The 57,671-nt window shown below is 51.9% G+C and carries 52 protein-coding genes and 1 pseudogene (1 of these 53 running past the window's edge); 31 read left to right on the forward strand and 22 right to left on the reverse strand.

All coding sequences use genetic code 11. The features are described from left to right. Window positions 1–152 precede the first annotated feature (152 nt). Window positions 153–2,135 carry a putative bifunctional diguanylate cyclase/phosphodiesterase gene (locus tag B3355_RS00005; protein ID WP_292778852.1) on the forward strand — a complete coding sequence of 661 codons (1,983 nt, stop codon included), beginning with the start codon at window positions 153–155 and terminating at the stop codon, window positions 2,133–2,135. Here B3355_RS00005 and B3355_RS00010 read toward each other — a convergent pair. The 9 genes and pseudogenes from B3355_RS00010 to B3355_RS00050 form a co-directional block, all read right to left on the reverse strand. Continuing rightward, window positions 2,132–4,061, reverse strand: a pseudogene (locus B3355_RS00010) (ATP-dependent DNA helicase RecG). The gene B3355_RS00005 and the pseudogene B3355_RS00010 sit on opposite strands and share 4 nt — an antisense overlap. Window positions 4,062–4,079: 18 nt before the next feature. Beyond that, entirely contained in the window at window positions 4,080–6,296 is a 2,217-nt protein-coding gene (locus B3355_RS00015; protein WP_292778877.1) for a RelA/SpoT family protein, read from the reverse strand. A gap of 6 nt (window positions 6,297–6,302) precedes the next feature. Continuing rightward, entirely contained in the window at window positions 6,303–6,518 is a 216-nt protein-coding gene (rpoZ, locus tag B3355_RS00020; protein ID WP_019880814.1) for a DNA-directed RNA polymerase subunit omega, read from the reverse strand. Window positions 6,519–6,567: 49 nt separating this feature from the next. Continuing rightward, window positions 6,568–7,179 carry a guanylate kinase gene (gmk, locus tag B3355_RS00025; protein ID WP_019880815.1) on the reverse strand — a complete coding sequence of 204 codons (612 nt, stop codon included), beginning with the start codon at window positions 7,177–7,179 and terminating at the stop codon, window positions 6,568–6,570. Continuing rightward, on the reverse strand, window positions 7,176–7,913 hold the full coding sequence (locus tag B3355_RS00030; RefSeq protein WP_019880816.1) for a proteasome-type protease: 738 nt from the start codon (window positions 7,911–7,913) through the stop codon (window positions 7,176–7,178). Before B3355_RS00030 ends, gmk begins: the two co-directional genes overlap by 4 nt. 54 nt (window positions 7,914–7,967) lie before the next feature. Next, window positions 7,968–8,804, reverse strand: a complete 837-nt coding sequence (locus B3355_RS00035; RefSeq protein WP_292778890.1) for a transglutaminase family protein — start codon at window positions 8,802–8,804, stop codon at window positions 7,968–7,970. Window positions 8,805–8,888: 84 nt separating this feature from the next. Then, window positions 8,889–9,833 carry an alpha-E domain-containing protein gene (locus B3355_RS00040; RefSeq protein WP_019880818.1) on the reverse strand — a complete coding sequence of 315 codons (945 nt, stop codon included), beginning with the start codon at window positions 9,831–9,833 and terminating at the stop codon, window positions 8,889–8,891. Further along, on the reverse strand, window positions 9,827–11,320 hold the full coding sequence (locus B3355_RS00045) for a circularly permuted type 2 ATP-grasp protein (protein WP_024930243.1): 1,494 nt from the start codon (window positions 11,318–11,320) through the stop codon (window positions 9,827–9,829). Before B3355_RS00045 ends, B3355_RS00040 begins: the two co-directional genes overlap by 7 nt. A 185-nt stretch (window positions 11,321–11,505) precedes the next feature. Continuing rightward, window positions 11,506–12,411: a YicC/YloC family endoribonuclease gene (locus tag B3355_RS00050; RefSeq protein ID WP_292778897.1), complete on the reverse strand. Its 906-nt coding sequence runs from the start codon at window positions 12,409–12,411 to the stop codon at window positions 11,506–11,508. Between the two features lie 159 nt (window positions 12,412–12,570). Here B3355_RS00050 and B3355_RS00055 point away from each other — a divergent pair, with 159 nt between their 5' ends. The 7 genes from B3355_RS00055 to hemW are packed head-to-tail and all read left to right on the forward strand — an operon-like array spanning window position 12,571 to window position 19,100. Further along, the gene (locus B3355_RS00055) at window positions 12,571–13,506 is read left to right on the forward strand and encodes a serine/threonine protein kinase (RefSeq protein WP_019880821.1); all 936 of its coding nucleotides are present in this window, start codon (window positions 12,571–12,573) and stop codon (window positions 13,504–13,506) included. Continuing rightward, window positions 13,503–14,420, forward strand: a complete 918-nt coding sequence (locus tag B3355_RS00060; RefSeq protein ID WP_019880822.1) for a PP2C family protein-serine/threonine phosphatase — start codon at window positions 13,503–13,505, stop codon at window positions 14,418–14,420. The genes B3355_RS00055 and B3355_RS00060 overlap by 4 nt, the downstream gene beginning before the upstream one ends. A gap of 16 nt (window positions 14,421–14,436) precedes the next feature. Further along, window positions 14,437–15,156 carry a ribonuclease PH gene (gene rph / locus B3355_RS00065; RefSeq protein WP_292778902.1) on the forward strand — a complete coding sequence of 240 codons (720 nt, stop codon included), beginning with the start codon at window positions 14,437–14,439 and terminating at the stop codon, window positions 15,154–15,156. Between the two features lie 2 nt (window positions 15,157–15,158). Further along, complete coding sequence (rdgB, locus tag B3355_RS00070) at window positions 15,159–15,782, forward strand: RdgB/HAM1 family non-canonical purine NTP pyrophosphatase (RefSeq protein WP_019880824.1); 624 nt, start codon at window positions 15,159–15,161, stop codon at window positions 15,780–15,782. Next, window positions 15,779–15,994 (forward strand): hypothetical protein, encoded by a 216-nt coding sequence (locus tag B3355_RS00075; protein ID WP_019880825.1) that lies wholly within the window; start codon window positions 15,779–15,781, stop codon window positions 15,992–15,994. The genes rdgB and B3355_RS00075 overlap by 4 nt, the downstream gene beginning before the upstream one ends. 10 nt (window positions 15,995–16,004) lie before the next feature. After that, window positions 16,005–17,831 carry a DNA helicase RecQ gene (recQ, locus tag B3355_RS00080; protein ID WP_292778905.1) on the forward strand — a complete coding sequence of 609 codons (1,827 nt, stop codon included), beginning with the start codon at window positions 16,005–16,007 and terminating at the stop codon, window positions 17,829–17,831. A 60-nt stretch (window positions 17,832–17,891) separates the two neighbouring features. Then, on the forward strand, window positions 17,892–19,100 hold the full coding sequence (gene hemW / locus B3355_RS00085) for a radical SAM family heme chaperone HemW (protein WP_292778908.1): 1,209 nt from the start codon (window positions 17,892–17,894) through the stop codon (window positions 19,098–19,100). Between the two features lie 277 nt (window positions 19,101–19,377). Here the strand turns inward: hemW and B3355_RS00090 are convergent, their stop codons facing one another. Next, on the reverse strand, window positions 19,378–20,040 hold the full coding sequence (locus B3355_RS00090; RefSeq protein WP_292778911.1) for a hypothetical protein: 663 nt from the start codon (window positions 20,038–20,040) through the stop codon (window positions 19,378–19,380). Between the two features lie 47 nt (window positions 20,041–20,087). After that, on the reverse strand, window positions 20,088–21,506 hold the full coding sequence (argH, locus tag B3355_RS00095; RefSeq protein ID WP_292778914.1) for an argininosuccinate lyase: 1,419 nt from the start codon (window positions 21,504–21,506) through the stop codon (window positions 20,088–20,090). A gap of 129 nt (window positions 21,507–21,635) precedes the next feature. Here argH and B3355_RS00100 point away from each other — a divergent pair, with 129 nt between their 5' ends. Further along, on the forward strand, window positions 21,636–22,655 hold the full coding sequence (locus B3355_RS00100; RefSeq protein WP_292778917.1) for a sensor histidine kinase: 1,020 nt from the start codon (window positions 21,636–21,638) through the stop codon (window positions 22,653–22,655). Beyond that, window positions 22,648–23,394, forward strand: coding sequence for a LytR/AlgR family response regulator transcription factor (locus B3355_RS00105; protein ID WP_292778920.1), 747 nt, complete (start codon window positions 22,648–22,650; stop codon window positions 23,392–23,394). The genes B3355_RS00100 and B3355_RS00105 overlap by 8 nt, the downstream gene beginning before the upstream one ends. Before the next feature lie 16 nt (window positions 23,395–23,410). Here the strand turns inward: B3355_RS00105 and B3355_RS00110 are convergent, their stop codons facing one another. Next, a complete protein-coding gene (locus B3355_RS00110) occupies window positions 23,411–24,079 on the reverse strand; it encodes a mechanosensitive ion channel family protein (RefSeq protein ID WP_019880833.1) in 669 nt (222 codons plus the stop codon). 205 nt (window positions 24,080–24,284) lie between these two features. Between B3355_RS00110 and hemC the strand changes: the two genes are divergently transcribed. Beyond that, window positions 24,285–25,229: a hydroxymethylbilane synthase gene (gene hemC, locus B3355_RS00115; protein ID WP_292778926.1), complete on the forward strand. Its 945-nt coding sequence runs from the start codon at window positions 24,285–24,287 to the stop codon at window positions 25,227–25,229. Then, on the forward strand, window positions 25,226–25,993 hold the full coding sequence (locus tag B3355_RS00120; RefSeq protein WP_292778929.1) for a uroporphyrinogen-III synthase: 768 nt from the start codon (window positions 25,226–25,228) through the stop codon (window positions 25,991–25,993). The genes hemC and B3355_RS00120 overlap by 4 nt, the downstream gene beginning before the upstream one ends. Here the strand turns inward: B3355_RS00120 and B3355_RS00125 are convergent. After that, entirely contained in the window at window positions 25,990–26,655 is a 666-nt protein-coding gene (locus B3355_RS00125) for a PEP-CTERM sorting domain-containing protein (protein WP_292778932.1), read from the reverse strand. The two genes, B3355_RS00120 and B3355_RS00125, sit on opposite strands and share 4 nt — an antisense overlap. Before the next feature lie 151 nt (window positions 26,656–26,806). Between B3355_RS00125 and B3355_RS00130 the strand changes: the two genes are divergently transcribed. The 10 genes from B3355_RS00130 (at window position 26,807) to B3355_RS00175 (ending at window position 38,529) form a co-directional block, all read left to right on the forward strand. Continuing rightward, window positions 26,807–27,112 (forward strand): ArsR/SmtB family transcription factor, encoded by a 306-nt coding sequence (locus B3355_RS00130; RefSeq protein WP_019880837.1) that lies wholly within the window; start codon window positions 26,807–26,809, stop codon window positions 27,110–27,112. A 24-nt stretch (window positions 27,113–27,136) separates the two neighbouring features. Then, window positions 27,137–29,272 carry a bifunctional acyl-ACP--phospholipid O-acyltransferase/long-chain-fatty-acid--ACP ligase gene (gene aas / locus B3355_RS00135; RefSeq protein WP_292778938.1) on the forward strand — a complete coding sequence of 712 codons (2,136 nt, stop codon included), beginning with the start codon at window positions 27,137–27,139 and terminating at the stop codon, window positions 29,270–29,272. After that, a complete protein-coding gene (locus tag B3355_RS00140) occupies window positions 29,269–30,591 on the forward strand; it encodes an MFS transporter (RefSeq protein ID WP_292778941.1) in 1,323 nt (440 codons plus the stop codon). The genes aas and B3355_RS00140 overlap by 4 nt, the downstream gene beginning before the upstream one ends. Before the next feature lie 2 nt (window positions 30,592–30,593). Then, window positions 30,594–32,198 (forward strand): hypothetical protein, encoded by a 1,605-nt coding sequence (locus B3355_RS00145; RefSeq protein ID WP_292778944.1) that lies wholly within the window; start codon window positions 30,594–30,596, stop codon window positions 32,196–32,198. Between the two features lie 79 nt (window positions 32,199–32,277). Further along, window positions 32,278–32,655 carry a hypothetical protein gene (locus B3355_RS00150; protein ID WP_292778947.1) on the forward strand — a complete coding sequence of 126 codons (378 nt, stop codon included), beginning with the start codon at window positions 32,278–32,280 and terminating at the stop codon, window positions 32,653–32,655. Window positions 32,656–32,773: 118 nt separating this feature from the next. Further along, the gene (locus B3355_RS00155) at window positions 32,774–33,151 is read left to right on the forward strand and encodes a hypothetical protein (protein WP_292778950.1); all 378 of its coding nucleotides are present in this window, start codon (window positions 32,774–32,776) and stop codon (window positions 33,149–33,151) included. Between the two features lie 73 nt (window positions 33,152–33,224). Next, window positions 33,225–35,213, forward strand: a complete 1,989-nt coding sequence (locus B3355_RS00160) for an LTA synthase family protein (protein ID WP_292778953.1) — start codon at window positions 33,225–33,227, stop codon at window positions 35,211–35,213. Between the two features lie 8 nt (window positions 35,214–35,221). Further along, window positions 35,222–37,459, forward strand: coding sequence for a lipopolysaccharide kinase InaA family protein (locus B3355_RS00165; protein ID WP_349679988.1), 2,238 nt, complete (start codon window positions 35,222–35,224; stop codon window positions 37,457–37,459). 140 nt (window positions 37,460–37,599) lie between these two features. Next, a complete protein-coding gene (pqqA, locus tag B3355_RS00170) occupies window positions 37,600–37,671 on the forward strand; it encodes a pyrroloquinoline quinone precursor peptide PqqA (protein ID WP_081624291.1) in 72 nt (23 codons plus the stop codon). A gap of 87 nt (window positions 37,672–37,758) precedes the next feature. Beyond that, window positions 37,759–38,529 (forward strand): hypothetical protein, encoded by a 771-nt coding sequence (locus tag B3355_RS00175; protein ID WP_292778956.1) that lies wholly within the window; start codon window positions 37,759–37,761, stop codon window positions 38,527–38,529. A 7-nt stretch (window positions 38,530–38,536) separates the two neighbouring features. On the opposite strand, the gene B3355_RS00180 is transcribed toward B3355_RS00175, so the two are convergent. Beyond that, window positions 38,537–39,376, reverse strand: coding sequence for a DUF3034 family protein (locus B3355_RS00180; protein WP_292779247.1), 840 nt, complete (start codon window positions 39,374–39,376; stop codon window positions 38,537–38,539). 187 nt (window positions 39,377–39,563) lie between these two features. Here B3355_RS00180 and B3355_RS00185 point away from each other — a divergent pair, with 187 nt between their 5' ends. The 5 genes from B3355_RS00185 (at window position 39,564) to B3355_RS00205 (ending at window position 44,887) form a co-directional block, all read left to right on the forward strand. Further along, window positions 39,564–39,983, forward strand: coding sequence for a group I truncated hemoglobin (locus B3355_RS00185; protein ID WP_024930265.1), 420 nt, complete (start codon window positions 39,564–39,566; stop codon window positions 39,981–39,983). Window positions 39,984–40,005: 22 nt separating this feature from the next. After that, window positions 40,006–40,593: a methylamine utilization protein gene (locus tag B3355_RS00190; protein WP_292778962.1), complete on the forward strand. Its 588-nt coding sequence runs from the start codon at window positions 40,006–40,008 to the stop codon at window positions 40,591–40,593. 12 nt (window positions 40,594–40,605) lie between these two features. Beyond that, the gene (locus tag B3355_RS00195) at window positions 40,606–43,068 is read left to right on the forward strand and encodes a bifunctional diguanylate cyclase/phosphodiesterase (protein WP_292778965.1); all 2,463 of its coding nucleotides are present in this window, start codon (window positions 40,606–40,608) and stop codon (window positions 43,066–43,068) included. 269 nt (window positions 43,069–43,337) lie between these two features. Next, a complete protein-coding gene (locus B3355_RS00200; protein WP_414683403.1) occupies window positions 43,338–43,790 on the forward strand; it encodes a MarR family winged helix-turn-helix transcriptional regulator in 453 nt (150 codons plus the stop codon). A 107-nt stretch (window positions 43,791–43,897) separates the two neighbouring features. Beyond that, entirely contained in the window at window positions 43,898–44,887 is a 990-nt protein-coding gene (locus tag B3355_RS00205) for a catalase family peroxidase (protein WP_292778971.1), read from the forward strand. Window positions 44,888–44,942: 55 nt separating this feature from the next. Here the strand turns inward: B3355_RS00205 and msrB are convergent, their stop codons facing one another. Next, window positions 44,943–45,389: a peptide-methionine (R)-S-oxide reductase MsrB gene (msrB, locus tag B3355_RS00210; protein ID WP_024930270.1), complete on the reverse strand. Its 447-nt coding sequence runs from the start codon at window positions 45,387–45,389 to the stop codon at window positions 44,943–44,945. 162 nt (window positions 45,390–45,551) lie between these two features. Here msrB and B3355_RS00215 point away from each other — a divergent pair, with 162 nt between their 5' ends. The 4 genes from B3355_RS00215 to B3355_RS00230 all read left to right on the forward strand — a co-directional run bounded on the left by B3355_RS00215 (window position 45,552) and on the right by B3355_RS00230 (window position 50,899). Further along, window positions 45,552–46,475, forward strand: coding sequence for a bestrophin family protein (locus B3355_RS00215; RefSeq protein WP_024930271.1), 924 nt, complete (start codon window positions 45,552–45,554; stop codon window positions 46,473–46,475). Window positions 46,476–46,753: 278 nt separating this feature from the next. Beyond that, window positions 46,754–47,596, forward strand: a complete 843-nt coding sequence (locus B3355_RS00220) for a substrate-binding domain-containing protein (protein ID WP_292778977.1) — start codon at window positions 46,754–46,756, stop codon at window positions 47,594–47,596. A 51-nt stretch (window positions 47,597–47,647) separates the two neighbouring features. Beyond that, a complete protein-coding gene (locus B3355_RS00225) occupies window positions 47,648–49,768 on the forward strand; it encodes a TonB-dependent receptor plug domain-containing protein (RefSeq protein ID WP_292778979.1) in 2,121 nt (706 codons plus the stop codon). Between the two features lie 273 nt (window positions 49,769–50,041). Further along, complete coding sequence (locus tag B3355_RS00230) at window positions 50,042–50,899, forward strand: PEP-CTERM sorting domain-containing protein (RefSeq protein ID WP_292778982.1); 858 nt, start codon at window positions 50,042–50,044, stop codon at window positions 50,897–50,899. A gap of 370 nt (window positions 50,900–51,269) precedes the next feature. On the opposite strand, the gene B3355_RS00235 is transcribed toward B3355_RS00230, so the two are convergent. The 7 genes from B3355_RS00235 to B3355_RS00265 all read right to left on the reverse strand — a co-directional run. Beyond that, a complete protein-coding gene (locus B3355_RS00235) occupies window positions 51,270–52,544 on the reverse strand; it encodes a D-amino acid dehydrogenase (RefSeq protein ID WP_292778985.1) in 1,275 nt (424 codons plus the stop codon). A gap of 112 nt (window positions 52,545–52,656) precedes the next feature. Beyond that, the gene (gshB, locus tag B3355_RS00240) at window positions 52,657–53,604 is read right to left on the reverse strand and encodes a glutathione synthase (protein WP_292779250.1); all 948 of its coding nucleotides are present in this window, start codon (window positions 53,602–53,604) and stop codon (window positions 52,657–52,659) included. An 18-nt stretch (window positions 53,605–53,622) separates the two neighbouring features. Then, complete coding sequence (gshA, locus tag B3355_RS00245; RefSeq protein WP_292778988.1) at window positions 53,623–54,933, reverse strand: glutamate--cysteine ligase; 1,311 nt, start codon at window positions 54,931–54,933, stop codon at window positions 53,623–53,625. A 46-nt stretch (window positions 54,934–54,979) separates the two neighbouring features. Beyond that, the gene (lipA, locus tag B3355_RS00250; RefSeq protein ID WP_019880866.1) at window positions 54,980–55,975 is read right to left on the reverse strand and encodes a lipoyl synthase; all 996 of its coding nucleotides are present in this window, start codon (window positions 55,973–55,975) and stop codon (window positions 54,980–54,982) included. Continuing rightward, window positions 55,965–56,579 carry a lipoyl(octanoyl) transferase LipB gene (gene lipB / locus B3355_RS00255; protein WP_292778992.1) on the reverse strand — a complete coding sequence of 205 codons (615 nt, stop codon included), beginning with the start codon at window positions 56,577–56,579 and terminating at the stop codon, window positions 55,965–55,967. Before lipB ends, lipA begins: the two co-directional genes overlap by 11 nt. Window positions 56,580–56,593: 14 nt before the next feature. Next, window positions 56,594–56,881 carry an HP0495 family protein gene (locus B3355_RS00260; RefSeq protein WP_019880868.1) on the reverse strand — a complete coding sequence of 96 codons (288 nt, stop codon included), beginning with the start codon at window positions 56,879–56,881 and terminating at the stop codon, window positions 56,594–56,596. A gap of 47 nt (window positions 56,882–56,928) precedes the next feature. Next, window positions 56,929–57,671, reverse strand: partial view of a D-alanyl-D-alanine carboxypeptidase family protein gene (locus tag B3355_RS00265; RefSeq protein WP_019880870.1) — the 3' portion only. It continues 355 nt past the right edge of the window; 743 of the gene's 1,098 nt are visible here — the last part of the coding sequence; its start codon lies off the right edge, out of view; its stop codon occupies window positions 56,929–56,931.

Below are 57,671 nucleotides of genomic sequence, written 5' to 3' on the forward strand. Positions count from 1 at the left end.
CGATTATATTTTCTATTTTTGTATTAAAAACAAGCCGTTGTATAGTGTGTTTTTTTAATTTTGAGCGCATGATAAGTGCGTAAAACTAAAGTATCAGCCTGCAATAACCGTTGTTAAGATGTTAACAATAATATACATGGGGGATACGTGCGTTGAACACGACGGCGGAATCATCGGCATTGCACGCAGAAATTGTCGGCATGCTGTATTCAAACAATCGCAGATCATTGATGGCAGCCATCGTGGTCATGATTGCGCTTTTGCTCGTGCAATGGCACCTGATCGACCACATCATCCTCACGGTCTGGTCCAGCATTTTCCTAGTGGCTTACGGCATACGTGCTTATCTGACTTATCAGTATGAAAAAGACTTGCAGCGCGAACTGCATAGCCGCCAGTGGTTGCAGTGGTTCCGTGCCAGTACCTGTTTTTGTGGCCTGGCCTGGGGCTTGGGCGGTATTCTGCTGTTCCCTGAGGCTGATACGGCACATCAGGCGTTCCTGATTTTTGCGCTGGTTGGGGTTTCCGGGGCGGGCATCATTATTTATTCAGTCGATACCTTAAGTACCAACCTGTTTAGTGGCGGCATTGTGCTGTTTATGATTCCGCGCTTTTTGATTCATGGCAGTTCAGTCTCACTGGCGCTCGCCGTGTTGTTTATGGTGTATGTGTTTTATGTGACGGTGGCTGGCCGCAGCCTGGCTAACAGCCTGCGCGAGAATATCTCGTTACGGATTGCATCCAACCTGGATAACAAAAAGGTGCACCAACTGGCCTACTATGATTTTTTGACTGGCTTGCCTAATCGCCGCTTGCTGACGGATCGCCTTAATCAGGCATTTGCACGCTGTGTGCGTCACCAACATTATGGGGCGGTGTTGTGCCTGGACTTGAATAATTTCAAAGGGCTTAACGATAGCAAAGGCCATCAGGCCGGGGATGAGTTGTTGCAACAGGTGGCTTTCAGGCTGCAACAATGCTTGCGTAAAAAAGATACCATCGCGCGCATGGGCGGTGATGAGTTTATTGCTGTGCTGGATGAGTTATCAACCGACAAGGCAGAAGCGATTACTGCGGCCCAGGCCACTGCGGAAAAAATGATGGCGGTATTTTCGCAGCCCTTTGAGTTGCAAAACAGTAAATACCGCACTGCACCCAGCATTGGCATTTGCCTGTTCCTGGGGGATTTGCTTAAAGAAGATGAAGTGTTGCGGCGCGCTGATATTGCCATGTATCAAGCCAAAAAATCCGATAACCTCAATAGCATCCAGATGTATGATGAGGCTGTACACCCGGCGGTTGAAATGCGCGCCACGCTTGAAAACGAGCTGGCATTTGCCTTGCAGGGCAAGCAATTGCTTTTATATTACCAGGTGCAAGTCAATGAGTTGCAGCAGCCAACGGGTGCAGAGGTCTTGTTGCGCTGGCAACACCCGACCTTGGGCATGATTCCGCCAGACCAGTTTATTCCGATTGCCGAAGAAACCGGTGAAATTGTCTCCATCGGGCAATGGGTACTGGCCCAAGCTTGTCAGCAACTCAAGCACTGGTCACAGTCTGTGCATACCGCCCAGCTTAAATTGTCGGTCAATGTCAGTGCCATCCAGTTCAGCCAGCCCGATTTTGTGCAGATGGTGAAAGAAACGGTATTGGCGAGTGGTTGCGATGCAAGCTGTTTGCGCCTGGAACTGACCGAAAGCCTGATTGTGAAAAATATCGATGAAGTGATCGAAAAGATCAATGCGCTGAAAGTATTGGGCATCACTTTTTCGCTGGATGATTTTGGCATTGGCCAGTCTTCGTTGTCGGTATTGAAACGGCTGCCGTTAGACGAATTGAAAATAGACCGCAGCTTTATTAAAGATATTGTGCATAACAACTACGATTCATTTATTGTGCAAACCATCATCAATATGGGCAAAAACCTGAGCCACAGTGTGATTGCTGAAGGGGTGGAAATGCAGCAGCAAATGGTCATGTTGCAAAATATGGGCTGCCACGCTTTCCAGGGGTATTTGTTTAGCCGTCCGCTGCCTTTGCATGAGTTTGAAGCCAGTTTGCAATCAGCGATACACGGCGGTGCTGCGCCATCCGCAACCGGTCAGCGCAAAGTATTACGTAGCCGACTCAGCTAAACCTTGATCCACTCTTCGCCCTGGCTTAACCAGCGCTGCAGGTGCGCAGTGACGGCAGCAGGATCGCGTTGTAATAGTTGATCCGCCTGGGTTTTGGCCATCTCCAGTAATTGCATATCGCGTTCCAGATCGGCAATTTTAAGCATGGGGACGCCACTCTGGCGTGTGCCCAGCAATTCTCCCGGGCCGCGGATATGTAAATCGGCCTGGGCAATTTGAAAGCCATCATTGCTTTCAAAAATGACCTTCAGGCGCTGTCGCCCAATTTGCGAACATTGCTGTTTGCTATAGAGCAAAATGCAGGTACTCTTGGCTGCGCCGCGGCCGACGCGGCCACGTAACTGGTGTAACTGGCTCAGTCCCATGCGCTCCGCATGTTCGATCACCATTAAACTCGCATTCGGTACATCGACGCCGACTTCAATGACGGTGGTGGCGACCAGCAGGTGAATCTCATTGACAGAGAAAGCCTGCATCACTGCCTGTTTTTCTGCCGATTTCATGCGGCCATGGACCAGGCCGACTTTGAGTTCGGGGAACGTTTGCTGCATATAGGCAAAGGTATCATTGGCCGTTTGCAGTTGCAGCGCTTCTGATTCTTCAATCAGCGGGCACACCCAATAGGCTTGATGGCCNNAAGGTGCGCGGAATCGGCGTGGCCGACATCATGAGCTGGTGCGGTTCCAGGTTGTGTGCCTGCCCTGGCAAGGCCGTGCCTTTTTTACGCAACGCCAGCCGTTGGCCGACGCCAAAGCGGTGTTGCTCATCCACAATCGCCAACCCCAGTTGCTTAAACTGCACATCGTCTTGAAATAAAGCATGCGTGCCGACGGCAAGCATGGCTTCACCACTAGCGATGGCTGACAGTGATTGCTCACGCTGTTTTTTGTTCTGGCTGCCGGTCAGCCAGGCGACCGTCACCCCCAGCGGTTGCAGCCAGTCACATAGCTTTTTGTAATGCTGTTCTGCCAGAATTTCCGTCGGCGCCATCATCGCCACTTGCCAGCCATGTTCTATCAGTTGCAAGGCCGCCAGGCAGGCGACAATGGTTTTGCCACTACCGACATCACCCTGTAGCAGGCGTTGCATGGGGTGTGGCTGGTTGAGGTCGTGCCCGATTTCTGCCACGACCTTTTGCTGGGCAGACGTGAGTGCAAACGGCAGGCTGGCCAGCAGGCGGCCAACCAGGGTCTGTGAGGCGGAGATGGCAGGTGCGCGCGATTGTTTGCGACGTGCGTAATGTTGTCGCATCGAAAGCTGTTGTGCCAGCAGTTCGTCGTAGGCCAGGCGTTGCCAGGCAGGATGCGTGCGGTCTTCCAGTGTCGCCAGTGCTATCTCGGCCTGGGGTTGATGCAGCAAATGCAGACTGCTGGCAAAGTCGGGCAGTTGCATGGACTGGTATACCCAACCTGGCAGGGTTTCGTGCAAATATTCTGCTTGCAAGATGCGGTTCACCGCTTTGCGTATAGTTGCCTGGCTCAAGCCTGCCGTGGTCGGATAGACCGGGGTGAGTGCACTGCTGACCGGCGTGTCTTCATCGACTTTGCGCTGTGTCGGGTGCACCATTTCATAGCCAAAAAAACCAGGCCGCACCTCACCAAACACGCGTAAACGCTGGCCAGTTTGCATGGCAGCGACCTGGCTGGGATAAAAGTGCAGAAAACGCAGATTGATGATGCCAGTGTCATCCTGCAGCCTAACATTCAACATTTTGCGCGGCTTGTAGGCCACTTCATTGTGCACCACCACGCCTTCGATTTGTGTCTGCTCACCCAGGTGTAAGTCGCGGATGGCCGTGATGCGGGTTTCGTCCAGGTAGCGCAGTGGCAAGTGCAGCAACAAGGCCTGCACTGAATGAATATTCAGTTTTGCCAGCTGGCTGCATACGGCGGGCGTGAAACCTTTAATCTCGTTCAAGGGCCGCATGCTGGCATCACCGCTGATTTACTGGATACGTTGTTCCAGCTGGTTGCCTTTGACCCGGTTGATACGCACGATTTGCTGAATCTTGCGTAGATTGCGGATCAAGGTCGCCAGGTGCACGCGGTTATGCACTTGCACGGTAAAGTTTACATTGGAGTACTGGCTGCCATCGCTGGATTCGACACTGACATTATCAATGTTGGCATCCGCATTGGAGATGGTCGCTGCAATTTTGGCCAGCATGCCGCGTTCGTCGACCACCGTAATGCGCAAGTTGACGCTGAACAGTTTTTTCGGATCGGCATCCCACTCCACGTCCAGCCATTTTTCCGGGTCCAGCCTGAACTTGCGGATGGCCGGGCAATCGTGGGTATGAATGACCAGGCCCTTGTCCTTATTGATAAAGCCCAGAATCGGGTCGCCAGGGATCGGGCGGCAGCAAGGGGCAAATTGCACCGCCATGCCTTCCGAGCCACGGATGGTAATGGTATCCAGTACTTTGCCGGATTTATCTTCAGCATCGGCCGGATGCGCCAGTAACTGGTGTGCGACCATCAGGCTGTTACGTTTGCCAAGGCCGATATCGGTCAAAATCGTCTGGCGGGTTTTGCTGCCATAGTCGTTCATGACCTTTTGCCATTGCTTGTCTGAAATCTCGGCCGGTTCTATATGCATGGCGCGCAGCGCCACATTCAGCATGCGTTCACCCAATTGTGCCGATTCTTCCACCTTGACGGTTTTGAGGTAATGGCGGATATGTGAGCGGGCTTTGCCGGTGACCACATAGTTGAGCCAGGCCGGATTCGGTTTCGCCAGCGGTGCGGTGATAATTTCAACATGATCACCATTGCGCATCTCGGTACGCAGTGGCGCCAGTTCATTATTGATTTTAACGGCGACGCAACTATTACCGACATCTGAGTGCACGGCGTACGCGAAGTCAACCGCCGTCGAGCCACGTGGTAAGGCCATGATGTTGCCTTTAGGCGTAAACACATAGACCTCGTCCGGGAACAGATCGACTTTAAAGTTCTCCAGGAACTCGTGGCTGTCGTCACTCTCGGTCTGGATTTCAACCAGGCGTTGCAACCACTGGTGGGTTTGCTGTTGCAGTTTGGTCAGGTGCGCATCGGTGGTTTTATACAGCCAGTGCGCGGCCACGCCGGCATCAGCAATATTGTGCATTTCCTGGCTGCGTATTTGTACCTCAATCGGCGTGCCAAACGGGCCAAACAGCGTGGTATGCAAAGATTGGTAACCATTGGCTTTGGGGATGGCAATATAGTCTTTAAAGCGGCCAGGAATGGGCTTATAAAGCGCATGTAATGCGCCCAATGCCAGGTAGCAGGCTGCGGTATCTTTGACAATGACGCGAAAACCGTAAATGTCGCCAATTTGCGACAATTTCATCGATTTTTCAGCCATTTTCTTATAAATGCTGTAAAGGTGCTTTTCGCGCCCCTGTACATCATATTCGATCTGGTATTGCGTCAGCTGGTTCTCAATGGCGTCCTGAATCTTGCTGATGACTTCTTTGCGGTTGCCACGTGCCAGGCGAATGGCCTTATCAATCACGCGGTGACGATTCGGATACAGGTACTTGAGGCTGAGATCTTCCAGCTCATGGTAAATCGGGTTCAGGCCTAGCCGGTTGGCAATTGGCGCATAAATATCCAGCGTTTCGCGCGCGATGCGTTTCTGCTTTTCCGGGCGCATTGCCTCCAGCGTCTGCATATTGTGCAAGCGATCGGCCAGCTTGACCAGGATCACACGCACATCCTGGCTCATGGCCAGCAGCATTTTGCGGAAATTTTCGGCTTGCGCCTGGGTGGCGGTTTGCAGTTCTACCTTGTCCAGCTTGGTCAGGCCATCTACCAGGTCAGCCACCTGTTTACCAAAGCGCTCGGCAATCGCCGCACTATCGACTTCGGTATCTTCCACCACATCATGCAACAGGGCGGCCAACAGGGTCGGCAAGTCGAGATGCAGTTTGGCCAGAATGCAGGCCACCGAAATCGGATGGGTAATATAGGGTTCGCCGGTTTTGCGGGTTTGACCGGCATGCGCCTGCTCGGCATAGCGATAAGCTTGCCAGACCAGTTGCACTTCTTCTTCGTTGAGGTACTTGCGGATTAGCTGGGTAAGGGGGGAATCCTCACGGTCAGCAGGGAGCAAGTCCACTTCCTCCAGGGGAGACCTGGACTTGCGATGGGCAGAATCGCCTTGGCTATGGGGCATAGCTGTTTATGCGTGGCCCTTTTTCTCTAACAACTCTACACCGATCTTACCAGCAGCGATTTCGCGCAAGGCAATCACGGTTGGCTTGTCTTTTTGTGAATAGCCGCTCACTAATGGGTCTGAACCATTGGCTAATTGTCTGGCGCGGTAAGCTGCCACCAATGTCAATTGAAAACGGTTAGAGATGTTGTCCAAGCAATCATCGACAGTAATACGTGCCATAAAAACCTCTTAATATGTGAGCCTACATGCAGCGTGCATGCGCGCTGGGTCAGGTAAGTGATTGAATCAATGACGCGTGGCAGGCAACCTGGCGGTTTAACTGCAAGCGCTGGGCGCGAACAATCGCCATCAGATCCTGCAAGGCCACGTCAAAATTATCATTAATTGTAACATAATCAAACTCATGCACGTGACGCATCTCCTCACGTGCGGCGGCCAGACGTTGCGTAATCACGGCTTCGCTGTCCTGGCCACGGTTGTTCAGGCGGTGTGCCAGCGCCTCAATTGAAGGCGGCAAAATAAAAATCGAGGTGACCTGCGGGAACAGTTTGCGAATCTGCTGAGCGCCTTGCCAGTCGATTTCCAAAATCACATCGCGGCCGGATGCCAGGGCGTTTTCTACCTCGCTTTGTGCCGTGCCATAACGCGCACTGTGCACATGTGCGCTTTCGAGAAAGCCGCCTTTATCCAGCACGCCTAAAAACTCGGCTTCTGAGACAAAGTGGTAATGGATGCCGTCTTCTTCGCCCGGGCGTGGTGCGCGGGTGGTGTGCGACACCGACAGTTTTAAAATCGGGTCTTGCGCCAGCATGGCACGCACCAGGCTGGTTTTACCAGCGCCAGAAGCAGCAGAAATCACATATAAATGACCATGACTCATGATGCACACCATTCCGGGTTAGGCAGTGAAGAAAAGACGGATTTCAAACCCTCGCCCCAACCCTTGCGGATACAGGCGTAATAAGGATCATCTTCCGTCAGGCGTTGCCGGCAATCGGCGCTAAAGGTGTCAGTGCGGTATATCATCAAATCAATCGGTAAAGCCACAGAAATATTACTGCGGATGGTGGAATCAAATGAAATCAGCACGCATTTTACCGCATCTGTGACATTGGTTTGATGTTTGATGACACGATCGATAATCGGTTTTCCGTATTTGGTCTCGCCGATTTGCAGATAAGGCGTGTCCGAGGTGGCTTCAATAAAATTGCCTGCTGCATAGACATTAAACAGGCGAGGCTGCTCGCCTTTGATTTGACCGGCCACCAGAATGCTGGCGCTAAAGTCTATGCTATGTTCCTTGAGGGCTTTGCCATCGCGCTGATGCACGGTGCGCATGGCGGCGCCGACGACACTGGCGGCTTCAAACAGCGACTGCACATTATGCAGGTGGGCATGCGGTTCAGGCGATTTGAGCTGTTCACGGCACAGGTTGACCACCGATTGTGTAATGGCCAGATTGCCCGCCGTCAGCAGCACAATCATGCGCTCGCCCGGTACTTCAAATAGATGCATTTTAGGCGCAATCGCTACCTGGTCGACACCAGCATTGGTGCGCGTATCAGAAGCCAATACCAGGCCTTGTTGCAGCAAAATACCGACACAATAAGTCATAAGAAAAGAGGAGTAGGTTAATGTTTAAAAGTCATCATAGCATGCACGGACAAGCTACTGCTGCGCACTTTGTGCCTGCTGTCGTAGCTGTTGTTTATGCTGCTCGCGCTGTTTTTCTGTCAGGCCGCCGTGCTGGTTGACACTGACCATGCTCGCCATGCCCTCTGTGCCGCCGCCGATACGCGAACCCGTGATCGGACTGGCGCTGCGATAGTCCAGGCCAGTAGCCAATCTGACATGCGTTTCGTTTACCAATGTGCCATTAGACACATCCAGCCCGAGCCATTGGTCGTGTTGCCACACATCCACCCAGGCATGCGTTTGCATCAGGTTGCCGTTTTCGGTGAACAGATAACCGCTGACATAACGTGCGGGCAGCCCTAGGCTATGGCAACAGCCAATAAAAGCATGCGCATGGTCCTGGCAAACCCCTTTGCCAAGCCTGAAGGCCTCGGCTGCCGAGGTGTCGACCTGGGTCGCACCTGTGATGTACTCCATCTGCGCACGCAAAGCCTGCATCATGTCTGGCAGTGGCGCATCGGCAAAGCGTTTGGCAAATGCAATCATGGCGGCATCGGCCTGGGTGAGGGGCGTATCACGCAGGTAAATGTCTAATGGGAGTGTGTGCTCAGGCGGGGTGCTTGCAACCCCGGTTTCCACTTCGCCACACACGGCGATGAGCAATTCATGATGCGGCTGGTCGATGACCAGGGTATGCGCCAGATTGCCAAAGGCATCCTCAAACGCAGCCAGCTGCCCGTTGACCTTGAGCTGCCAATGCTTGACCTGCTGGCCGTGACCATTGCGTGGCGTCAGGCGCAATTGCTGAATGGTGTATTGCGCCATGTCACTGAAAGCATAGTGGGTCTGATGTTCAATATTGAGCAGCATATGTGTGGTGTGCCAAAGTGAAAAAGCGCAGCGCTGTGTTAAACAGTCTGCGCAGAGGGGGTTCATGGCAATCTATTGTCGTTGTCAGGCCGTCGCACTTAAAAAATTGCGTTGTATTTCTTCACCGAGTTTGCGGTTGGCCAGAATAAATTCATCCAAGAAGTGGTGTACGCCATCTTTCAAAATATCCAGCATGCGGCCGTAGTGCAGCCTGGCATGCATTTGGCCTGCCAGACGCTCGGCTTCAGTCTGGCGGCTACCAGCCACCTGCCGCAAAATCGGCATGATTTCGGCGTAGCAGGCGTGTAGTGAACGTGGCATGTCTTCGCGCAAAATGAGCAATTCAGACACTTTCATCGGTTCAATCGCATCGCGGTAAACTTTCTGGTAGGCCTGGAAAGCCGACACCGAGCGCAGCACGGCACTCCATTCGTAATAATCCACCGCGCCGTCATTCGCTTCTTGCATAGGGATTAAAAATTCATACTTTACATCGAGCAAACGTGCGGTATTGTCAGCACGTTCCATAAAGGTGCCCAGGCGTACAAAGCTGAATGCTTCATCGCGCAACATGGTGCCAAAGCACACGCCACGGAACAGATGCGAACGACTTTTGACCCATTCACAAAACTCACTCAAGCCAGTCTGTGTCAGATCCTGCTTGATATATTGGCCAAACTCCAGCCACAGCGTGTTCATGTTTTCCCAGGTTTCGGTGGTCATGGCCACGCGCACAGCGCGGGCATTTTCACGTGCGCTGCGCAACGAGCTGTAGATGCTGGAAGGATTACTGCTATCCATGACCAGATGTTTAATCACATTGGCGGCATTGAGTTCTTTGTAAGTTTTGTCATAAATATCGCGGATACCGGCGATTTCCAATACCGTATCCCACAGTTCTTCTTCATTGCTGCTGTCGGAAGGCAGCAACGACATGTTGTAAGTCACATCCAGTACGCGCGCCACGTTTTCGGTACGTTCGATATAACGCGCCATCCAATATAAATGATCTGCGGTACGACTTAACATATGACGGCCTCTTGCGTTGTTTGTTGGGCAGCCATTTGCGACTGCGAGGTTTCTACACAGACATCATCACGCTCCAGCACCCAGGTATCCTTGGTACCGCCACCTTGTGAGGAGTTGACCACCAGTGAACCTTCCTTGAGCGCCACGCGCGACAAGCCACCTGGCACGACACTGACTGTTTTGCCCGAGAGTACAAATGGGCGCAGGTCGACATGGCGTGGTGCAATACCTTGATCTACCAGCGTCGGGCAGGTCGACAAGGCCAATGTCGGTTGCGCAATGTAATTGGCCGGTTTCGAGACGATGCGTAAACGGAATTCTTCAATTTCCTGCTTGCTGGCAGTGGGGCCGACCAGCATGCCGTAGCCGCCTGAGCCTTGAACCTCTTTCACGACCAGCTCGGGCAGATGATCCAGCACGTAGGCCAGATCATCTTCCTTGCTGAGTTGATACGTAGGCACGTTCTGCAGGATGGGAGATTCACCCAGGTAGAACTTAATCATCTCCGGCACGTACACATACGTCGCCTTGTCATCAGCAACGCCGGTGCCCACGGCGTTGGCTAATGTGACGCCACCATTGCGGTAGACGGAGAGCAGACCTGGCACGCCCAACAGGGAGTCGGGCTTGAACACCAGAGGGTCAAGGAAGTCGTCGTCGATGCGGCGGTAAATCACGTCCACCCTTTGCGGGCCTTGCGTGGTGCGCATGTAGACGGCGTTATTGCGGACAAACAAATCCTGGCCTTCCACCAGTTCGATCCCCATTTGCTGGGCGAGGAAGGCATGTTCAAAGTAAGCGCTGTTATAAGCGCCTGGTGAAAGCAGTACCACGGTCGGATCAGTGACGCCTGTTTGGGCCACCGAGCGCAAATTATTAAGTAATACGTGCGGATAATGCTCGACCGGTGCAATCGGGTATTTTTTAAATAAATCCGGAAACAGCCGCATCATCATTTTGCGGTCTTCCAGCATGTAAGACACCCCTGAAGGCGTGCGCAAGTTATCTTCCAGCACATAAAACTGCGATTCACTGGTGCGTACCAGGTCGATACCGGCCACATGTGCATACACCTGGTTAGGCACATTGACGCCTACCATTTCCGGCCGGTATTGTGAGTTGCTTAAAATGCTGTGCGGGACAATGCCCGCCTTGATAATTTCCTGCTCATGATAAATATCATGCAAAAACATATTGAGTGCGCGCACGCGTTGCACGGCGCCTTTGGCTAGGTGTGCCCACTCGCTGGCGGAGATCATGCGCGGAATCACGTCAAACGGGATCAAACGTTCGGCACCATCCTCTTCGCCATAGACGTTAAACGTAATCCCAACCCTGCGGAACAATACTTCAGCTTCCGCCCGCTTGGCCGCCAGCTGTTGTGTCGGTACATCGCTTAACCAGCGGTTATACGCCTGATAGATGGCACGTACATTGCCCCCATAGCCCTGCATTTCATCGAAAAACTGTTTGGCCGATTGCGTCATGATGCTGGACCTTTGCCTTACTTGTAAAATTCAATTAAATAAGAGCAAGCCGTGTGCCAGCAAAGAATAGTGTTTTAAATCATATTGTTATTGCTTTTTAGCTGTTGCTATCAAAGCAAAACGCACCATTGCGGTGCGTTTTAGTGTCACGATTTTGGTGCAGTGCCGTTTTACATTTAAGTCGCTTACTCGATGTTCTGAATCTGCTCGCGCATTTGTTCGATCAGCACTTTTAGTTGCATAGACACTTGTGTGGTTTCGATGGCCACCGATTTTGAGCCCAGGGTATTGGCTTCGCGGTTCATTTCCTGCATCAGGAAGTCCAGCTTTTTACCCATGGCGCCACCGGCATTGAGGATGCGGTCCATTTCGGTGATATGGGATTGCAAGCGTGCCAACTCTTCGTCTACATCAATGCGTTGCGCGTAAAGCACGATTTCCTGACGCACGCGGTCGTCATCGGCCTGCATGGCTTCTTGCAGTTTGGCGGTCAGTTTTTCCTGGTATTGGCTCACCAGCGTCGGCAGCAGTGGTTTAACAATGCTGATTTGTTCACGCACGCCTTGCAGGCGATCGAGCAATACCTGTTTGAGCTTTTCACCTTCGCGCTGGCGTGCAGCAATCAACTCATCAATGCCGCGCGACAGGCCGTTTTGTACGCCTTGTGCCATCGCTTCGGCATCCACCGCTTCGGTTTGCAAGACGCCGGGTAGTTTGAAGACATCGACCAGGTTGATCGGTTGCGCTTGCGGAAAATGCTGTTGCAGGTCTTTGAGCGTTTGTGCAATTTGCGCCACCATGGCCGGGTTGAGCGCCAGGGTGGTGGCTGCGCTATCACTCTTGAGACTCATACGGCATTCAACTTTGCCGCGGCCGAGCCGGGTTTGCAGTTGTTCGCGTATCAGCGCTTCAAACTGGCGCAAACTGTCTTCAATTTTGACGTTGAGCTCGAGGTAGCGATGATTCACTGCACGCAGTTCGATCAGCAACAGGCCGCCCGGAAAACGGGCTTCACTTGCGGCAAAGCCGGTCATGCTTAAAATGGGCTGTGCGTTTTTGGTTTCTTTTTCTGTGGTTTTGTTGGCAGTCATTATCGCGCTCCGGGCAAACTGGACGATTGTATCAAATGCGCTATCGATATGCGAAAATAGCGTACAGATAAAAGAAACCCGGTTTGATGGCAGAGACGGCAAGCCACTTAATTCGGCGTTTCCCTTAATAAAAGCCATGATTGTGACGTTAAAGCGCTAGTGAAGCTTTCTAATAAATTCGATTTTGCCTTGCCGGTCGGCACTGCGCTGCATGACTACACCATTACACGGGTGCTGAGTCTGGGCGGGTTCAGTTTCGTCTATCTGGCGCAGGATCCGCAAAAAAATACCGTCGCCATTAAAGAATATATGCCAGTGACGCTGGCTGAGCGTGACGAGCATACGCATATCCGCTCCAATGGCAAAAATGAAGCTGCCTATAAACATGGCATGAAGTGCTTTTTTGAAGAAGGCCTGGCGCTGGCCAATATCGAGCACAAGAATATTGTGCGGGTGAAAAACTTCTTCCGTGCCAACAACACCGTTTACATGGTCATGAAGTACGAGCGCGGCAAATCGCTGCAAGATTACATCATGGCCTTGTCGCAGCCGGTGCCCGAGAGTTTCCTGATCCGCATGTTTGTGGAGTTGCTCAATGGCTTGCGTGAAGTGCATACGCGCAAGTTGCTGCATCTGGATATCAAGCCCGCCAATATTTATATCCGCCTGGATGGCTCACCCATGCTGCTGGACTTCGGATCAGCGCGCCAGGCCTTGTCTGAGGTGACATTAGCGCCGACTTACACACCGGGTTTTGCGCCGCCGGAGCAATACATAGACCGTAAGCACCTGGGACCCTGGAGTGATATTTACAGTATAGGTGCCAGCATGTATGCCTGCTTGCAACGCGCATCGCCCATCTCGGCCAATGTGCGGCTGAAAGATGATACGCTGGTGCCTGCGATTGAGCTCGGTAAACAGATATACTCTGAAAAATTACTGGCGATTATTGATGAATGCATGCAGCTGGACTATCTGTTACGGCCGCAAAGCGTGTTCTCATTACAGAAAAAAATGATCGGCATCCGCGTGGTAGAAGATCCTCGCGGTTCGCTGGTGGATAAAATCATCAAGGTATTGAATAAACCGCTATGAAATTCACCATTGCACAAGGTAGCCGCCAGGGGCCGCGGCCTTACAATCAGGACAGGCTGGCGTATTCTTACCACCGGCATGCTATTTTCATGGTGCTGGCTGACGGCATGGGCGGACACCAGCATGGGGATGTGGCCGCCGAAATCGCGGTGAAAACCACGATAGAAGCCTTTCAACGCGAATCGCAGCCTTTGATTACCCAGCCTGCGCAGTTTTTGCGTGAGCAAATTGCCCGGGCACATGATGTGATCGAAAATGTGCGTTTGCAAAAACGTTTGCTGGAATCCCCACGCACCACCATTGTCGTCGCGCTAATCCAGCACAACAAACTGTTTTGCGCCCATGTGGGTGATTCCCGCTTATATCTCTATCGAAACGGCCTGGTCGAACACCAGACCGAGGATCACTCAGTCGTGCAATCATTATTACGTGAGGGAAAAATCACGGTAGATGAGATGGATCATCACCCGCACCGTAATAAAATTTATAATTGCGTGGGGGGGGAGCGCCCGCCAAAAGTGGAGCTGGCGGCACCGATTCCGCTGCGCGAAGGCGATGTCATTATGCTGTGCTCGGATGGTGTATGGAACACCGTGCCAGATATCAGCATGGCGCAACATATGCTGGCCGCAGATATTAACGATGGCGTGAACCGCTTATTGGATGATGCTGATGCCGCCAGCATTACCGTCGGCGATAATATGAGCGCGATTGCTCTGCAGTGGGGGCAGCGTGTGACCAGCCCGCTGACGATTTCAACACTGGATTTACCGGTAGACGTCACCACCACCATGATGAACGAAACCACGGCCCCGCCCAGCCAATATGCGCTGGATTTGACCGATGATGAAATTGAAAAGGCCATCGCCGAAATACAGGAAGCGCTGGGTAGAACCCGGCAACATATTAAATAACAGAAAGTTGTAAACCATGATCAGACCAAGCCAGCGCGCGAATGACCAATTGCGCGCCATCGAAATTATCCGCCACTACACCAAACATGCTGAAGGCTCAGTATTGGTGAAATTTGGCGATACGCACGTGATTTGCACTGCCAGCGTAGAAGAAAAAGTGCCCGGTTTTTTGAAGGGCAAAGGCCAGGGTTGGGTGACGGCTGAATATGGCATGCTGCCACGTTCAACAGGTAGCCGCATGGACCGCGAAGCCGCACGCGGCAAGCAAAGCGGCCGTACACAAGAGATTCAGCGCCTGATTGGCCGCAGCCTGCGCGCGGTGATTGATCTGCAAAAGCTGGGTGAGCGCACCATCCATTTTGACTGTGACGTCATCCAGGCCGATGGCGGCACACGTACTGCCAGCATCACCGGTGCTTATGTAGCGATGGTGGATGCGATATCTACCTTGCTGCAAAAAGGTCTGTTGACTGAAACACCCATTAAAGACTCTGTTGGCGCGATTTCGGTGGGTGTTTATCAAGGCACCGCGGTGCTGGACCTCGACTATATCGAGGACTCGGACTGCGATACCGACATGAATGTGGTGATGACCGGCAACGGTGGCTTTGTTGAAATTCAGGGCACAGCCGAAGGTGAGCCATTTAGCCGCGATACCATGAACCAGATGCTGGACCTGGCTGCCAAAGGCATTAATGAGTTGGGCCAACTGCAAACCCTGGCATTGGCAAAATAACCATGGCCTTGCCATTTAATAAACTGGTCATTGCCTCTGGCAATAAAGGCAAAATCCGCGAGATTGCGCATGTGCTGGCGCCGCTGAATATCGACATCGTGTCGCAATCCGAATTCAATGTGCCGGAATGCCCTGAGCCTTATGGCACTTTTATTGAAAATGCCTTGGCCAAAGCGCGTCATGCCAGCCAGCACACAGGCTTGCCTGCGCTGGCTGATGATTCCGGCCTGTGCGTCGATGCCTTGCAAGGCGCGCCGGGTGTGATTTCGGCGCGCTATGCCGGGCCGCAACCGGCCAATAGCCTGCTCACGCAAGATGAACGAAACAACGATAAACTGCTCACAGTATTGTCACGTATCAGCGAGCGCCAGGCGTATTTTTACAGTGTGCTGGTGCTGGTGCGTTCGCCACAAGATCCGCAACCGATTATTGCCGATGGCCTGTGGCGTGGAGAAATTTTGCGCGAATTTCGCGGCACGGAAGGCTTTGGCTATGATCCGCTATTTATGGACCTTGAAACCCGTAAAACGGTTGCTGAATTACCGCTGGAAGTGAAAAGCCGCATGAGCCATCGCGGTCAGGCTTTGGTAAAATTGCTGCAAGCCTTGGAAAGAGTCAGTGTATGAAAAACGAATGGCCAAAATGGGTACGCGATGACGGTTCGGTGGTCTCCTGCACCGAAAAGGTCAAAGTCATGGCCGAAAATTTTGATGAACTCAAGCAAATCGCCCAGGATGCCATGGAAGACGGTTTGCTGATGGAAGTCAGCGAAGAGCAGATGCGTGCTGCGTTGCATGCGCTTGTCGATACGCTGGTTAATCCTTACAACAAGCTATAGGCTTGCCAATATGGCAGGTCTCTCACCGCAGAAAATCCTCCACGACGTTTTCGGTTACTCGCAGTTCCGTCACCAGCAGCAAGCCATCGTTGAGCATGTGATCGACGGGCGCGATGCGCTGGTGCTGATGCCTACGGGCGGCGGCAAATCACTGTGTTACCAGATTCCTGCGCTCGCACGCGAAGGTTTGGCTATCGTCGTCTCGCCCTTAATCGCCCTCATGCAAGACCAGGTCGAGGCTTTGCAGCAATTAGGCGTCAACGCCGCCTTTTTAAACTCCAGCTTAAGCGCGGAAGACAATAGCCGCATTACGCGTCAAGTGCTCTCAGGCGAAATAAAACTCCTGTACGTCGCCCCCGAGCGACTCATGGTCGGCAGCTTTTTAAGCCTGCTCGATGAAGTGCACCAGCATGTGGGCCTGGCGCTGTTTGCCATCGACGAAGCGCACTGCGTGTCGCAATGGGGGCATGATTTCAGGCCAGAATATCGCCAGCTCACTGTGCTGCATGAGCGCTTTCCGCAAGTGCCACGTATTGCGCTCACCGCCACGGCCGATGCGCCCACGCGCGCCGAAATCATCAGCCAGCTCAACCTCGAAAACGCAGCCCAGTTTGTCTCCAGTTTTGACCGGCCGAATATCCGCTACCACGTCGGTATCAAGAATAATGCGCGCCAGCAATTGCAGGCCTTTCTGGAGCGTGAGCACGCTAACGACGCTGGCATCATTTATTGTTTATCGCGCAAAAAAGTCGAAGAGACCGCCGCCTGGCTGGTCGAAAAAGGCTGGTCTGCATTGCCTTATCATGCCGGCTTGCCCGCCCAATTACGCGAGGTACACCAGCGCCGTTTTTTGCGTGAAGAAGGCATCATCATGGTGGCGACCATCGCGTTTGGCATGGGTATCGATAAACCTAATGTCCGCTTTGTCGCCCATTTAGACCTGCCAAAAAGCATGGAAGGCTACTACCAGGAAACCGGCCGTGCCGGGCGCGATGGCTTAGCCGCCAATGCCTGGATGGTCTACGGCATGGGCGATGTCGTCTCCATGCGGCAAATGCTTGATAGCGGCGAAGCCTCCGAAGAGCGCAAACGCCTCGAGCGCTTAAAGCTGGATGCCTTGCTCGGCTACTGCGAATCCACCGCCTGCCGCCACCAGGCTATTCTGCGCTACTTTGGCGAAAGCCATCCCGGCGCCTGTGATCAATGCGACAACTGCCTGCACCCGGTCGAAACCTGGCAAGCCACCCAGGTCGCCCAAATGGCACTTTCCTGCGTATACCGCACCGGGCAAAGATTCGGCGTTGGCCACTTAATCGACGTGCTCACTGGCAAACTCACCCCGCAAGTCGAGCGCTTCGGTCACGATAAAGTCAGCACCTTTGGTATAGGCAAAACCCTCAATCAAGCCCAATGGAGTGGTGTCTATCGCCAATTGATTGCGGCTGGCATGCTTGAGGCTGACATGGCTGCGTATGGCGGCTTAAAACTGACTGAAGCGGCAAGGCCGGTGCTCAAAGGCGAGCAAGAAGTCTGGCTACGCCGCGACGCCGAACCCGAAAAGCGCATGAGCAAAGCCGAGCGCAGCGCCCGTGCCAAAGAAGCCTTCGCGGGTGCCAATGACGATCCGCTCTGGCAAGCCCTTAAAGCCAAACGGTTGGAACTGGCAAGAGAGCAGGGCGTGCCACCGTATGTTATTTTTCACGATAGTACTTTGCTGGAGATTCATAACCGCAAGCCGCAGACATTAGATGAAATGGGGCAAATTAGCGGGATAGGGCAGGCGAAATTGCAGAAGTATGGGGATGCGTTTTTGTTAGTTTTAGAAGAAATGACTTAATCAACCCCGATCGAGGGATCGTTAGACTTCAACGGGAAGGTTCCGAGTTAAAATGTCAGCATGATCCCGATTTACCCTGCCAATAGTTTGAGTGAAGCACCTCTGCAAGGTGATGTCACGCTCAGCGGCCTCACTAATCCACCACCGCTTTCACTTTATATTCATATTCCCTGGTGTGTACGAAAATGCCCTTATTGCGACTTTAATTCGCATGAGGCTCGCCAGGAAATCCCAGAGACTGCTTATGTGGATGCATTGATTGCTGACCTCGAGCAGGCCACGCCATTGGTGTGGGGGCGAAAAATCCGTAGTGTGTTTTTTGGTGGTGGCACGCCCAGCATTTTCTCTGCTGAAGCGATTGATAAGATTTTGAGCCATGTACGTATGCTGACGCCTCTGGAGTATGGTGCCGAAGTCACGCTGGAGGCCAACCCGGGTACGGTGGATATCGCTAATTTTCAAGGCTATCGCCAGGCCGGTGTGAACAGGATTTCGCTGGGCATCCAGAGTTTTCAGCCGCAATATCTTAAAGCGCTAGGGCGTATTCATGATCGCGAACAAGCACTGGCAGCGGCAGAATTGGCGTTAAATACCTTTGATCAGGTGAATCTGGATGTGATGTATGCATTGCCGGAGCAAAGCCTGGAAGATGCATTGAAAGATGCCGAAACGGCTTGCCGACTCAAACCAGCGCATTTGTCGTTTTATCACCTGACGCTGGAGCCCAATACGCCGTTTCACCGTACGCCACCGAGTTTGCCGGATGACGATACCAGCGCCACCATGCAGGAAGAAATTGAGAAGGTTCTTGCCAGTCATGGGTATCAACATTATGAAACTTCTGGTTTTTCACAGCCTGGTCAGCAGTGTCAGCACAACCTTAACTACTGGACGTTTGGGGATTATTTGGGCATAGGCGCTGGTGCGCATTCCAAACTGAGTTTTCACGACAAAATTATCCGCCAGAGTCGACACAAGCATCCTAAGAAATATTTGGAGAGTGTGGCCAAAGGCCAGATGGTCGATAGTGAGTGGCAGATTGGCCGCGAGGATTTGGCGTTTGAATTTATGATGAATGCGTTACGGCTGGTGGATGGTGTGGAAGCGGATTTGTTTCAGCAGCGCACGGGATTACCGTTACGGAGTATCCAAGCTACTTTGCAGGAAGCACAGCAGCAGAGATTGTTGGCGCAAACGAGTGGCGTGATTGCGCCGACGTTAAAAGGGCAACGGTTTTTGAATGAGTTATTGGGGATGTTTTTGCCTTAATCAGTGTTTTTGCTGATTAGGTAAGGTTGCTTTTCGCCATCTAGGCGAGTTACTTTTCTTTGCTTGCACAAAGAACAAGTAACCAAAAGAAATGCACCCCAGCTTCCACTTGATTCCTGTGCTACTCGGCTTGTCGGGCGGCCATCGAAACTCGCCCTGGCTGCTTGCACAAAACGCAAGCCACTGCGGANNTCCTCTTTGGTTACTTTCTGAGGGGCAAGCATCAGAAAGTGACTCGCCTAAAGGCGAAAACATAAGTGACGAGTATCTATAAAAATTACTTTTTAGACTGCCACTCTTCCAAAACACCCCAAACCAAACTCAACACCAGCAACAAGATCGCACTCGCCACAATCACCGCCAATTGCGGTGTTTGATAAAGCTTCTTCACTGGCGTCCGCGCAATCGCCCGTGCATTTGCCTGATATGTTTCCACAATATGTGACTTTGCGGCTGCAATTCGCTCGGTCAAATTCGACACAGAAAAAGAATACCCTTTTAACGCGAGTCCTTCTGGCAGGACCGGTTTGGGCAAATGCCACCCGGTCGCGTTTTGCTGCGATGCTTGTGTGAGTTGCACACTCATCACCAGCCCCGGTGTGACAAATGCGTCGGTGTCGACTTCATCGGCTTTTTTAATACGGTGGGTGAGGGTGTGCAAGGTTTGCGCGTTGGGCACGGCAATGAGTTGTGCGGTTTCACTGCGCTCATCCGGGCGGAGCAGAATGCCGCGGCCCCGACTGAGGGTGATGGATTGCTGCACAAAGCGCTGTTGCAGTACCGGGCTTTGTGGGTAAAGCTTGGCGGCCAGGCTGTTGACGCTTTCACCCGGCAACAGCGGCCACAGCATGGCCTGTTCGTGCTTGGGGTTAGCTATGCCAAGCGCTGCTTGCGTGGGCTGGGTCGCTAATAGGCTGATGGCTAACACCAGCCCCATCATTACCGGGTGTGATTTGCACTTACTCGGTGGATGATGGCGGTGGGGCATCAGTGTCCTAATTGCTGCCTGGCTTGGGCGATGGCGCGGCGCACTTGTTCGGGCGCGGTGCCGCCGGTGTGGTTGCGGCTGGCGACGGAGCCTTCTAGCGTCAGCACTTCAAATACGTCGTCGCTGATGGTGCTACTGAAGGCTTGTAACTCAGCCAGGCTGAATTCGGCCAGGTCACGGCCTGATTCCACGCCTGCTTTGACGGCGTGGGCGACCACTTCGTGCGCATCACGGAACGGCATGCCTTTTTTCACCAGGTAGTCGGCGAGGTCGGTGGCTGTGGCAAAGCCTTCCAAGGCCGCCTGGCGCATATTGTCGGCTTTGACGGTGATGCCGCGCAGCATGTCGGCATAAATCTGCAAGGTCACCAGCAAGGTGTCAGCCACGTCGAACAGTGGCTCTTTGTCTTCCTGGTTGTCTTTGTTATAAGCCAGTGGCTGGCCTTTCATCAGGGTCAGCAAGCCGATCAAATGTCCATAGACACGGCCGGTTTTACCGCGCACTAGCTCTGGTACGTCCGGGTTTTTCTTTTGTGGCATGATGGAGGAGCCGGTACAGAAACGGTCGGCAATATCAATAAAACCGAATCGCGGACTCATCCATAAAATCAGTTCTTCAGAAAAGCGCGACAAATGCATCATCAGCAAGGATGCCGCTGCATTAAATTCAATGGCAAAGTCACGGTCGGAGACGGCATCCAGCGAGTTCTGGCAGACGCTGTCGAAACCTAGTAATTCTGCTACTAATTCACGTTTGATTGGGTAGCTGGTGCCCGCCAGTGCAGCAGCGCCCAATGGCAAACGATTGATGCGTTTGCGCGCATCAGCAAAACGCTCGGCATCGCGGTTGAGCATTTCAAAATAGGCCATCAGGTGGTGACCAAAGGTCACTGGTTGCGCCACTTGCAAGTGGGTAAAGCCGGGCATGATGGTGGCGGCATTTTGTTCGGCCAAATCCAGCAACGAGGTTTGCAGCGCGCGGATACCGGCGATGGCGTCGTCGACCACGCTGCGCAGCCACAGGCGCACATCTGTCGCGACCTGGTCGTTACGTGAGCGGCCGGTATGCAAGCGTTTGCCAGCATCGCCGATTTTCTCGGTCAGGCGTCTTTCAATGTTGAGGTGTACATCTTCCAGGTCCAGCAGCCACTCAAACTGGCCCGCTGTAATCTCCGCCAGAATCTCACCCAATCCACGTTTGATATCTTCTACATCTTGCGCCGAAATAATGCCTTGCGTGCCCAGCATGGTGGCGTGGGCAATCGAGCCTTGAATGTCGAATGCAGCCAGGCGTTTGTCGAAATCGACGGAGGCGGTATAGCGTTTAACCAGTTCGGCGACTGGCTCGTTAAAGCGGCCAGACCAGGCCTGGTCTTTTTGGTGTAGCGAAGATTGTGTGTTGGGTTGCTGAGTTGTCAAAGCAAAATTCTTTCTGCCAAAATTTGCACCTTCAAATTAAACCTTGAAAATTGCCCACTGGTCGCGGCTTGCGCCCGTGGCACTTAATACTTATGATGCTGGCACGACATTATAAACGAACATCACGCCGTGCGTAAAAGTAGCCGCATCCCGAATTTCCGCAATCTGGGCATACACTTACGTGTACTGTTGCTGCATCTGTGTTTGCTGGCATTGCTCACGGTCTATGACGGCCAGTCGGGTTGGAGCGTATCGTCATGGCTAAATGACCTGGCGCAGATTGGCAGCCAGTGGCTGCCGCCACTGCTGCTGGTGATGGGCGCCCTCACGTTGGCGTATCCTGTGATCAACCGCTGGCCTTACCGCCTGGCGTTGATGGTGATCTTTTTGCTGGCTATTGGCATCACCGCTTTGTCTGCCTATGGATACCAGCGCTGGGTCTTGCCATTCACATCCGCACAATATTGGCAGGTGATGCTGCTGTGTGTGGCCGATGTGCTGGTGTGTTTATATTATCTCGATCTGTTACAGCGGGCTTATTCGCCCGCCATTGCCGAGGCCCGTTTGCAGGCTTTGCAGGCACGTATCCGCCCCCATTTCCTGTTCAATAGCCTGAATGCTGCACTATCTTTGATCCGCAGCCAGCCGCAGCGCGCGGAGACTGCGCTGGAAGATATGGCGGAGCTGTTTCGTGTGCTAATGGCGGATAACCGTGACCTGGTGCCTTTGTCGCAAGAAATCACCTTGTGCCAGCAATATCTGAATATTGAAAAGCTGCGACTGGATGAACGACTGCAATGCGACTGGCAATTAGAGGATATTCCACCGGAAGTCATGATTCCGCCACTGATTTTGCAGCCTTTGCTCGAAAACGCCGTATATCACGGTATAGAGCCGCAGTCGCAAGGCGGTGTGGTGCATATTGAAATTAAGCCCAGCGGCAAGAGTTTGCTGTTGCGTATCAGTAATCCTTTGCCGCCACGCAGTGATAAATCTGGCGGCAATAAAATGGCGCTCAAAAATATCCGTGAGCGCTTGCGTTTGCACTACGACCTGGAAGCACAGTTGCGCCAATACGAAGCAGATCAGCGTTATATCGTCGAAATAGTGATTCCAACACGGCCGTTGTCCGAGGTGATGCATGGCTAGTCAACGTTTGCTAATCGTCGATGATGAGCCACTGGCCAGGCAGCGGCTACGTGATTTAGTGGGGGATGTCGGTGGCTATGAGATAGCAGGAGAGGCCGCCAATGGCGTCGAGGCAATCAGCATATTGCAAGAGGCATCGGTAGATATTGTGCTGGTGGATATCCGTATGCCGATGATGGATGGCATTGAGTTGGCGCAACACCTGCGTGGTTTGTCACAGCCACCCAAGCTCATTTTTACCACGGCTTATGACCATTATGCCGTGCAGGCATTTGAGCTCAATGCCATTGACTATCTGCTCAAGCCGATACGCAGTGAGCGCCTGGCCGCCGCACTAGCCAAAGCGCAGCCACTACAAGCCGCGCAGTCACAGGCTTTGCGGCCATTGCAGGAAACGCATGACCACCTTAGCATCCACGAGCGTGGCAAAGTGTTACTGGTAGCCATCGCAGACGTGCTCTATTTGCGGGCTGAGTTGAAATATGTGACGGTACGCACGCGTGACAAAAGTTACTTGCTCGAAACCTCATTGAACCAGCTGGAGCAAATTTACGCGGCGCAGTTTGTACGCATACACCGTAATGCACTGGTTGCACGTGCGGCCATCAGCGGGTTTGAAAAGCAAAGGATTTCGGAAGGCGAAGAGGCTGGAGAAACGGCGTGGGTGGTGTTAATCAAGGGCATTCCGGAGACATTGCTTGTTAGCCGACGTCACCAACATGTGATTAAGGCCACCTGACGGTGGCCTTTTTTCATTATTTCTTCTTCTGTGCCTGATCAATAACTTTGGCAGCCCAATCGCGGCCACCGAGGCCAAAGGCAATCGCCAGCGCCAGGAACACGGCACCAAATACAATCACAAACAGTGAGTGAATCAATTGCATGCCAATGCCCAGTTGTTCCAGGGCAATGAAAATCGCCAGAATCTGGATGCAATATTCAGCGGACGTGCTAATGATCAGCGCTTGCTCAAACTTGATGCTATGCAGCCAGGCAAACACCAGGCGGTTGATAAAGCGTGCAAACAGGGTGCCGAAAATGACCACCAGAATCGCCACGATAATATGCGGCAGGTAACTGGCTAGCTCTTTGAGTAATGAAGCGACCTCTGTCAGGCCTAGTGAGTTGGCACCGGTGATGACAAATAGCAGAATCACCAGCCAATAGATGACCTGGCTGATAATGCCACTTAAGGTAACTTTATAATTGGCACTGCGCATAAAGGCTTCGAGGCCGGATTTTTGCGCAAAAGTATCAAAGTGTGAAATCTCAAGAATGCGTTTTACGCCTAATCTGACTGCTTTGGCGACCAGCCAGCCAAAAAACAGAATGACCATGGCAGCGAGTAATTTGGGTACAAAATGGACCAATTCGACCCAGAATTGATTGAGAGAAGAAAGAAAAATTTCAAGTTGGTATTGCATGGATAGTCCTCCATTTTTATCATTGAATAGCGACTTTTCTAGCCACTTCGGGTTGCTATGCAGGCATCAGCATAACTCAATCCGACTGCCTTGGCGAACAAAAGGTTCATGTAAAGGTGCGTCTTAGCCTGGCACGTAAGGGGCGCAGAAGTCTGCCGATGCCGTGTTAAAATAGCACGCTAAATCCATCATAGGTAACATCGTTGTGAGTACATTTCATCCTCCAGCCAAGCTAGTCATTGCCTCGCGCGAAAGCGCACTCGCCATGTGGCAGGCCAAGCATATCCAGGCCAGGTTACAGGCCTTATATCCACAATGTGACGTCAGCATTTTAGGCATGACCACCACCGGCGACCAGATTCTGGATTCCCCGTTGTCGCGTATCGGTGGCAAGGGTTTATTCGTCAAAGAGCTTGAAAATGCATTGGCCGATGGCCGTGCGGATCTGGCTGTGCACAGTATGAAAGATGTGCCTATGCATTTGCCCGAGGGCTTTGTGTTGACGGCCACCGGTGAGCGTGAAGATCCGCGCGATGCGTTTGTCTCTAACGACTATGCCAGCCTGGAAGATCTGCCTGATGGCAGCGTGGTGGGGACCTCCAGCCTACGCCGTCAAAGCCAGATACAGGCGCGTTTCCCTACGCTCAAAATCGAATCTTTGCGTGGTAATGTGCAAACCCGCTTACGTAAGCTGGATGAAGGCCAATATGCGGCGATTATTCTGGCGGCGGCCGGGCTGATCCGCCTGGAGTTAGGTGACCGCATCAAAGGTTTTATCGATCCGGCAGACAGTATTCCTGCCGTCGGCCAAGGTGCCTTAGGCATAGAAATCAATGCTGCACGCACTGATTTGAGAGCCATTCTGGCGCCGCTAAACCACCAAGACACTGAGCTGTGCGTGCTGGCCGAGCGTGGCTTTAGCCGCGCATTGGCAGGCAGCTGCACCGTGCCACTGGGCGCTTATGCCACCAAGCAGGGCGACACCATCACCATGCAAGGCTTTGTCGCCAGCGTTGATGGCAAGCAGATGCTGAAGGAAACCGTGACCGGCAATGCGGCAGATGCAGAAAAACTCGGCCAGCAATTGGCGCTGCAACTGGTCTCACGCGGTGCCGATAAAATCCTGGCGACGCTGGACGGCGTCAAATGACACTCTCCTTGGCCGGGGTGCATATCGCGGTGACGCGTCCAGCCGAGCAAGCCACCAAGCTCACTGCGGCGATCATCGGTGCGGGCGGTGCAGTCATTTCTTTTCCCTTGCTTGATATCAAAGGCTTGGAAGACCTGAGCGCGTTTCATGCGGCGGTCACGCCGCTTAGCCAGTTTGATTGGGCTGTGTTTATCAGTACAAATGCCGTGCAGCATGGCATGCCTTTGCTGCAACAGGCAGGTATTTCGCCATCGCTCAAATTTGCTGCTATCGGCCCAACCACCGCTGCCAGTTTGCAAAGCTATGGTGTTGCAGAGGTGCTGACACCAAGTGAGCGCTTTGATAGCGAAGCTTTGCTGGCGCTGCCTGAATTGCAGTACATGCAAGGGCAGCGGGTGCTGATTGTGCGTGGCATCGGTGGGCGTGAATTGCTGGCGGATACCCTGAAGCAGCGCGGCGCTGAAGTGGTGTTTGGTGAATGCTATCGCCGCGTGAATCCGCAAAGCAGCGCCCAACGATTGCAACAAGCTTATGCTCAAGGCCAATTACATGGCATTGTTGTCACTAGCACCGAAGCCTTGCGTTTTTTGCTGACGCTGGGAGGCAACGCTGACTGGTTAAAATCCACTCCTTTATTCGTCAACCATGCCCGCATTGCCGAGCAGGCGCGTGCATCCGGTTTGACCGCATTCAGCGCAGACCAGTCTGGCGATGTCGCCATGCTCAGTCTGCTGCAAACCCATCTTTCACCTATCGTTGGTTAATTGCTTGATGTCTGTTTGGTTTTGCGCCTGCAAGCCATAAGCCCCAGGCCTGTCAGCAGCAGCATGTAACTATCAGGCTCAGGCACCGCAGATACATGAATGCCTGCGCTATTGATAAGGTTTAGCCGTGATGCATTGAGTGATAACTGGCTCTGTGCGGATGTGAGAGACAAGCTGCCGGCCAAGTCGGGTCTATGACCCATGACGCGATTTATCACACTTGCGTTACCCGTACCCACTGTGATGATCGCGCCGGGATTCAAACCAATATCAAAACTTTGCCACGCGATAACCGGCTTGGGCAAGCCGCTGCTGATATTGATAGCGCCGCTGGCGACTGCGGGCGCGTGCGTGATGTCGAGTAGGACGTTGCTGCCTATTGTCAGGGTGCCGGTCAAGTTTGATAAAGTGATTTCCTGCGCGTACAGGCTGAGGTTGTTCAGTGTCAGGTCTCCACCGGCGAACAGTGAGATCAGGCTGTCAGACTTTAGCCACCCACCATCCAGGCTTAGGTCCCCAGTACAGGCTAATGAGATCCCACTGCCTGCTGACAGCGACAGGTCGCCGGAGCAACTCGTGCTTGCCAGGCTGATTTCTGCACTGGCGTGACTCGCCAACGGCAAACAGACAAGCAAACAGGACAATACTGACAGGCGTAACATCTCACACTCCTTTACATGCGGCATTGCAGTGTAATAGGGCGTGCGCCAAGGTTGGATGATGCTTTGGTGAAGCGCAGACTAGTCCATGGCCAAAACAGAATTGTATGATGGTGCTTGACAAAACAAACTAAATAACTAATTATTTGGTTATATGAAAACAGTGACCCAAGTTCCAGAACCCTGGAATGCCATTTCTGAGCTATTTGTTGCATTGGGTGATGCCCATCGGCAACGGATTTTGCTATCGTTCGAAAAAAACGAGCGGCTCACCATTCTGCAAATTGTGGAGGGCTCGCAGTTGAGTCGTACCGCAGTGACACATCATTTAAAAGTACTCGAACGAGGCGGTGCCTTGCAGAGTGAAAAAATTGGCCGCGAAGTTTATTTTTGGGTCAATCAGCCATTCATGCAGCAGGCACTACAAAACGTGCTGGACTATATTAAAGACGAAATATAAAAAGAATTTAACCGGGAGCAAACCATGTTGGTCAGTGTATTAAGGGGTGTGTGTCGTCTGTTGTTCCGAGTGCGTGTCACCGGGCTGGAGAATGTGCCGCAGGAAGACAGATTGTTGATTATTGCCAACCATGAGTCTTTTCTGGATGGTTTGTTGCTAGGCTTGTTTTTGCCCAAGCGCGCGACCTTTGTCGTGCATACCGGCGTGTTGAAGAACATTTTTTTCCGCTGGTGGTTGAAACTGACACCACATTTGTCTGTTGATCCGGCCAGCCCTCTGGCGATGAAGAAAGTGGTGCAGCGCCTGAATGCGGGCGAAAATGTAGTGATCTTTCCTGAAGGCCGGATTACCCTGACGGGCGCCTTGATGAAGGTGTATGACGGCCCCGGTTTTGTGGCGGCTAAAACGGGCGTCAAAATCTTGCCGGTGCGCGTCGAAGGTGCCGCCCAATCTTATTTTGGCCGTTTGTCGGATGTGCATCCGCGCAAGTTGTTACCACGCGTGACCCTGAAAATCTTGCCGCCGACAGAGATCCGTATTGAGCAACATGGGCATCATGCGCCACTCACTGCCAAGCAGCGTCGCCGCATTGCCGGTGAAGCCATGCGTAGCATCATGCAGCATATGCTGTTTAAAACCCAGCAAAGCAAAAGCCTGTTTGAAGCTTTTCTCGACACCATGGATAAATACGGTGCCAAGACACGCATCATCGAGGATATGAACCAGGTTGAGGACACCTATCAGGAGGTGCTCAAGCGTAGCCTGGCGCTGGGTCGGATTGCCACCAAGGTGAGCCAGCCTGGCGAAGCGGTCGGGGTGTTGATGCCTAATATCACCAACACGTTGGCGTTGGTGCTGGGGATGAGTGCCTTTAAAAGAATCCCTGCCATGCTCAATTACACAGCCGGTGCGGATGGCATGCGCAATGCCTGTATCGCCGCAAATATCCGAACGGTCATCAGTTCGCGCAAGTTTATTGAAGCGGCCAAGCTGGAAGAAACGGTCGCCCAAATGAGCGATTTGAATATTGTCTACCTTGAAGACCTACGTGCCCAGTTTGGCATGTTGGACCGTGCCTGGCTCATGGGTTACGCCTTGCTTTACCCGCGCGCAGCGATGGAGCCGGTGACCGCAGAGGATACGGCGGTGATTTTATTTACCTCCGGTTCTGAGGGTAAACCCAAGGGTGTGGTGCATAGCCATAAAAGTATCTTGGCTAACACGCACCAGATTTTGGCGACACTGGACTTCAGCCCGGCTGATAAATTCATGATGGCCTTGCCGCTGTTTCACGCCTTTGGTTTTACCGGCGCGCTGCTACCTTTACTCAACGGTATCCCGCTGTTGCTGTTTCCATCACCACTGCAATACAAGTTAATCCCGGAAGTGATTTATGACAAAGGGTGCACAGTGTTTTTCTCCACCAGCACCTTTTTGGGCAATTACGCCAAATATGCCCACCCGTATGACTTTTATAAATTGCGCGTGGTGTTTGCCGGGGCAGAAAAGCTCAACGAAGAAGTGCGCAAGATTTACCATGAAAAATTTGGCATCCGCATTCTTGAAGGTTATGGCACCACCGAATGCGCGCCCGTGGTCGCTGCCAATACGCCCATGGCCAACCGCAACGGCAGTGTCGGCCAATTCTTTCCTGGGATTCAATACAAGCTTAGCCCGGTGCCCGGCATAGAAAAAGGCGGCTTGTTGACGGTAAAAGGCGACAACATCATGCAAGGCTACTATTTATACGACAACCCGGGTGTGCTGGTCGCGCCGAAAGATGGCTGGTATGAAACGGGCGATGTCGTTGAAGTGGATGCTGAAGGCTTTATCCATATCAAAGGTCGGGTGAAGCGTTTTGCCAAAGTGGCTGGTGAGATGGTCTCACTGGAAGTCGTTGAAAAGATTGCCAACACCGCTGCACCCGAGCAGCAGCATGCAGCTACTACCGTGGCAGATGCCAGCCGTGGCGAAAGCATTGTGCTCTTCACCACCGATGCCAAACTGAAGCGCGAAGACTTGCAAATTGTCGCCAAAAACCTGGGCTCGCCCGAAATTGCCATTGCACGTAAATTGATCGTGGTTGAGCACATCCCGGTATTGGGTACCGGTAAAACCGATTATGTCACTTTGAAACAAATGGCGGAGCAAGCAGCATGACCAATCCATTCAACTTACTCAGCCAGCAACGCTTTGGCCCCTTTTTCTGGACACAAGGGTTAGGTGCGTTTAATGACAATGTATTTAAAACCGCATTGATTACCCAGGTGGCTTTTAACACGTCCAGCCTGACCACATTAGATGGCGCAACATTGGCCACTTTGTTGCCTGGCCTGTTTATTTTACCGTTTTTCCTGTTCTCAGCCTCGGCCGGGCAATTGGCGGACAAATATGAAAAGTCACAGATTATCCGGCTGGTGAAGGTGCTGGAGATTTGTATCATGCTGTTTGCCAGTATCGGCTTTTTAAGTCGCAGCTTGTTGATGCTAGCGCTGGCACTATTTTTAATGGGCGTGCATTCCACCTTGTTTGGCCCGGTGAAATACTCTTATTTGCCGCAGCATTTACAGCCTACGGAGCTTACTGCCGGTAATGGCCTGGTTGAAATGGGTAGCTTTGTGGCTATTTTGCTGGGGCAAGTATTGGGTGCCTGGTTAGGTAGTCTGGAGCAGCATGCCTTGTTTACCAGTTTGAGTGTGTTGCTGATAGCCATCTCTGGCTATCACTTGAGCCGCGGCATTCCGTTGTCACCGGCCCCTGTGCCTGCAATCACCATTAACTGGAACCCGATCACCGAAACCATCAAAAATGTGCGCACGTTTTGGGCGCAGCAAACGTTGTGGGTGGCGATTGTCGCCATCTCCTGGTTCTGGTTTTTTGGGGCGACCTTGCTGGCACAGTTTCCTAACCTGGCGAAAAATGTGTTGCAGGGCAGTGAGCGCGACTTTATTAGCCTGTTATCGATTTTCTCGGTCGGCGTGGGTGTGGGCTCGGTCTGGTGCGAAAAGCTCTCCAAGGGCAAACAGGAGTTGGGCCTGGTCATGCTGGGTGCGGCAGGCATGTCATTATTCGCCTGGGATTTTGCCAACACTGCCAGCAGTATTCAGCAACAGTTATTAGCCAATCCAGCACTGACTTTGCATGCACTGGCCGGGATGGATGATTGGCGCATGTTGCTCGATGTGGCATTGCTTGGCGTGAGTGGTGGCCTCTATATTGTGCCACTGTATGTATTGCTGCAAAGCCGCGCTGAAGCGGGCTATCAGTCACGCGTGATTGCGGCTAACAATATTATGAATGCCTTGTTTATGGTGCTTTCGGCTGGTTTCTCGGTGTTGCTGTTTGGTATGGGTATCAGTATTCCGCAATTGTTTGCCATCACGGCAGCGGTCAATGTGCTGGTCGCCATTTATCTGTGTTTTCGCCAGCCGGAATATTGGCATACCGTGCGTGCTTACCTGTGTGGCTTGAGAGGATAAGCATGCGTCGTATCGTGGGCGTGGGGTTAGGTTTGGTTTCGTCGCTTGCCTGTAGTGAGCCTGGAGGCGATCAATTGGGCTTATATACACAAAACCAATTTCAAACGGTTGAGGGGGATTGCCAGCAATGCCAGGCGTCACCACAAGCCTTATGGTATTTTCGTCATGAAACTTTTGCCTTGCCGCAAAGTGGTGCGCCGGTGGTCAGCTTTGATGCCAGCAAACGTGGCGTTGAAGATACACAAGCATTAAACCCGGATGCATTGCCCGCCTTGGTGTGGACGGGTGCCAGGCAGCACTGGACGGCACTGACCTTAAACGCTGAGGCAACTGCAGTCACTAGCCTAAAAGGGGATCGATTTGGTTTTAAATTGGTGCCTAAGATCGTTAGTAATCGTTCTTATTGGAATGCCGAAACCAGCCGCTATCTCAGCCGACAGCCACTGTCGATCCGTGGTGAATTGGAGGGACAAACGCTGGTGGCACGCACCGTCTGGCCGCAACCCTTTAAACTCAATCTCACTGCTGGTACACAGCCTTTGCAGTCAGGAGAAAGCCTGCAATCACTGGTACAGTTTGCCAATGGTGGCGCACGCAGCCCTTACCAAAGCCGCTTGTTATGGGAAAAATCGCCTGGCATCGCGCAACAGTCGCCCGGCAAAGCCGCCCTTGGTATTTTACTCAATGGTGCGCAAGGAGATGACGATGAAGCGCATGGTGGTCATTTTGCGCTGGCCACTGGCGTTGTGGGCGCTGACGGTGAGTATGCTGCTTGGCTGGTGAACAATTATTACAACCTGGCCAGCAATAGTGAGAAGGGCATTATCGCCGGCGTGACGCCGTTTGATAAATACATGGGCGACCTCAATAGCGGCCAGGCATTTTACCGCCCGTCTTATATGCTGGTGGCAGTGTTTAGCCAGCCGGAGACTCCCAAACAGGTACAAGCACTGAATAACCGGGTGTTCCAGCATTTTTACCGCAACGACTTTGTCTATGACCACGCGTTGGAAAACTGCGCTGGCATCAGCATTGATACGCTGCGTCAGTTGGGCTGGCAAGTGCCAAAACGTGGTGTCGAAAGCCTGCTCAAAGCCAGCGCCGCTTACTGGTATGTGGCGGCGACTGAGCGCAGCTTGCAAAAAGGCCGTGCCATTTATGATTATCTCAACACAGAAATGACCAGGCTGTTTCCGGCCGTGGCGTTTGATGCGATAGGCAGCGATTTGCTTAAAATCGCCCAAACGGGCAATCAATCAACCTTGCGCTCTGGTGCTATGCAAGCTATGCCAGGGCAGCTTGAAGCTATTTATTTTGTACGTATCCCGCAAATTCCATCCAGTCGGGCATATGGGTTGGCACCTGTGTATAGCTTTGCGCAATACTTGCAACAAGCTCCGGCGGACAGAAACCAGTGGCAAATTATCCCGGTCACGCCAAACCCCTTGCCTGAGCCGTTAAAAGAGGGGCTGGCGCACCAGCCAGAGACGCCTGCATTATTGCCGATACCAGCGATTCTGTTTTTAATCAGTGTGATTGGGCTCGCCTGGGTATTGCTGAAAGGACTGAGGCACTTGCTAAGGCGCGCTCTTCCTACAGCAAAATAAGCAAAGCACGGATAAGCAGGATTCATGATTCCCTTTTAAATAAAAATGCCAAACCACATTTTTTATTTAAGGACAAAAAATGAACAAATTACTGATTGCATTGTTGGTTTCTGTGATTTCAATCATGTCTTCTTATGCGGCTGAAAGCAAAGATGACGGTGCAACATTGGGAACGTCTAAAAGCCCGCAAGTCGACCGGCAGCAAAGCCGGACAGACAAAGGGCCTATTGGTAGCAGTCAAGATGGAGTGCCTAATGATGCTAGCAACCTGGGTAATTCGGAGAGCCCTCAGATTAAAGACCAGGCCCAACGCACGGACAAGGGCTCGGCCGATCGACCCATGAAAAGGCACAAAAACAAAGTGCTGAGGAATAAAGACGAAAAAGCCGGGACGACGCACGGAAATCCTGTGCAACCGACAGAATATGAAGCAGCACCGCCAGCGACGACCAATTAAGGTGACGAGTATCACGGGATTGCTTAGGCAATCCCATTTTTCTGCAATGCCATGGCATCGTCTGCACCTTTATAATGAAAGCCTGTCTTAGCTTTAACTCAATCAAAAGAAGCGCTTTATGTCATTGGCTAGCCAACGGAAACTGATTTTGACCGCGATCATTTGTTTATTGCTCTACCAGGTAGGTAGCTGGATCACCATTGTGGCAGGCGCCGTGTGGGGCGCAGGGGCGGCGGTGATTGTGGCTGTGGTGTCTTATCTTTGTGCACGTTTGGCGAAGCGCGGGGCGACCAGTACAATCTGGTTTTTAATCCCCACTTTATTGTTTACAGTGATTCCTCTACTGGCAAAAGCATGGAGTTTATTGACTGGCCAGACCGGTATTGTCGATATGCTGGTTGACCTGGTACCGCTGCTGGTCGGGTTTGTGATTCCGGTAGGATTGTTGTCCGCGGTGTATCTCGACTTGCGCAAGAAGTCTGTTTTGCCCGAGTAGCTTAGGCCCTGCGCGAACAATCGCGAATAACCCGTTATAATCACACGCTTGAATCCCATCTGATTAAGCAAACATGCAATCCAGTTATTTCGGCAAACCACGTTCTTCTTCAAAACTCTGGGCAATCGGCCATTGGTTTGGCCCATATGCGCCGCTCATTGTCATGTTGATCAGTGGGCTGGTCTTGCTTTCACTCACGCGTCTGGGCCTGGTGGCCTGGAAGTGGGAGCGCGTGCAGGCCACTGGCGAGCTGTGCCAGATTCTGCTGCAAGGCGTACGCGTCGATGTGATCCAGCTGGGTTTGCTGGCCATTATTCCTGTATTGCTCTCGCCCATATTAGCCACACGCAAACTATTCAAGGTATGGCGCGGATTCACCTACTGGTGGGTATTGCTGTCACTGGTGTTACTGGTGTTTCTCGAAGCTGCCACGCCTGGCTTTATCCTCGAATACGATGTGCGTCCTAACCGTATTTTTGTCGAATACCTCAAATATCCGCACGAAGTGTTTGGCATGTTGTGGCAGGGTTTTAAAACCGAGCTGATATTTGGCCTGGTGATGACGATCATTGCTTTTGCCGCTGTGGCCAAGCTGCTTAACCCATGGCGTCAGGCTGAGGCCAAGTGGGCAAGCCCAGCCGTGTGGCTGGTGTGGCCATTGGTATTGGTGCTGACGGTATTGGGGATACGCTCATCACTGACGCATCGCCCGGCCAATCCGGCCCTGTTTGCCATTACGCAAGACAGCATGGTCAACAGCCTGATTCTGAATTCTACCTACTCGGTGTTTTATGCCGCTTATAGTCTGCAGCACGAAGCGAAATCAAGTGCGATTTATGGCAAGCTGCCGCGTGAAAAAATCTTTGCGCTGACTGGTGCACAAGAAGCGGATATTCCTACGCTGACGACACTGGTGCCTAGCGTCAAGCGCGACAAACCGTTGAACCTGGTCATTTTGCTGCAAGAAAGTCTGGGTGCGGGTTTTGTTGAATCGCTCGGCGGTAAGCCGGTGACGCCCAACCTGGAAAAGCTCAAGAACGATGGTATCTGGTTCACCCATTTGTATGCGACCGGTACGCGCTCAGTACGCGGTATTGAAGCAGTGGTGACTGGCTTTCAGCCGACACCGTCAGATAGCACAGTGAAGCTGGATTTAAGCCAGAAAAACTTTTTTACGCTGGCATCGTTATTGTCCAAGCGTGGCTACCTGACTGAGTTTATTTACGGTGGCGAGTCGCACTTCGACAATATGCGCAGTTTTTTCATGGGTAATGGTTTTCAGCAAATCACCGACCAGCCGGATTTCAAGAACCCGGTGTTTGTCGCCAGCTGGGGCGCGTCAGATGAGGATTTGCTGAATAAAACCCACGAGCAGCTCATGGCGCATCATGCCAGCGGTAAGCCATTTTTTACGCTTGCATTCAGCTCTTCTAACCACGCGCCATTTGAATTCCCTGATGGCCGCATTGAGTTGTATGAGCAACCGAAAGCGACTGACAATAATGCAGTGAAATATGCTGATTATGCGATTGGTGAATTTATTAAAAAGGCCAAAGCCAGTCCTTACTGGCAAGACACGGTATTTCTGATCGTGGCTGACCACGATATCCGCGTGCGCGGCGATTCGCTGGTGCCGATTGAGCACTTCCATATTCCGGCCCTGATTCTGGGCGGGGCCGTGCAGCCAAAAACAGTGGATGCGATTGCCAGCCAGATTGACTTGCCGGTGACGGTGTTGTCATTAATGGGCATAGAAGCGCAGCATCCAATGACTGGCAAAGACTTGTCGAATGTGAGTGCTGACTATCGTGGTCGCGCTTTAATGCAATATAACTACAATTTTGGCTGGATGCAGCAAATCGGGCCAACGGTAGCAGAGAATGAGGTCGTGGTGCTGCGTGAAGGCAAGCCTGCTGCGTTTGGGCATTACGATCCGGCCAGCAAGCAATTGCAAAATACGGCCGTGCCTGCTGATGGGGCGGTCCTGGCCGAGCGTGCGCTAGCCAACAGCCTGTTACCGGCGTTGCTCTATAAAGAGCAGCGTTATCGCTTGCCGCAATAGGGGTTGTTTTGAATAAAGCACAACCTTCGATGCTCACCCGCCAGGTCATGATAGATGGCCTCAAATATATTGCCGCGGGTGGCTTATGGCTTAAAAACAGCCATCTGCCAACCATTAACCACACGATTCCTGATGATTTCATCGGCCTGTGTGTTGCCAGCAATGCAGATCCTGCCACTGATGACTACGTGCTTGCGCAGTTGCAAGCATTGGGCGTTAAACGCGTGCGCCTGGATATCAGTGATGATGATACGCGACCGTTCCAGGAGCGTTTCTTGCGACGATTGCTGGCGGCGGATTTCTCGGTAACGCTACATGCGGTACAGCCTTATGAGGCAGCCAGGAATATGCGTAGCAACGCGGCACAGGCCAACTGGAAGCAGTTTGTCAGTGAGCTGCTGCAAAGTTATGCGACAGGCATCGCGGCGCTGGAGATAGGCAATACAGTCAATCGCAAAAAATGGGCAGGCTATGATATGCCCGGCTTTATGACGGCCTGGCAAATCGCTTACGACCTGGCCAGGGAATATCAGGTGGTGGTGGTTGGCCCTAATATTCAGGACTTTGAACCCTTATACAACATCAGCCTGCTCAAGACCTTGGGCGAAGGGCGTCGGCTGCCGGATGTGCATAGCAATAATCTGTTTGTGGAACGCGTGGTCGAACCTGAACTGGCAGATTTCCGCATCCTCAAGCATAAGTGGACGCGTGCCCTCAAATTCAACCTGATTAAGAAGGCCAAGTTACTGCAAAAGATCGGTGATGATCTCGGAGTGCCTACGCTGGTGTCACCGGTGGCATTTTGGGCGATTTACCGTATCAAGCGCCGTTTTCCAGATGGCGCACAGAAGCAGGCCGATTATGTCACACGTTATTTCACCTTGCTCGCTGCAGCAGGCGCGTTACGGCATGCCAACTGGGGAGCATTTGTCTGCCATCGTGAAGGCTTGATTGATGATGGCTTGAAGGATGCTGATTACCCAGCGCTGGAGCGCGTTGCTTATTACAAGTCAGCGGATGGCGTGGTGGCTGATTATCAGCAGAATCCGAGTTTTGCTGCTTTTAAAATGGTCAGTTACTGGTTGAATGGCGCGCAGTATATTGCGCCGGTCAGTACTGGTAATGGTCTCGAAATTCACCGCTTGCAACAGCATGGGCAAGCCGTGCATATTGCCTGGACCGTGAATGGCCAATGTGCGTTGCTGGACCAGATTTATTCACCGCACAGTTTGCAGCAAGCGCAGATATTCAACCGCGATGGTGAGCGTGTGCATGATCGCACCATGGTGACAGAGTCGCCGCTTTACCTGGTGTGGCCACAGGCCGAGCAGATTGTATTGCGTACGACACGGCCAGTGTTGGATGGCGCCGTGATTCACGCACACATCGCAGGGCAACAGTATTTCCCGATTCAAGAGGGCGATTGGCGTGGCATGATCCTGGCGGCGAATGCCGAACAAGCACAGCGGTTGTGGCAGGCCTGGCATCCCGAGGCCTTACAGCCACCTGCTAAAGCAGAGGCTTTGCGCCATGCCAGAAATGCCATCTGGTCACTGCCGGATCCGCGAGACGCTACGCAGCAAGTGACCGTGAAAAAGCCGGTACGCATGTATTGGCACAAAACCTGGCTGGACAAACATAAACCGAGCAAAGCCAAGCGCAGCTGGAATGGGGCGATGGAGTTATTGCGCCGTGGTGTGGGGACGGCGATGCCGCTCGCTTATATCGAGCATGCCAATGACCCGACCTTGCGCCGCAATTTTTATATCTCTGCTTTTGTGCCACACGATTTTGCTATTTCAAAAGCCTTTCTGGCGTTTAAACATGGTGAAACTGAATTTCAAGGCATTGCTGCCGAAACCCTGTATCACGCCTTTGCCCGTTTCTGTTTGCATATGCACAACTCCGGTATTTATTTCCGTGATTTTTCTGGTGGCAATATCCTGGTACAGCGGCAGGGCGAGCAATTACACTTTGTGTTGATCGACACTGCGCGCCTGCACGCAACGCCCACCGCGACCATGATCAAGCAACGTCTGGCCGATTTGACGCGGGCGCTACATAAATTGCATTGGGATGGCCGTAAACAGTTTTTGCAAATGTATCTGGGGATGACCGGGCGCAGATTGCAAGGAAAGTTTTTATGGCCGTTTTATGTCTATGACTTTAAAGTGTCGCTCAAGCGCACAGTGGGGCGCAAAGGCATACGCAAGCTGTTGCGCTATATCAAATCCCGCTTTGCTTAAGGGGTATATCAGGCCACACTCATGAAAATCATGAATGCATGTTGCGTAGTTTAATCACGACAAGCGCGCCGGGCAGTTTTAATATGGTCACACGTTGATAGCAATCGCTAGAACGAAATCAGGATCAAGGAGAAATGACTATGTGGACTAAACCAGCTGCTACCGAAATGCGTTTCGGCTTCGAAGTAACTATGTACGTTATGAACAAATAATTTGTTCTTAATGACATGAACGGGCGCTTAGGCGCCCGTTTTTATTTGATATTCGCTGCAAAACTTTTTACGGGCATGCAGTCTCAAATGCAAAGATCATTGACGGCGCCTGAGAATATGCAAAAAAACACGGTTTGTTTAGCGCACTGCGTTACCACGATAGGCTTATTGTGTTATCACCTGTCTGTGTCGGCTTGTCTGGATGCACAGGCGTTGAATGTATTGGCAGATAAGGAAATGCAGTACATGCTACAGCGCATTCCGCCAGCGTTTGCTGATGCCGTGGCTGACAAATTGATTCAGGGCCAAATGACGACACAAACACCCGCTTCATGTCAGGCGCATTGGCGATTGAGCGTACCTGCGGCCGATGTTGCCGAAGCACAAGCACTATTGCAGGCAGAGCCTGCCAAGCAAATCATGCTGGCCGCACAAGGCTACCAGATTCCTGAGCAGCCCATCCTGGACGCTGACTTTATTGTCGATGTTGCTAGTTTGCAAGTGAAACATCAGGAAACCTTGCAAACTGCGCCTTTAGGCAAGTTGCGCGCCAGTGTTGAGTTGATGTACGCCATGCTGACCCAAGCCAGGGCTAACGGCCAAAGTGATGCCCAGCCATGGACGGGTGCTGACAAGCAAGTGCTAGCAGCGGATTGCCAGCAGTCGCTCAGCGTGAAAGCGCCTGCTGCCTGTCAGTGTTATGTTGATGGTCTGGCAGAAAAATATACAGCACGCCAAGTGAGATACAACCGCTATCTGTCTAGCAATCCCTATGCATTTGCCACTGGCAATGGTGCTGAATTCAAGCAACTGGATAAGAAGTTACAAGCAGATTGTGGCCTGACTTCACCACATTAACAATAGTTTAGTAATTGATCTGGCCGGAGATATACCAACCGGTTTGATTGTCTTTGTTGGCAATGCGGCCAAGGTCGACATAGGCGCCGGTAATTGACACATTGCGGTGCGGGAACCAAGTCATGAAAATATCGTGGGCACTGTTTTCTTTATAGGCCGATAGGTTATTTGGCTTATCTCGAAACTCTGTCCCAATCAGCCAATTATCTGACAGCATGACCGCTGCGGATACGGCTGGCAGAATGCGGTAGCTATCATGCTTGTCACCACCGAAACCTAGAATGCCAAACTGGTTGGCCTTGGTGGCATGCAGGTTAGCGTTGAGCAACAGGTTATAGCCATTAATGGCGCCTAAAAATAGCTTGCTGGTAGCGACATAATAATCCACCCCACTGCGGTCACTGGCCCCCAGTGCTTTAGGCACAAAGTTAAAGTCTTCGTTATATTTATACTGCGCACCGACAGATACCTGCGGTAGCCAGCTATCCTGTTCGTAAACGGCATCGCCCAATACGCGCAGTTTGATGCCTAGCGTATTCAAGCGGATCTGCTCCCCTGGCACGGTATCACTCAGGCCAAAACGTGCCTGGCTGGCGCTGACTTCGACGCGATTAAAGAACCCCAGCGAAACACCTGTGGTATCAAGCTTGAAGTCACCCCGCGTTGCAGCATGGGTATAAAACAGTGAGCCACCGATTTGCTTGTCCGTGCCGTAGCCGCTGATCACGGCCCATGGCATCAGGCCGCCGCCTGCGGCACCTTCAATCTGGGTGACACCGCCCGTGGCTAACAGGCGGTCTCCCGCGTGCGTAACGAGCGCAGGTGTGGCCAAGGCAAACACCGACATCAGCCGTGACAAATTTGATGTAAAGAGTCGCATAAAAATATTGTGGGTACTTTAGTTATCGCATTGTTTCATTTTCACGATAAGAACAATTGCCCAAAAAAAGCCGCATTAAGCTGGTTGATTGACGCTTCATCAGGAGGGCTGCTCACGTAGTATGCGATAGTCGACCCAAGGAATGGAGAATGGAATGCGTTTTTATGTTTTGGCAATTGCCTTGTTTTTGTGCGGTTGTATCGCGCAACCCAAGCCAGAGGCTAGTTTGTTTGAACGCATTGGTGGCTTGCCCATGTTGAGCAGAGTTTCCAACCAGACCCTGGACATTGTCAGTAAAGACCCGCGCACCAGCCGTTCGTTTAAGGACGTAAAAATGAAGGCACTCAAAGAAAGCCTGACCAATTTTTTGTGCGTGAAAACCGGTGGTGAATGCGTGTATGAAGGCGAAACCATGAAGAACTCCCATGCGGACCTGCATATCACTACTGCCGAATTTGAGCTGATGGTAGAGGTGTTGCGCGAACGGTTGGATGTAAACGGGGTCGGTACCAAAGAGAAAAACGAATTGTTGAAGATACTGGCGCCCATGAAGCGCGATGTTGTGACTAATTAATCACCTGATATAAGGAATGTGGATGTTGCGTGTGATGTTTCGGCTTGGATGTGCAAGTATGCTGCTGATAGCCATGTGTCAATCGGCATTGGCGGCGGAGGTAACACTGCTGGTGAGTGACGCGGGTGGTAAGCCGGTGGCTGATGCGGTGGTGGCTTTTTATGATGGCAAGACACCAGCTATCAACCCGAATGCGGCTGGAAAGATTGTACAAAAGAACAAGATGTTCAATCCCAAAGTGACTATCGTGCAAACCGGGACCAGCATTAATTTTCCCAATGAAGATACTGTCCGCCATCATGTGTATTCCTTTTCACCTGCCAAAAAATTTGAATTGAAACTTTATGCAGGCGTACCCACTAATCCGGTACCGTTTGAGCAGGCCGGGGTGGTGACCTTGGGATGCAACATTCACGATTCTATGGTAGGGTACATCTATGTCGTGGATACGCCCTTTTTTGCCAAAACAGACGACAAAGGCAAAACTGTCCTTAAGTTGAATGACGGGCAGTACAGTTACCAGGCCTGGCTGCCGGGCCAGAACAAACCTGGCGTAGAACAAAAGATAACCATAGAGGGTGCGACCGAAGTCAAGATCACCCTCCCATAACAATCACACTGCATGATCAAGTTCAAACATATCCGCTCGCGCATCGCTTTCACATTTCTGACAGTGGTGGTCGCCATTCAACTGGCCGGGCTGCTTCCGCTTAAATATGCGCTGAGTAAGCATGCCGATACGCTGGCTGCAGAGCAGATTAATGTCGGTGAGCGCGTATTTGTGAGCTTGTTGCAACATAACACGCAAAGCCTGAAGCAGGCGACACAGGTGCTGGCGGCTGACTTTGCTTTTAGGGAAGCCGTCGCAACCAATGATGCCGAGACCATTGAGTCTGCGCTGGAGAGTTATCAGGGGCGTATTCACGCGCAGATTGCCTATTACATCAGCAATAATGACAATCTGGTGATTGGCACCACGGATAATGAGCAGGCACTGTTTGGATCAAATGCCAAAGAAGATGCCCGGCAAGCGATGCTCGAAAACCAAAGTGGCACGCTGAAGTTCGATATTATTGCAGGCAAACCGTACCAGTTGATTACGGTGCCAGTGAAAGCGCCAGAGACCATCGGCTGGATTGTCATGGGCTTTGCCGTGGATGGCCGCTTGGCCGACCAGATCAAGCAATTGACGCATCTCGACGTCACTTTTGTCCAGAAAACACATCAACGTGACTGGCAACTGGTGAGTAGCACCTCTACCCGTGAACTGTCTAACTTACTGGTGAAAACGGTGGCCGATATTTATCGCCAGAAGCTGTCATTACACCGTGTGGATCTCAATGGCCAGGCCTATCATTTAAAAATCCGCTCACTGCATGAAACTAAAGACGATGCGCTACTGGTGGTGTTGCAAGGCTCTGTTGAGCCTTTCACGCAGGATTTGAATACGCTGTTCAAGGTGATGGTGTTATTAACGTTTATTGGCGTGTTGATCTTTGCCGCGCTGATTTGGTATGTGTCGCGTAAAACGACGGAGCCTATTGCTGCCCTGGTCAACGATGCCGATAACATTGCCATGGGCGATTACGAAAAAGAAATCCAGGTCAATAGCACCGATGAAGTCGGCCATCTGGCAAAAGCGCTTAACAGCATGCGCGAAGCAGTGTTGCAACGCTCCTTGCGTATCCAGCGCCTGGCGTTTAATGACGAGCTCACGGGCCTTTCTAACCGCCTGGCATTCAACCAGGGCGTGCATCAGGCCATCATGACACATGCTGACAGTCAGCAAAAGTTGAGTGTCATCGTGATCAATATCCATCGCTTTAAACCCATTAATCAAACGCTGGGACGCGACTTTGGTGATGATTTGCTGCGGCATGTTGGCCAGGTGTTAAAGCAAAATGTGTTGAGTGAGCAAGATATGGTGGCGCGGCTGGACGCGGACGAATTTGCCGTGCTATTGCAACAAACAGACCAGGCCAAGGCCACGCGTTATGCAGACAAGATTCAGCAGGTGTTTGAGCGACCGGTCAGCGTGCAAGGCCAGGCGATAGATGTGCGTACTGGCATCGGCATTGCTTTGTATCCGGATCACGGGCTGGACGAAGAGTCCTTGCTGAACCATGCGGAAACGGCTTTGCAGGAGTCCAGAGCCAAAAAATCGCCATGGATTGTCTACAACACTGCGCTGGAAATTGATCAGTCAGAAACCTTGACCCTGATTTCTGACTTGAAAGAAGCCATACAGCATGACCAGTTATTGCTGTATATCCAGCCCAAAATTGATGTGACGACGCGCCGGGCATTAGGCGGCGAGGCGCTGATACGCTGGGTGCATCCTGAAAAAGGCATGATCTTCCCTGACCAGTTTATCCCGTTTGCCGAACAAACCGGTGTCATTAGTGATATTACCAACTGGATGCTGTTACGTGCCTGCCAGGTGCTGGCTGGCTTTAAGAAACAAGGCTTGCACATCACGTTGGCGGTTAACTTGTCCACGCGCGACCTCAATAATATGGAGTTACCGGAACAGATTGGTCATTTATTGTCGTCGCATGGACTGGATGCCAAATCGCTGAAGCTGGAAATCACCGAAGGCAGTTTGATGCAAGACCCTGAACGTGCTGAAGTGGTGGTGAAGAAACTGGCTGCGATGGGCTTGCATCTGTCGATTGATGACTTCGGTACCGGTTATTCATCACTGGCATATTTACGGCAATTGCCGGTGCAAGAGCTTAAAATTGACCGCTCATTTGTCATGTTTATGGACAAAAATAGCGGCGATGCCAGCATTGTGAAATCGACCATAGACCTGGCGCACAACATGGGGTTGATTGTGGTGGCGGAGGGCATAGAAAACGAGTTTGTGCTCAACCAATTAGCCAAATTGGGATGTAACGAAGGCCAGGGTTACTTTATTGGCAAGCCAATGCCGGAAAAAGACTTTTCCATCTGGCTGGAGCGCTGGGAAGGCCAAAACGAGATCGACATTGATATCGGCGATGACTTGTCCTACGACATTAATCCGCTGGAGATTGACCAGCAAGCACAAGACCCTTTCAAGCTGGATAATCTCGGCGAATAAACTTGGGTTACCGGCAAAAGCCTCACTGTATAGTGAGGCTTTCTTATGCCTGGCGATAAGTTTTATTTATATGTTGGATAAAAACATTCAACTTTATTTCAGCAAATATCGGGTTTATGATGGTTTCTCACTCTTAGAGGAGATTGAAATGAGCCAGATCAGAATGCATAAAAAAGCAAACTTCATTGTTCACTATGTGATCAATTATTTTCATAAATAGATTTTAAATCTATTGCTATTATATAGCGTGCTATTTATAATCGATGCATATGAATGAGATTGTGAAAAGCAAAACTCCGATATTGCAAGACCAGCTATGTTTCTCGGTATATTCGCTGTCACTGGCGATCAACAAGGTCTATCGGCCATTGTTAAAAAAGCTGGATCTCACTTATTCACAGTATTTGGTCATGCTGGTATTGTGGGAAAGTGATCAACGTACGGTCAGTGATATCGGTGAGCAGTTATTTTTAGACTCGGCGACGTTAACGCCGTTGTTGAAACGGCTGGAATCTGCTGCGCTGGTGCAACGCATCCGTTCCAGTCAGGATGAGCGCCAGGTGATTATTTGCCTGACAGAGCAAGGGCGGCATTTGCGCCAGCAGGCGGCTGGCATTATGGATGACATGCTGTGTGCCATGGGCTGTTCACTGGAGGAACTTGGTGCATTGCGTGAGCGCCTGAATAGCTTGCGTAATCATTTGATTCAGCATGTTGCCTAAGCCCCGGGCAACTTAAAAAAGCGGGTGTTCATTTTTTTGACATTTAAGTAGTGCACGATTTAATTTTGTGTGATCATTTTTTTAAATTTTAGTGAAAGGGAATGAAGATGAAAACAAGAGCAATCCTGAGCGCGTTGTTCGCTGCCGCTTTTGCCACCGCGAATCCAGCATGGGCCGATGATAAACCCGTGACTGAGCAATTAGTCGATACCTTGACAACGCTCTCCGGCGGCCCGCATGCGGGCTATCGCGCCAACCACGCCAAGGGTGTGCTGGTTGAGGGCACGTTTACACCAACTGCGCAGGCGGCAGGCATTAGCCAGGCTGTGCATTTTCAGAAAGCGTCGCCGGTGCTGGTGCGTTTTTCAAACGCGACTGGGGTGCCTAATATTCCCGACGCCAATGGCAACGCTTTTCCTAAAGGCATCGCGATTCGCTTTCAATTGCCAGATGGTACGGCGACTGACATTGTGAGTATTTCGGTCAATGGTTTTCCGGCAGCGACACCTGAGGATTTTCTGGGCCTGCTGAATGCCGTGCGTGATTCAGCAGGCAGCACGGCCAAACCTAGCCCGGTGGAACAGTTTTTAGGCACGCATCCGGCAGCCCTTAAGTTTGTGACCACCCCGAAACCAGCACCGGTGAGTTTTGCCACCCAGCCATTTTTTGGGGTGAATGCATTTGCATTCACGAATGCTACTGGTAAATCAGTCTACGGTCGTTATCAGATTGTGCCTGTCGCCGGTGCACAATATTTAAGCAAGGAAGCCACGGATAAGGCAGCGCCAGATTACCTGATGACCGATATTGTGGAGCGCGTACAGGCCAAAGGTGTGCAATACAAATTGTTGCTGCAATTGGCAGAGCAGGGCGATGAAGTGAATAACGCGACCGTGGTATGGCCGGATAGCCGTAAAACGATAGAGTTGGGCACGTTAACACTCAATAAAGCCGTGGCTGATAGTAAAGCGGCAGAGAAGCCGATCATGTTTAACCCGCTACAGCTGACGGACGGCATTGCGCCTAGCCAGGATCCTATCTTGCTGGCACGCCCTACGGCTTATGCGGTGAGTTTCGGCAGAAGGCTTGCGCACTAAATTTAGCGAATCACTGCAAGAGACAAAGCGCTGGCCCTAATAGGTCAGCGCTTTTTTAATGGGCGACAAAAGTAATGGCTTTGCCGTTAATGCAATAACGCAGGCCACTTTCTGTTTTGCCATCTGGAAACACATGTCCCAGGTGCGCGTCACACACATTACACTTCACTTCAACGCGCTGCATGCCGTGACTCTCATCGGCAAAGTAAGCGATCGCATTGCTGGCCAATGGTTGGTCAAATGAAGGCCAGCCGGAAGCGGATTCAAATTTCTGCCCGGAATCAAACAGCACTTGCTCGCAACAGGTACAGGCGTAACGCCCTGGCGTGAAAGCGACACACATTTCTGACGAAAATGGCCGCTCGGTCGCACTCAGGCGCGTGATTGCGAATACTTCGTCATCCAGAATCTCGCGCCAGGCACGAATGGATTTCTGTAATTTGTGATCGGGGGCCAGGTTTCCTTCCCTGGCAAGTTTCAGGATATCTTTCCATTTCAACATAATGTTAATCCATTAGCGATGATGCACGGCACAGACGACAAAAAATGCTAAACCAGTGGTTTCCCATGTCTTTTTCAAACATACAGGTGCTGCACTGGCAGATAGACTACAGACTATCGAGTATAACATTATCGCAATGGTTCGCCAGGCAGGAGACTTCCCTTGATCGTCAGACCCAGACCACATTTGTTAGAGCTGTTTTTTATCATCAAAGGCTCGATCGTGCTCAGAATCATGCCCTTGCTGGTGTTCGTGGCAACGCTGTCCGCTGCGGTGGTGTCTGTGTACACCTTGAAGCCCGACTGGTTACCCAAGTTTGATGGTGGACCGTTTGCCCTGCTGGGCATTACCTTGTCCATCTTTCTCGCTTTTAGAAACAATGCCTGTTATGAGCGCTGGTGGGAGGCGAGAAAAATTTGGGGGGAATTTATGCTGACAGCCAGAAACCTGGCGCGTTTAAGCCAGATTCTAGATCACCTGGATGGTAGCCTCAGCCCGTCACGTAGACAGCTTCTGGAGCACAACATCGCTTACGCGCATGCGCTACTCATGCAGCTCAGGCCGGGCGATCAATTGCCAAAAATAACACGGTTGTTGCCTGCGGCCACTGCTAGCGCATTTACCCAGAGTAAAAATCCACCGGAGGTCATTTTGCGCGCCATGGAGCGTATCTTGATCGAAGCGTTAAGGGATGGTCGAATTCAGCCTATCCAATTTAACCTGCTTGAGGAATTAATTCAGAAATTGGCACTGACTCAGGCGGCTTGTGAGCGCATTCAGAACACGCCGATTCCCTTTGGCTACACCTTGCTTTTGCATCGCACGGCTTATACATTTTGCTTTTTAATGCCCTTTGGTTTTGCCAACACCTTGGGCTGGGCAACCCCCTTTGTGACCGCACTAGCCGCCTACACCTTGTTTGGGCTGGATGCCTTGGGTAACGAACTGGAGGAGCCTTTTGCGCCAATTGCCAACGCATTACCGATTAACGCACTGACCGATTTGATTGAGATAGAACTCAGGGAAGCGTTAGGCGATGAGACGCTACCCGCATCGCCAGTACCAAAAGAATTTGTACTCATGTAGCGCACGTCATTGCTAAAGCGACTCTAGAAGTTTCAGCAGGGTTGCCTGCTCCTCTTTACTCAGGTGGAGAAAGCGCATTCTGGCCGTATCGGCTTCACCGCCGCCATAGTGGCGGCGTGCGCCACTCGCGGCCAAGTGTGTAATTCATTGGTATGGCATTTTGGATTTCCAGTCGAATTTAGCTATTCCTCAATAGGATTAATGCGACGTTCGCTATATACTAATGGGTATAACGATACGCCATTCGGGCGGACACCACTTTTAAAAAAGGATAGACCATGAAATCTTGCCGCGGGTATCTTGCCATCCTACTGGCGATTTGCTTGGCGACGAGTGAAGCAGCACAGGATACGACTGCCGAGGCCCGGGTCAAAGTGGCCGTGGTAGGGGGACTGGTGCTTTCGGGCGTCTGGCCGGCCCTCGCCAAGCGTGCCAGCAAGGAAACCGGCCTTAAGATTGAGACTGTGGCTGCGGCTCCCAAAGAAGGCGTGGTGCCCATCTTTCGCGATGGTGAGGCTGATTTGTTGCTGATTCATGGCAGCGATGAGACCTATGGCCTGTTAGCCGCCGGTGTGGCTGCGCCGTTGCGTGCCTGGGCAATGAATGAGCATGTGATCGTCGGGCCAATTGATGATCCAGCCAAGGTGGCCGAGGCACCGGGTGCCGCCGAGGCCATGCGCCGTATCGTGGCCGCCGACGCGCCCCTGATCGGCTTCCGTGATCCCGGTAGCTTTGGCATCGTGCACGGCCTGTTCCGTTCTCTTGGCCTGCGACCGGGGCCACGCCAGCAGTTATACGATGATGCCGAGTCGCCCCAGCAGGTGCTGCGCTCCGCTGCCGACAAGCATGGTTACGCGGTGGTTGGCCACATTCCTGTGGCCTTCGGCAAGATGCCGAGCAAAGGCATGGCGGTGTTGCTCAAGGGTGATCCGGCCATGCGCCGGGTATATGTGGTGGTTGAGCCGGGGCCGCGCCATCCAGCAAATACTCGCCAACGTGAACTTGCCCGGCAACTTGTAGATTACCTCGTCAGCCCCGCTGGCCAAGCCGATCTGGTGGCTGCCGACAAAGAAGCTGGAGGCCCTTGGGTGTTCCCGCTACCGGCGGCTGACACGCATTGATTTCGTTAACCATACTCGTATAAGTATTCACTACGCGTAGGGAGCGATTTCGTGAAAGGTATCAAACTTTTTTTTCTTACAGCCCTGCTGGCTTTCGCCTTTGCCGTGCCCGCCGCAGAGGAAGGTAATACAGGTGCTGGCCATATAGAGCTGAGTGATGTCGTAGTCACAGGTAAAAAGCTTAATCCACTCGCAATCCCCGTGAAATCAACGGTTGTGACGGCGGAAGAGATCAAGGCCAAAGGGGCGCAAACGGTAGATGAGGCCGTGAAGGATGTCGCAGGTCTGTACGTGACCGGCAGCAATGTGAAGGGGCGAAAGGTATCGCAGATACGCGGTAGCGATGCCAATAGCACCAAGGTCATTATCGATGGAGTGATGATCAACGGCGGTGGGGACGCAAGAATCGATTTGTCTATCATCCCTACTGACAACATTGAGAAAATCGAAATATTCAAGGGGCCTGTTCCCGTCATTTACGGCAGCAATGCGCCCGGTGGCGTGATATTCATCACAACGAAAAATGCCAGCGGAAAACTTTCCGGCTCGCTGGGGCTAGCTAAGGGAAGCTGGGGTTCAGAAATATATTCGGCCTCGCTGGCTGGAGGCACCGAAAGTGTCAGCTATTACCTTGGCGCGAAGCTGAGCAGCACAGATGGCTATGACGACAATCCGAACAACATCGGGGGCTTTAAAAGCCATACGGCCGAAGACTCGCAATACCTCAACGGAAAACTGAAGTGGGATATCAATCCAAAGGCTTCTCTTACTGTGTTCGGATCACATTCGGAAACGACGAGGCAATTGCCAAACCGATATAACGCAACAGCGCGTGTGGGGTATCCCGGTGGGGGCAGTACACTGACGATGCAAAACAATTATTTCGGTGGGGGCGCCACCGGTGGTGGTCCCACTTATGACTGGGGATATGACCCTATCAAGGAGTCATATTTGGGCACCGTATATAACCAGAAGCTGAACGAAAATAACGATATCAGTTTGAAAGTTTTTCGGTCCGAATTAAGTAGTTTGCTCACAACATCCGGTTTCCAGCAAATAGACTGGAGTGGCAATACGACTGGCTATGAATTGCAACACACGATCAGAATCGGCAAAGCCAATACAGCCACTTGGGGATATACGGAAGAAAGACGGCGTTTTGAGGAGCAAACCCCTCTGCCACCAGGCACTCCTCCGGTGACTTATGCCAGTGGCGACTACAATTACACAGCCAAGAGTTATTATCTGCAAGACGTGTGGAATGTCACCCGCCAACTCAGTATGAGCTTAGGCTTTCGGCACAATGAAGTCGAAGATCATGTCGCCGTAAAGAATGTCACATGGACGAGACCAGCCAATAAAGAGCAGAAAGGTGTGTACTCATCCGACGATCCAGTGTTGGCTTTGAATTTCAGGCCAATCGAAAGTATTGCATTACGTGCTTCCATCGGGAAGAGTTTCAGAGCCCCCACCGCGATGGAAAGATCTGCACCCGCACTGGCTCCGCTGAATAGTGGAGGGACGATTATTCCTTACTTTGGTGCGACTGTTTTGCCAGAAGTGGGTCTCAATCGTGAAGTGGGGGTAGAGACTTTAACAGACTTTGGACTCAGGTTCGGTCTGACGGGGTTCAACCGACGCATTACGAACATGATCAAAGGTGCCGGTGGCGGTGGCGGACACACCCAGTACTTCAACATACCTGAAGTTGAAATGCTGGGCTACGAGACGGAAGTTAGCCAAATGGTTGGCGAAAGCATTAAGGTATTTGCAAATTACTCTTATACGAATGCTTATGACACGGCGATGAAATTGCAAGTGGCCGATATTCCATTGCGTAAATACTCGTATGGCGTCAATTACACCGGGAGCAGCTTCACCGCACATGTGAACGTAAACTATGTTGGGCCGGTGAGAAGCATGTATAGCCAGGGTAGCGGTAACGCCAGTAGTGATGGAAATTACACTAACGTGGTGAATGGTGTCGCTACTTATTTCGGAACCCAGAATTTGCCGGACTACCATGTGGTTGATTTGAAGGTGAATAAGACCGTGGGAAATAGCGACTACTACGTCAAGTTTCTAAACCTGTTCAATAAAGAATATTACACAGCGGCATATCTTGTTGCACCGGGTCGGTATGCGGAGGTTGGCGTCACGTTCAAGTTTTAGAGGGGCCTTTATTTATGAAGAGCAATATCGGAATGCATCTCGGTATCTTGAATTCCAGCGATCTGCGGGCCGGGTCGGTATACACCTAGATTCTGGGCGATTTCATCAACATCCGCTTCGTTACATTGCCACAATCATAGGGAACTAACCAATCCCAGCAAAAAACTCAGGCGGTATCGCTATATACACTCGTATATAGCGATATGTATAATGCATCTAGGGGAACACTACAAGTGCCCATTTATTTACTCAACAACGCGTAGGAGTCTTAAGGTGAACAAACATCTACCAACCATCCTTCTAGGGTTACTTGGCGCAACCTTTATCGGGAATGTCAGTGCAGCTACGCTGACACATGAAAGCATTTCGATTGTGGGTAGCGGGGGGGCTGGCGGCACGGGCTCAACGGCCAGCGACATGATATTTTCAAGTTACAGTGCCGTCGATGGCTGGGGATGGGCCGGTGGCGCAGGTGGGGTCCAGGGCAGCCTCTCTAAGACCAATACCGGGGGCAATGCATTGGCAGCCAACGAAGCCTTCAGCTTTAATATCGGCTCGATTGTCGACTCTCTAAACACCACCTATGGGGCTGGCAACTGGAATGTCGCCAACGCCAGTCTCTCCTTTACATCCTCATACTCTGTTCAGAACAACTCGCGCTTTGGCATTGGCTCTGGAACTTTCGATATTTACTGGGTGGGCAATGACGACTGGGCACAGTCCAAAGGCACGCCGACAGATCGCCAACTCAACCCAGTCTACGCCAGCAACGCTGCAGCGCTACAAAGCTGGGCAGGTAGCACTTCACTGCTGGGGTCGGAAACCTTTACCGTGCCTGCCGGTGGTACCGGATACGTCAGCTTGAGCTATAACCTTGCATCAGACGCGTCGTTCTTCTCTGACATCCTCTCTGCATCAGCAAGCGGCACCAACAAAGAGACTTCATTTTATCTGATGAGTACCGCCGACACTTTGGGGATGATTATTTTCACTGGTGGACAAGGGCAAGCATTACCAACCTTAAGTTTTGACGTGGTTTCGGTTATGCCAGTGCCAGAACCAGAGAACATAGCCATGCTCTTGGCTGGTCTAGGTCTCATCGGCGCAACAGTTCGTCGCCGTAGAGTCTGACTTAATTTTCCGCACCTGTATTAGTTTTGTAGGTGCGGATTACACGATTCGCTATGGGACATCGCGCGCCCGGGGTCGACGTTGCTTCACAGCAGGCATGCAATCATGCCTGCTATTTTTTTGTTGTGGAGTTGCCACGATGATTGTCCTCTCTTTATCCGTATTGTTTTTATAAGAAATACCCATCGATTTTCCTACAAATAATCGGTAGAGCCGCGTTCCTGGAAATCGGTAAAGTTGGCATCGACGGGTTGAGCGTTAGATTGACCTCACGCGGCTTGCAGGTTTTTTAATTGATCAGCCATGGCATCAATTTTAAAAATTGCAGTTCAAAGCTACATTTTGGCACAGGGCAAATACAAGGAAGGCGTTAAGCAGAATAGCGTTTGAGACTGAATTCTTGAGCGCCAATGGCGGGGTTGTCATGGCTTATCAGGTCAGCAAGCACCTGCCCTGAGCCACAAGCCATGGTCCAGCCCAAAGTGCCATGGCCGGTATTCAGCCATACATTAGGATAGCGGGAATCTGCCTGGCCAATAACGGGGGTGCCATCCGGTGTCATCGGGCGCAATCCAGTCCAGAACAACGCTTGTGATATATCGCCTGCATGTGGAAATAATCCATTTAAGACCATCTCCAGTGTTTGGCGTCGGCGTGGGTTTAGGGTGAGGTCAAAGCCAGCCAGTTCCGCCATGCCCCCTATGCGGATACGCTGATCAAAGCGGGTAATGGCTACTTTGTAGGTTTCATCCATCACTGTCGAGACCGGGGCAGCGTCAGCACGCATAATCGGTACGGTCAGGGAATAGCCTTTGACCGGATAAACGGGCAAATTCAAGCCCAATCCTTGCATCAGCTGACGTGAGTAACTGCCCAGGGCGACCACATAATGATCTGCCATCAAAGCGTCGGTACCATGTGCATTTTTAACTTCTACACCAAGTAACTGGCCTTGTTGTGTGATCAGGCGCTCGATAGCGATGTCTTGCCTGAATTGCACGCCCAGTGTTTGTGCTGCTAGCGCCAGCCGGGAGGTAAATAGCTGGCAATCACCAGTTTCATCACCGGGCAAGTACAAGCCACCCAGCAACTGGTCTTGCACATGCACCAGTGCCGGTTCAATGCGCACGCAACCCTCTGGGTCTACATGTTGAAAAGGCACGCCCATGCGGCTAAGTACGGCAATATCCTTGGTTTCGGCAGTGAGTTGTTTGGGTGTGCGGAAGACTTGCAGCGTACCGCGGCAACGCTCTTCGTAATGGATACCTGTATCGGCACGTAATGCGCGCAGGCAATCACGGCTATATTCGGCCAGACGCACCATGCGGGATTTGTTGATATCGTAGTGATCACTTGAGCAGTGGCGTAAGAACTGCGTGATCCATTGCAATTGCCATACGCTGAAGTCTGGCCTAATGGAAAGCGGCGCATGGCGTTGCAGCAACCATTTGAGCGCTTTGAGCGGCACATCTGGCCCGGCCCAGGGTGCTGCGTAGCCGGGTGAAATCTGGCCTGCATTGGCAAAGCTGGTTTCCAGGCCGACGGCTGGCTGGCGATCGACGACTGTTACTTCAAAGCCTTTTAATGCCAGGTAATAAGCACTTGTGACGCCAATAACACCAGAACCCAGCACCAACACACGCATGATGACACTCCTACGACTGCAACGACGATATCACTAATGACTTCAAATCACATGAGTCATATTAGCAAACTTGATAATTGAGTATGTAGATAGTTTGAGTTTTGTGAGCGTGCTAGGGCGTGAGCTTTTCCAGCGTCTGTATCATCACCATTGCCGGGTCGCATGGCAGCGCCCATGTTGCTGATTGTGCAGCAATTTCAACCATGCCAGTCGGGCTGGTGACATTCACCTCGGTTAAATAATCGCCAATCACATCGAGGCCGACCAGAAACAGGCCATGTTGTTTGAGTGTTTGACCAACTGTCACGGCGATTTCACGGTCACGGTCACTTAATGGTTGGGCGACGCCTTTGCCACCCGCGGCCAGGTTGCCGCGTGTTTCGCCGGTTTTAGGGATACGGGCCAAGGCATACGGTAACGGTTCGCCATTGATGATCAGAATGCGTTTGTCACCTTTGACAATTTCTGGAATATAACGCTGCACCATAATGGTTTGCGTTTCAAATTGGGTCAGCGTTTCGAGGATGGCGTAGATATTCGGGTCATCTTTACGTAAACGGAAAATGCCACTGCCGCCCATGCCATCAAGAGGCTTGACGATGATGTCCTCATGTTCGGCCAAAAACGCCAGTATTTTCTCTTGTTTGCTGGTGACAATGAATGGTGGCGCAAATTGCGGAAAGCGCGCGACGGACAATTTCTCATTCCAGCCACGGATAGATGCAGGGTCGTTAATGATGCGCGCGCCCTGTTGTTGCGCTAGCTCCAGCAAATAGGTGCTGTAGAGGTATTCGTTATCGAACGGCGGGTCTTTGCGCATGAGCACGGCATCAAAACTGCTTGGTGTCTGTGTGGTTTTCTCGCCCACGGTCCAGCTGCTGTCATTCAATGCAAATGGCTGGACATCGACCAGCGCCACTTCGCGCTGCAAGTGCCAGTCGTGTTGCTCGCACACCCATAACTGGTGTCCGCGCGCTTGCGCAGCACGCATGATGGCGAGGCTGGTGTCTTTATACGCTTTAAGGGTATGCAGCGGGTCGAGAATAAACAGCAATTTCATCATGCGCCTCTGGCTCAATTATGCATTCAGTGGATCATTGTCCTGTAACTCCATGCCGGCTGCCAGCAAGGCCAGGCGAGCCACCACGCCATAAGCGTAGAAGCGGTTAGGCGGCGCATCAGGGGCGCCCGCACAGTCGGGCAGGGTACAGGGCTTTTCAAACGCCAGTGGCACGAAATGCATGCCAGGAGCATTGAGGTTTTCATCAATGCCGCGACCGGTATGCACGCGGTAAAAACCACCAACCACGAAGTGATCCATCATGTACACGACGGGTTCAGCCACGGCATCGTTGATATTCTCGAAGGTATACACACCTTCCTGGATCATGACTTCAGACACTTGCATGCCTTCTTTGATCACCGACATTTTGTTGCGTGCTTTACGGTTAAGGTCGCGTACTTCATCCGCTGACTTCACACTCATAATGCCCATGCCATAAGTGCCGGCATCGGCTTTGACGATGGCAAACGGTTGTTGGGTGATGCCGTATTCATCGTACTTGGTTTGAATCTTTTTCAAGATGGCATCGACTTTGTCTGCCAGCAAGTCTTCACCGACGCGGGCATGGAAATCAATACCGCTGGCGGTGTCAAAATAGGGGTTCAGCAACCAGGGGTCGATTTGCAGTAATTGCGAGAACTCCTCGACCACTTTGTCGTAGGCGGCAAAGTGCTGTGATTTGCGGCGGATAAACCAGCCAGCATGCAAAGGTGGAATCAGGTTTTGCTCCAAGCCTTGTAACATGTCAGGCACACCGCCGGACAAATCATTATTGAGCAGGATGGCACAGCTATCAAAGGCTGGGTAATCGACACCCTCAAACGCAGCCGCTTTTAATTGCAGGCGGTTTTTCACGCGCACCAGCGGCTCCAGGATCAAGGGCAGGCCGTCATGGGTTTCCAGTCGGGTGATTTCAGTGATGTCTGGTGACAGGCTGCCGACGCGTACTTCCATGCCTGCGGCTTTGAGGATATTGCATAATTCCACCACATTGCGCAGGTAGTAAGTGTTGCGGGTGTGGTTTTCCGGAATCAGCAATAAACGGCGCGCGTCAGGACAGATTTTTTCGACGGCGACTTGTGCCGCTTGCACAGACAGGCTTAAGAATTCAGGATTAAGGTTGTTGAAACCGCCAGGGAACAAATTGGTATCTACCGGCGCGATTTTAAAACCGGCATTACGCAGGTCCACACTGGCATAAAACGGCGCGGGGATTTCCTGCCATTTCGTGCGAAACCAGTGTTCGATGTCCGGCATCGCCTGTAACACGCGTTTTTCCAGCGTGTACAGTGGTCCGCTCAAAGCCGTTGTTAAGTGTGGAACCATGGTTGCTCCTGTGCTTGTTATTGTTGGCCGGGGATGCCGGCACTGCTTATGATGAGGGTTGTTCGATCACGGCATGCGCTTGCTGGTCTGCATGGTAACTGCTGCGTACCATCGGGCCGCTAGCGGCATTATCAAAGCCCATGGCGTCTGCATGTTGCTTAAACCAGTCAAAGGTTTGTGGCGTGACATAGCGCAATACCGGCAAGTGGTGCACGCTGGGCTGTAAATATTGACCTAATGTCAGCATGCTGACACCATGCGCGCGCAAGTCCCGCATCACTTCCAGAATTTCTTCATCAGTTTCGCCCAGGCCCAGCATCAGGCCGGATTTGGTCGGCACATGCGGATACATCTGGCTAAATTGCTTGAGCAAGTCGAGGGAGTGCTGGTAATCAGAGCCCGGGCGGGCCTGCTTGTAGAGGCGTGGCACGGTTTCCAGGTTATGGTTCATGACGTCCGGCGGCGCCTCGCGCAGGATTTTGAGTGAAACATCCAGGCGGCCACGAAAATCCGGTACCAGGATTTCTATTTTAATTTGCGGTGATTGGGCGCGAATGGCGCGGATGCAATCGACAAAGTGTTGGGCGCCACCGTCAGGCAAGTCATCACGGTCGACCGAGGTCACGACTACATAACGCAGTTTCATCTGTGCAATCGTGCGCGCCAGGTTTTCCGGTTCATTGGCATCTGGAGGCAACGGTTTGCCGTGGGCGACGTCGCAGAACGGGCAGCGGCGGGTACAAATATCACCCAGAATCATAAAGGTGGCGGTGCCGCCGCTAAAACATTCACCAATATTAGGGCAACTGGCTTCTTCGCACACAGTATGCAGGTTGTTATCGCGCAATACCTGTTTGATTTCCTGGAAGCGGGCCGAATCCGGCACCTTCATGCGTATCCATTCTGGTTTGCGCAGCATGGGTTGCGGCACGATTTTAATCGGAATACGCGAAGTCTTGGCTGCGTCGATTTCTTTGACACCGGCCACCTTTTTGGCCGGGCGCGCGTCGATTGGATGTTCTTGGGTGGAATTATCTGACATGCGTCAGTTTCTCTTTCAATCGTTGGGTTAAATCCGCTGCAATGTCAGTCATATTCAGCGCGATATTTAAATCCCGGGTTTGCGTCATCTGCATGCCAGCATAACCGCAAGGGTCAATGTCGGCAAACGGTTGTAGATCCATCTCTATATTCAAACTCAAGCCATGATAGCAGCACTGGTTTTTCAGGCGTAATCCGAGTGAGGCAATTTTTTTGCCATCCACATAAACGCCGGGTGCATCGGCACGCGCTTCGGCGGCAATGCCGTGTGCGGCCAGAAATTCTATCAGGCTGTTTTCCAAGATGGAGACGAGTTGCCGCACATTCAAGTGGCTGCGCGCCAGATCAACCAGGCAGTAAATGATTAACTGCCCGGGGCCGTGATAAGTGATTTTGCCGCCACGGTCTACATTGACCACCGGGATGCCGTTTTGCGGCAGGCGTACGCCACGGCGGTTAAGGCCCAGTGTATAGACCGGCGGATGTTCGGTGACCCACAGCTGGTCTGGCGTGTCTTGGTTGCGTGCTGCGGTAAATGCCTGCATGTCAGCCAGCGTGGCTGCATAATCAGTCAAGCCCAGCTGGCGGATTTGCAGAGCAGGCATGGAGGCAAAGCAGGTTACAGCACGACCTTGACCATCGGGTGCGAGGTCAGGCTGCGGTAGATATCGTCCAGTTGCGGTTTGGAGGTGACATACACCAGGCAGGTCAGGCTCAGGTATTTGCCATTGCTGCTGCCGCGCATTTCTATCAGGTGCGTGTCGAATTCTGGCCAATGGCCCTGAATCACGCGCGTGACTTCGAGTGTGAAGTCGTCATGTGTTTCGCCCATGACCTTGATCGGGAAGTTGGTGGGAAACTCAATCAGGGTTTCTTCCGCCGCAGGCGTTTGTTCTTGCTGGGTCATGGGGTTCACCTACCTTTGTGCTTGTTCCGCTTTATGACGACAAGGGTTTACTGCAAATACAGGCGGACCTGGTCGATCATGCGTGAGAAGATATTGCTGGCCTCAACGGCATGCACGGTCACCAGCGGCACACTGTGTACCACTTTGCCGCCTAGGCTAAAATCTACTGCACCCACGGTTTGATGCGCTTTTAATGGCGCTTCCAGTGGTTTTGCAATGCGCAGATTCGCCTTCATATTGGCATACTCACCTTGCGGTAATGTTAAATAGACTGGTTTGGCGACCGTTAAATCGACTTCGCTTTCGGTGCCTTTCCATACTTTTTGACGCGTAATGGCTTTGTCTGCTGCGTAAATCAGCTTGGACTCATAAAACTGGAAACCAAAGTTCAGCAGTTTCTGGCTTTCGGCCGCGCGTACATTATCTGAAGTGGTGCCGAGGACCACAGAAATCAAGCGGAAGTCACTACGTTTGGCTGAAGAAATCAGGCAATAACCTGCAGACTCCGTGTGGCCGGTCTTCATGCCATCCACGCTGGGGTCGAGAAACAGCAAGCGGTTGCGGTTAGGCTGCGTGATGTTGTTATAGGTATAAGACTTTTGTGAATACAGGCGCGCATAGTCTTGTGGATAGTCGCGAATCAGGGCATTGGCCAAGATCGACAAGTCGCGCGCAGTGGTGGTGTGCGTAGGGTCTGGCAAGCCTGTGGCATTTACAAAGTGGCTGTTTTTCATGCCCAGGGCCGCCGCTTTTTTGTTCATTAATGATGCAAATAACTCTTCACTACCCG

Source organism: Methylophilus sp. UBA6697, assembly GCF_002454655.1.
Classification (GTDB): Bacteria; Pseudomonadota; Gammaproteobacteria; order Burkholderiales; family Methylophilaceae; genus Methylophilus.

Bases quoted from the DNA above. Each gene is read 5' to 3' on its own strand.
- B3355_RS00235 (WP_292778985.1), bottom strand. From the start codon at position 52,544: ATGCGTGTGTTGGTGCTGGGTTCTGGTGTTATTGGCGTCACAAGTGCT.
- B3355_RS00175 (WP_292778956.1), top strand. From the start codon at position 37,759: ATGCAAAGATCATTGACGGCGCCTGAGAATATGCAAAAAAACACGGTT.
- B3355_RS00220 (WP_292778977.1), top strand. From the start codon at position 46,754: ATGAAATCTTGCCGCGGGTATCTTGCCATCCTACTGGCGATTTGCTTG.
- B3355_RS00060 (WP_019880822.1), top strand. From the start codon at position 13,503: ATGAAATTCACCATTGCACAAGGTAGCCGCCAGGGGCCGCGGCCTTAC.
- B3355_RS00155 (WP_292778950.1), top strand. From the start codon at position 32,774: ATGTCATTGGCTAGCCAACGGAAACTGATTTTGACCGCGATCATTTGT.
- B3355_RS00150 (WP_292778947.1), top strand. From the start codon at position 32,278: ATGAACAAATTACTGATTGCATTGTTGGTTTCTGTGATTTCAATCATG.
- B3355_RS00180 (WP_292779247.1), bottom strand. From the start codon at position 39,376: ATGTCGGTGTTTGCCTTGGCCACACCTGCGCTCGTTACGCACGCGGGA.
- aas (WP_292778938.1), top strand. From the start codon at position 27,137: ATGTTGGTCAGTGTATTAAGGGGTGTGTGTCGTCTGTTGTTCCGAGTG.
- lipA (WP_019880866.1), bottom strand. From the start codon at position 55,975: ATGTCAGATAATTCCACCCAAGAACATCCAATCGACGCGCGCCCGGCC.
- gshA (WP_292778988.1), bottom strand. From the start codon at position 54,933: ATGGTTCCACACTTAACAACGGCTTTGAGCGGACCACTGTACACGCTG.
- hemW (WP_292778908.1), top strand. From the start codon at position 17,892: ATGATCCCGATTTACCCTGCCAATAGTTTGAGTGAAGCACCTCTGCAA.
- lipB (WP_292778992.1), bottom strand. From the start codon at position 56,579: ATGCCTGCTCTGCAAATCCGCCAGCTGGGCTTGACTGATTATGCAGCC.
- B3355_RS00260 (WP_019880868.1), bottom strand. From the start codon at position 56,881: ATGACCCAGCAAGAACAAACGCCTGCGGCGGAAGAAACCCTGATTGAG.
- B3355_RS00035 (WP_292778890.1), bottom strand. From the start codon at position 8,804: ATGCTGCTCAATATTGAACATCAGACCCACTATGCTTTCAGTGACATG.
- B3355_RS00160 (WP_292778953.1), top strand. From the start codon at position 33,225: ATGCAATCCAGTTATTTCGGCAAACCACGTTCTTCTTCAAAACTCTGG.
- B3355_RS00015 (WP_292778877.1), bottom strand. From the start codon at position 6,296: ATGCCCCATAGCCAAGGCGATTCTGCCCATCGCAAGTCCAGGTCTCCC.
- gshB (WP_292779250.1), bottom strand. From the start codon at position 53,604: ATGAAATTGCTGTTTATTCTCGACCCGCTGCATACCCTTAAAGCGTAT.
- rdgB (WP_019880824.1), top strand. From the start codon at position 15,159: ATGGCCTTGCCATTTAATAAACTGGTCATTGCCTCTGGCAATAAAGGC.
- B3355_RS00125 (WP_292778932.1), bottom strand. From the start codon at position 26,655: ATGTTACGCCTGTCAGTATTGTCCTGTTTGCTTGTCTGTTTGCCGTTG.
- B3355_RS00105 (WP_292778920.1), top strand. From the start codon at position 22,648: ATGGCTAGTCAACGTTTGCTAATCGTCGATGATGAGCCACTGGCCAGG.
- B3355_RS00090 (WP_292778911.1), bottom strand. From the start codon at position 20,040: ATGATGGGGCTGGTGTTAGCCATCAGCCTATTAGCGACCCAGCCCACG.
- B3355_RS00205 (WP_292778971.1), top strand. From the start codon at position 43,898: ATGAAAACAAGAGCAATCCTGAGCGCGTTGTTCGCTGCCGCTTTTGCC.
- rph (WP_292778902.1), top strand. From the start codon at position 14,437: ATGATCAGACCAAGCCAGCGCGCGAATGACCAATTGCGCGCCATCGAA.
- B3355_RS00190 (WP_292778962.1), top strand. From the start codon at position 40,006: ATGTTGCGTGTGATGTTTCGGCTTGGATGTGCAAGTATGCTGCTGATA.
- gmk (WP_019880815.1), bottom strand. From the start codon at position 7,179: ATGAGTCATGGTCATTTATATGTGATTTCTGCTGCTTCTGGCGCTGGT.
- recQ (WP_292778905.1), top strand. From the start codon at position 16,005: ATGGCAGGTCTCTCACCGCAGAAAATCCTCCACGACGTTTTCGGTTAC.
- B3355_RS00140 (WP_292778941.1), top strand. From the start codon at position 29,269: ATGACCAATCCATTCAACTTACTCAGCCAGCAACGCTTTGGCCCCTTT.
- B3355_RS00145 (WP_292778944.1), top strand. From the start codon at position 30,594: ATGCGTCGTATCGTGGGCGTGGGGTTAGGTTTGGTTTCGTCGCTTGCC.
- B3355_RS00045 (WP_024930243.1), bottom strand. From the start codon at position 11,320: ATGACGCAATCGGCCAAACAGTTTTTCGATGAAATGCAGGGCTATGGG.
- B3355_RS00200 (WP_414683403.1), top strand. From the start codon at position 43,338: ATGAATGAGATTGTGAAAAGCAAAACTCCGATATTGCAAGACCAGCTA.
- B3355_RS00195 (WP_292778965.1), top strand. From the start codon at position 40,606: ATGATCAAGTTCAAACATATCCGCTCGCGCATCGCTTTCACATTTCTG.
- B3355_RS00050 (WP_292778897.1), bottom strand. From the start codon at position 12,411: ATGACTGCCAACAAAACCACAGAAAAAGAAACCAAAAACGCACAGCCC.
- B3355_RS00040 (WP_019880818.1), bottom strand. From the start codon at position 9,833: ATGTTAAGTCGTACCGCAGATCATTTATATTGGATGGCGCGTTATATC.
- B3355_RS00185 (WP_024930265.1), top strand. From the start codon at position 39,564: ATGCGTTTTTATGTTTTGGCAATTGCCTTGTTTTTGTGCGGTTGTATC.
- msrB (WP_024930270.1), bottom strand. From the start codon at position 45,389: ATGTTGAAATGGAAAGATATCCTGAAACTTGCCAGGGAAGGAAACCTG.
- B3355_RS00130 (WP_019880837.1), top strand. From the start codon at position 26,807: ATGAAAACAGTGACCCAAGTTCCAGAACCCTGGAATGCCATTTCTGAG.
- B3355_RS00030 (WP_019880816.1), bottom strand. From the start codon at position 7,913: ATGACTTATTGTGTCGGTATTTTGCTGCAACAAGGCCTGGTATTGGCT.
- B3355_RS00120 (WP_292778929.1), top strand. From the start codon at position 25,226: ATGACACTCTCCTTGGCCGGGGTGCATATCGCGGTGACGCGTCCAGCC.
- B3355_RS00110 (WP_019880833.1), bottom strand. From the start codon at position 24,079: ATGCAATACCAACTTGAAATTTTTCTTTCTTCTCTCAATCAATTCTGG.
- B3355_RS00075 (WP_019880825.1), top strand. From the start codon at position 15,779: ATGAAAAACGAATGGCCAAAATGGGTACGCGATGACGGTTCGGTGGTC.
- rpoZ (WP_019880814.1), bottom strand. From the start codon at position 6,518: ATGGCACGTATTACTGTCGATGATTGCTTGGACAACATCTCTAACCGT.